At 72.7% G+C, this 56,294-nt stretch carries 53 protein-coding genes (1 of these 53 running past the window's edge); 39 read left to right on the plus strand and 14 right to left on the minus strand.

Annotation, left to right across the window (positions count from 1 at the left end; translation table 11 throughout):
• Positions 1–853: 853 nt before the first annotated feature.
• From ABZY31_RS04895 to ABZY31_RS04905, 3 genes are all read right to left on the minus strand, one after another.
• Positions 854–2,311 carry a catalase gene (locus tag ABZY31_RS04895; protein ID WP_356404882.1) on the minus strand — a complete coding sequence of 486 codons (1,458 nt, stop codon included), beginning with the start codon at positions 2,309–2,311 and terminating at the stop codon, positions 854–856.
• 263 nt (positions 2,312–2,574) lie between these two features.
• Positions 2,575–3,465, minus strand: a complete 891-nt coding sequence (locus ABZY31_RS04900; RefSeq protein WP_356404884.1) for a 2-hydroxy-3-oxopropionate reductase — start codon at positions 3,463–3,465, stop codon at positions 2,575–2,577.
• A gap of 75 nt (positions 3,466–3,540) precedes the next feature.
• Positions 3,541–4,374, minus strand: a complete 834-nt coding sequence (locus ABZY31_RS04905) for a TIM barrel protein (RefSeq protein ID WP_356404886.1) — start codon at positions 4,372–4,374, stop codon at positions 3,541–3,543.
• A 183-nt stretch (positions 4,375–4,557) separates the two neighbouring features.
• Between ABZY31_RS04905 and ABZY31_RS04910 the strand changes: the two genes are divergently transcribed.
• The 7 genes from ABZY31_RS04910 (at position 4,558) to ABZY31_RS04940 (ending at position 10,560) form a co-directional block, all read left to right on the plus strand.
• Entirely contained in the window at positions 4,558–4,809 is a 252-nt protein-coding gene (locus ABZY31_RS04910; RefSeq protein WP_356404888.1) for a hypothetical protein, read from the plus strand.
• Positions 4,806–5,204 (plus strand): helix-turn-helix domain-containing protein, encoded by a 399-nt coding sequence (locus ABZY31_RS04915; protein ID WP_356404890.1) that lies wholly within the window; start codon positions 4,806–4,808, stop codon positions 5,202–5,204. Before ABZY31_RS04910 ends, ABZY31_RS04915 begins: the two co-directional genes overlap by 4 nt.
• 151 nt (positions 5,205–5,355) lie before the next feature.
• Positions 5,356–5,868 carry a 2-oxo-4-hydroxy-4-carboxy-5-ureidoimidazoline decarboxylase gene (uraD, locus tag ABZY31_RS04920; RefSeq protein ID WP_356404892.1) on the plus strand — a complete coding sequence of 171 codons (513 nt, stop codon included), beginning with the start codon at positions 5,356–5,358 and terminating at the stop codon, positions 5,866–5,868.
• Positions 5,865–6,269, plus strand: coding sequence for a hydroxyisourate hydrolase (gene uraH, locus ABZY31_RS04925; protein WP_356404893.1), 405 nt, complete (start codon positions 5,865–5,867; stop codon positions 6,267–6,269). Before uraD ends, uraH begins: the two co-directional genes overlap by 4 nt.
• Positions 6,270–6,271: 2 nt before the next feature.
• Complete coding sequence (gene pucL, locus ABZY31_RS04930; RefSeq protein WP_356404895.1) at positions 6,272–7,195, plus strand: factor-independent urate hydroxylase; 924 nt, start codon at positions 6,272–6,274, stop codon at positions 7,193–7,195.
• 187 nt (positions 7,196–7,382) lie between these two features.
• A complete protein-coding gene (locus ABZY31_RS04935) occupies positions 7,383–8,780 on the plus strand; it encodes an 8-oxoguanine deaminase (RefSeq protein WP_356404897.1) in 1,398 nt (465 codons plus the stop codon).
• Between the two features lie 388 nt (positions 8,781–9,168).
• The gene (locus ABZY31_RS04940; RefSeq protein WP_356404899.1) at positions 9,169–10,560 is read left to right on the plus strand and encodes a nucleobase:cation symporter-2 family protein; all 1,392 of its coding nucleotides are present in this window, start codon (positions 9,169–9,171) and stop codon (positions 10,558–10,560) included.
• Positions 10,561–10,658: 98 nt separating this feature from the next.
• Here ABZY31_RS04940 and ABZY31_RS04945 read toward each other — a convergent pair whose 3' ends face one another.
• From ABZY31_RS04945 to ABZY31_RS04955, 3 genes are all read right to left on the minus strand, one after another.
• Positions 10,659–11,852 (minus strand): hypothetical protein, encoded by a 1,194-nt coding sequence (locus ABZY31_RS04945; RefSeq protein ID WP_356404901.1) that lies wholly within the window; start codon positions 11,850–11,852, stop codon positions 10,659–10,661.
• Positions 11,853–12,180: 328 nt separating this feature from the next.
• Positions 12,181–13,800: a malate synthase A gene (gene aceB / locus ABZY31_RS04950; RefSeq protein WP_356404903.1), complete on the minus strand. Its 1,620-nt coding sequence runs from the start codon at positions 13,798–13,800 to the stop codon at positions 12,181–12,183.
• Between the two features lie 250 nt (positions 13,801–14,050).
• The gene (locus ABZY31_RS04955; RefSeq protein WP_356405281.1) at positions 14,051–14,620 is read right to left on the minus strand and encodes a nucleotidyltransferase family protein; all 570 of its coding nucleotides are present in this window, start codon (positions 14,618–14,620) and stop codon (positions 14,051–14,053) included.
• 393 nt (positions 14,621–15,013) lie between these two features.
• Here ABZY31_RS04955 and ABZY31_RS04960 point away from each other — a divergent pair, with 393 nt between their 5' ends.
• The gene (locus ABZY31_RS04960) at positions 15,014–16,501 is read left to right on the plus strand and encodes a PLP-dependent aminotransferase family protein (RefSeq protein WP_356404905.1); all 1,488 of its coding nucleotides are present in this window, start codon (positions 15,014–15,016) and stop codon (positions 16,499–16,501) included.
• A gap of 12 nt (positions 16,502–16,513) precedes the next feature.
• On the opposite strand, the gene ABZY31_RS04965 is transcribed toward ABZY31_RS04960, so the two are convergent.
• Together ABZY31_RS04965 and ABZY31_RS04970 are read right to left on the minus strand one after the other, a co-directional pair.
• Entirely contained in the window at positions 16,514–17,143 is a 630-nt protein-coding gene (locus ABZY31_RS04965) for a response regulator transcription factor (RefSeq protein ID WP_356404907.1), read from the minus strand.
• Positions 17,140–18,702 (minus strand): sensor histidine kinase, encoded by a 1,563-nt coding sequence (locus ABZY31_RS04970; RefSeq protein WP_356404909.1) that lies wholly within the window; start codon positions 18,700–18,702, stop codon positions 17,140–17,142. Before ABZY31_RS04970 ends, ABZY31_RS04965 begins: the two co-directional genes overlap by 4 nt.
• 146 nt (positions 18,703–18,848) lie before the next feature.
• On the opposite strand from ABZY31_RS04970, the gene ABZY31_RS04975 reads away from it, so the two are divergent.
• Together ABZY31_RS04975 and ABZY31_RS04980 are read left to right on the plus strand one after the other, a co-directional pair.
• The gene (locus ABZY31_RS04975; RefSeq protein ID WP_356404911.1) at positions 18,849–19,961 is read left to right on the plus strand and encodes an ABC transporter permease; all 1,113 of its coding nucleotides are present in this window, start codon (positions 18,849–18,851) and stop codon (positions 19,959–19,961) included.
• Positions 19,958–20,647 carry an ABC transporter ATP-binding protein gene (locus ABZY31_RS04980; RefSeq protein WP_356404913.1) on the plus strand — a complete coding sequence of 230 codons (690 nt, stop codon included), beginning with the start codon at positions 19,958–19,960 and terminating at the stop codon, positions 20,645–20,647. The genes ABZY31_RS04975 and ABZY31_RS04980 overlap by 4 nt, the downstream gene beginning before the upstream one ends.
• Positions 20,648–20,722: 75 nt before the next feature.
• Here the strand turns inward: ABZY31_RS04980 and ABZY31_RS04985 are convergent, their stop codons facing one another.
• Positions 20,723–21,538: an IclR family transcriptional regulator gene (locus tag ABZY31_RS04985; RefSeq protein WP_356404915.1), complete on the minus strand. Its 816-nt coding sequence runs from the start codon at positions 21,536–21,538 to the stop codon at positions 20,723–20,725.
• Positions 21,539–21,865: 327 nt separating this feature from the next.
• Here ABZY31_RS04985 and allB point away from each other — a divergent pair, with 327 nt between their 5' ends.
• Together allB and alc are read left to right on the plus strand one after the other, a co-directional pair.
• The gene (allB, locus tag ABZY31_RS04990) at positions 21,866–23,209 is read left to right on the plus strand and encodes an allantoinase AllB (RefSeq protein WP_356404917.1); all 1,344 of its coding nucleotides are present in this window, start codon (positions 21,866–21,868) and stop codon (positions 23,207–23,209) included.
• 2 nt (positions 23,210–23,211) lie between these two features.
• Positions 23,212–24,342, plus strand: coding sequence for an allantoicase (alc, locus tag ABZY31_RS04995; RefSeq protein WP_356404919.1), 1,131 nt, complete (start codon positions 23,212–23,214; stop codon positions 24,340–24,342).
• Between the two features lie 121 nt (positions 24,343–24,463).
• On the opposite strand, the gene ABZY31_RS05000 is transcribed toward alc, so the two are convergent.
• Positions 24,464–25,234, minus strand: a complete 771-nt coding sequence (locus tag ABZY31_RS05000) for an SDR family oxidoreductase (protein WP_356404921.1) — start codon at positions 25,232–25,234, stop codon at positions 24,464–24,466.
• A 183-nt stretch (positions 25,235–25,417) separates the two neighbouring features.
• On the opposite strand from ABZY31_RS05000, the gene ABZY31_RS05005 reads away from it, so the two are divergent.
• From ABZY31_RS05005 to ABZY31_RS05015, 3 genes are all read left to right on the plus strand, one after another.
• A complete protein-coding gene (locus ABZY31_RS05005) occupies positions 25,418–26,026 on the plus strand; it encodes a dihydrofolate reductase family protein (RefSeq protein WP_356404923.1) in 609 nt (202 codons plus the stop codon).
• 117 nt (positions 26,027–26,143) lie between these two features.
• Positions 26,144–27,073, plus strand: a complete 930-nt coding sequence (locus tag ABZY31_RS05010) for a DMT family transporter (protein ID WP_356404925.1) — start codon at positions 26,144–26,146, stop codon at positions 27,071–27,073.
• Positions 27,074–27,183: 110 nt separating this feature from the next.
• Positions 27,184–28,377 (plus strand): cytochrome P450, encoded by a 1,194-nt coding sequence (locus ABZY31_RS05015; protein ID WP_356404927.1) that lies wholly within the window; start codon positions 27,184–27,186, stop codon positions 28,375–28,377.
• Between the two features lie 35 nt (positions 28,378–28,412).
• On the opposite strand, the gene ABZY31_RS05020 is transcribed toward ABZY31_RS05015, so the two are convergent.
• Complete coding sequence (locus ABZY31_RS05020) at positions 28,413–29,417, minus strand: Gfo/Idh/MocA family oxidoreductase (RefSeq protein WP_356404929.1); 1,005 nt, start codon at positions 29,415–29,417, stop codon at positions 28,413–28,415.
• 209 nt (positions 29,418–29,626) lie between these two features.
• On the opposite strand from ABZY31_RS05020, the gene ABZY31_RS05025 reads away from it, so the two are divergent.
• The 12 genes from ABZY31_RS05025 (at position 29,627) to ABZY31_RS05080 (ending at position 39,703) form a co-directional block, all read left to right on the plus strand.
• Positions 29,627–30,607 (plus strand): sugar ABC transporter substrate-binding protein, encoded by a 981-nt coding sequence (locus ABZY31_RS05025; RefSeq protein ID WP_356404931.1) that lies wholly within the window; start codon positions 29,627–29,629, stop codon positions 30,605–30,607.
• A complete protein-coding gene (locus ABZY31_RS05030) occupies positions 30,604–31,668 on the plus strand; it encodes an ABC transporter permease (RefSeq protein WP_356404933.1) in 1,065 nt (354 codons plus the stop codon). Before ABZY31_RS05025 ends, ABZY31_RS05030 begins: the two co-directional genes overlap by 4 nt.
• Positions 31,665–32,492 carry an ATP-binding cassette domain-containing protein gene (locus tag ABZY31_RS05035; RefSeq protein WP_356404935.1) on the plus strand — a complete coding sequence of 276 codons (828 nt, stop codon included), beginning with the start codon at positions 31,665–31,667 and terminating at the stop codon, positions 32,490–32,492. The genes ABZY31_RS05030 and ABZY31_RS05035 overlap by 4 nt, the downstream gene beginning before the upstream one ends.
• A gap of 15 nt (positions 32,493–32,507) precedes the next feature.
• Complete coding sequence (locus ABZY31_RS05040; protein ID WP_356404937.1) at positions 32,508–33,674, plus strand: ROK family glucokinase; 1,167 nt, start codon at positions 32,508–32,510, stop codon at positions 33,672–33,674.
• Positions 33,671–34,264, plus strand: coding sequence for a hypothetical protein (locus ABZY31_RS05045; RefSeq protein ID WP_356404939.1), 594 nt, complete (start codon positions 33,671–33,673; stop codon positions 34,262–34,264). Before ABZY31_RS05040 ends, ABZY31_RS05045 begins: the two co-directional genes overlap by 4 nt.
• A gap of 65 nt (positions 34,265–34,329) precedes the next feature.
• Positions 34,330–34,962, plus strand: coding sequence for an MBL fold metallo-hydrolase (locus ABZY31_RS05050; protein WP_356404941.1), 633 nt, complete (start codon positions 34,330–34,332; stop codon positions 34,960–34,962).
• Between the two features lie 56 nt (positions 34,963–35,018).
• The gene (locus ABZY31_RS05055; protein ID WP_356404943.1) at positions 35,019–35,798 is read left to right on the plus strand and encodes an exodeoxyribonuclease III; all 780 of its coding nucleotides are present in this window, start codon (positions 35,019–35,021) and stop codon (positions 35,796–35,798) included.
• 106 nt (positions 35,799–35,904) lie between these two features.
• On the plus strand, positions 35,905–36,345 hold the full coding sequence (locus tag ABZY31_RS05060) for a DUF6278 family protein (protein WP_356404945.1): 441 nt from the start codon (positions 35,905–35,907) through the stop codon (positions 36,343–36,345).
• 135 nt (positions 36,346–36,480) lie between these two features.
• Positions 36,481–37,224 (plus strand): amino acid ABC transporter ATP-binding protein, encoded by a 744-nt coding sequence (locus ABZY31_RS05065; RefSeq protein ID WP_356404947.1) that lies wholly within the window; start codon positions 36,481–36,483, stop codon positions 37,222–37,224.
• Positions 37,225–37,236: 12 nt separating this feature from the next.
• Positions 37,237–38,163 (plus strand): glutamate ABC transporter substrate-binding protein, encoded by a 927-nt coding sequence (locus ABZY31_RS05070; RefSeq protein WP_356404949.1) that lies wholly within the window; start codon positions 37,237–37,239, stop codon positions 38,161–38,163.
• A 17-nt stretch (positions 38,164–38,180) separates the two neighbouring features.
• Positions 38,181–38,825, plus strand: coding sequence for an amino acid ABC transporter permease (locus ABZY31_RS05075; RefSeq protein ID WP_356404951.1), 645 nt, complete (start codon positions 38,181–38,183; stop codon positions 38,823–38,825).
• A complete protein-coding gene (locus ABZY31_RS05080) occupies positions 38,822–39,703 on the plus strand; it encodes an amino acid ABC transporter permease (protein WP_356404953.1) in 882 nt (293 codons plus the stop codon). The genes ABZY31_RS05075 and ABZY31_RS05080 overlap by 4 nt, the downstream gene beginning before the upstream one ends.
• A 212-nt stretch (positions 39,704–39,915) precedes the next feature.
• Here the strand turns inward: ABZY31_RS05080 and ABZY31_RS05085 are convergent, their stop codons facing one another.
• Positions 39,916–41,058: an Ig-like domain-containing protein gene (locus ABZY31_RS05085; RefSeq protein WP_356405283.1), complete on the minus strand. Its 1,143-nt coding sequence runs from the start codon at positions 41,056–41,058 to the stop codon at positions 39,916–39,918.
• A 465-nt stretch (positions 41,059–41,523) separates the two neighbouring features.
• Between ABZY31_RS05085 and murJ the strand changes: the two genes are divergently transcribed.
• The 5 genes from murJ (at position 41,524) to ABZY31_RS05110 (ending at position 47,428) form a co-directional block, all read left to right on the plus strand.
• A complete protein-coding gene (gene murJ / locus ABZY31_RS05090; protein ID WP_356404955.1) occupies positions 41,524–43,263 on the plus strand; it encodes a murein biosynthesis integral membrane protein MurJ in 1,740 nt (579 codons plus the stop codon).
• A 73-nt stretch (positions 43,264–43,336) separates the two neighbouring features.
• Positions 43,337–44,017, plus strand: coding sequence for a response regulator transcription factor (locus ABZY31_RS05095; protein ID WP_356404957.1), 681 nt, complete (start codon positions 43,337–43,339; stop codon positions 44,015–44,017).
• 8 nt (positions 44,018–44,025) lie between these two features.
• The gene (locus ABZY31_RS05100) at positions 44,026–45,480 is read left to right on the plus strand and encodes a HAMP domain-containing sensor histidine kinase (protein ID WP_356404959.1); all 1,455 of its coding nucleotides are present in this window, start codon (positions 44,026–44,028) and stop codon (positions 45,478–45,480) included.
• Positions 45,477–45,995 (plus strand): hypothetical protein, encoded by a 519-nt coding sequence (locus ABZY31_RS05105; protein ID WP_356404961.1) that lies wholly within the window; start codon positions 45,477–45,479, stop codon positions 45,993–45,995. The genes ABZY31_RS05100 and ABZY31_RS05105 overlap by 4 nt, the downstream gene beginning before the upstream one ends.
• A 146-nt stretch (positions 45,996–46,141) precedes the next feature.
• Positions 46,142–47,428 (plus strand): cytochrome P450, encoded by a 1,287-nt coding sequence (locus tag ABZY31_RS05110; RefSeq protein WP_356404963.1) that lies wholly within the window; start codon positions 46,142–46,144, stop codon positions 47,426–47,428.
• Here ABZY31_RS05110 and ABZY31_RS05115 read toward each other — a convergent pair.
• On the minus strand, positions 47,388–48,113 hold the full coding sequence (locus tag ABZY31_RS05115) for a hypothetical protein (RefSeq protein WP_356404965.1): 726 nt from the start codon (positions 48,111–48,113) through the stop codon (positions 47,388–47,390). The genes ABZY31_RS05110 and ABZY31_RS05115 overlap by 41 nt on opposite strands.
• Before the next feature lie 128 nt (positions 48,114–48,241).
• On the opposite strand from ABZY31_RS05115, the gene ggt reads away from it, so the two are divergent.
• Complete coding sequence (ggt, locus tag ABZY31_RS05120; protein WP_356404967.1) at positions 48,242–50,044, plus strand: gamma-glutamyltransferase; 1,803 nt, start codon at positions 48,242–48,244, stop codon at positions 50,042–50,044.
• Between the two features lie 113 nt (positions 50,045–50,157).
• On the opposite strand, the gene map is transcribed toward ggt, so the two are convergent.
• Positions 50,158–50,925, minus strand: coding sequence for a type I methionyl aminopeptidase (map, locus tag ABZY31_RS05125; RefSeq protein ID WP_356404969.1), 768 nt, complete (start codon positions 50,923–50,925; stop codon positions 50,158–50,160).
• Positions 50,926–51,017: 92 nt separating this feature from the next.
• Here map and ABZY31_RS05130 point away from each other — a divergent pair, with 92 nt between their 5' ends.
• The 6 genes from ABZY31_RS05130 to hydA form a co-directional block, all read left to right on the plus strand.
• The gene (locus tag ABZY31_RS05130; protein WP_356404971.1) at positions 51,018–51,269 is read left to right on the plus strand and encodes a helix-turn-helix transcriptional regulator; all 252 of its coding nucleotides are present in this window, start codon (positions 51,018–51,020) and stop codon (positions 51,267–51,269) included.
• Between the two features lie 84 nt (positions 51,270–51,353).
• Positions 51,354–51,734 (plus strand): PPOX class F420-dependent oxidoreductase, encoded by a 381-nt coding sequence (locus tag ABZY31_RS05135; protein WP_356404973.1) that lies wholly within the window; start codon positions 51,354–51,356, stop codon positions 51,732–51,734.
• Positions 51,735–51,779: 45 nt separating this feature from the next.
• Positions 51,780–53,828, plus strand: a complete 2,049-nt coding sequence (locus ABZY31_RS05140) for a hypothetical protein (RefSeq protein ID WP_356404975.1) — start codon at positions 51,780–51,782, stop codon at positions 53,826–53,828.
• Between the two features lie 235 nt (positions 53,829–54,063).
• A complete protein-coding gene (locus ABZY31_RS05145) occupies positions 54,064–54,906 on the plus strand; it encodes a nitrilase-related carbon-nitrogen hydrolase (RefSeq protein ID WP_356404977.1) in 843 nt (280 codons plus the stop codon).
• A gap of 38 nt (positions 54,907–54,944) precedes the next feature.
• On the plus strand, positions 54,945–56,198 hold the full coding sequence (locus ABZY31_RS05150) for an aspartate aminotransferase family protein (RefSeq protein WP_356405284.1): 1,254 nt from the start codon (positions 54,945–54,947) through the stop codon (positions 56,196–56,198).
• A 52-nt stretch (positions 56,199–56,250) separates the two neighbouring features.
• Positions 56,251–56,294: the beginning of a dihydropyrimidinase gene (gene hydA / locus ABZY31_RS05155; protein ID WP_356404979.1), read on the plus strand. The gene runs 1,357 nt beyond the window's last position; the window shows 44 of its 1,401 coding nt (coding positions 1–44); the start codon lies at positions 56,251–56,253; its stop codon lies off the right edge, out of view.

Raw genomic sequence — 56,294 nt, forward strand, 5'->3', positions numbered from 1 at the left:
CCGCGACCACCTCGACACCGTCGCTGCCCAACTCAACGGCCGCCCACGCAAAACGCTCGGCTGGGAAACCCCAGCCGAGCGCCTGCATAAACTGCCCGCAGCCTGATCCATACGACCACGTGTTGCGACGACCCCTAGAAACCGCCAAGGAGGGACGGGGGCCTTCCCGCGTCCGGTGTCTGGTACGGGCCCCCGCACGCCCTCCTCGGGCCGCGGCCCCCGGCTCCACGTCCCCCGTACCGGTGCCGGTGCCGGTGCCGGTGGCGGTGGGCAGTGCCGGGGCCCGCTCCACCACCAGGCAACCGCTCAAGGCGCGCCCGGACGCCGTCCCATGGGCTTCGCGGGCAGGAGCGGCGGGAGCCGCAGGAAGGGCGCTGCGGGAGGCCTCGTCCGTACGGCCGGCCCCGGGGCGCCCCGCTCCTGACCGCCCCGCCCCGGGCGTCGTCGACGTACCGGCCGTGGACGCCGGACACGACAAAGCGCCGCGTCACGGGACCGTCCGTGACGCGGCGCTCTGGTGTGTGACCGCCCGACGGGACGAGGCTGGCGCGACAGGACGTTCGCACCCGCCGGGCGGGGTCTTGGGTACAGGGGGGCGCTGTGCGCGGCCCCTGCACGGGTGGGAGGTCGTGCAGGAAGAGGCTGGGACCGCGGTGGTGGCGACAGGACACCTTGGCTTCGTCTCCCTCAGGTCAAGAGACAAGCCGCTGGGCCTTTACCACCGCACTGGCTCGACACCACCGCGGTCCTCGTCCTGCCCTCACCGCGTACCACCCCTCATCCGGGTCCACGGTGCGGGCCGAGCGTCCGGAATCTGACCTCCCGTCACATTCCGGACGCAGCTCGGGGGCTCCTAGCCTTCGCGCAGGGCGCGAACGGCCTCCTCGACGCGCTTGCCGTAGTCGGCGTCGGCGGCGTGGAAGTGAGCCAGGTTCTTCTCGATGACGTGCTCGAGGGTGACCTGCGAGAGGCCGCCGGCGATGTTCGCCACCAGACGCTGCTTGGCGTCCTCGGACATCAGGCGGTACAGCTCACCGGCCTGGAAGAAGTCGTCGTCCTTGGTGTGCGCCGGGGCCTCGTGCGTGCCCGTGTGGCCGCTGACCGCGAGCGGAGCGCCGAGCGCCAGACCGGTCTCGGCCGGACCCTGGTACGAGTTGGGCTCGTAGTTCTTGTCGTGGCGCGAGCCGTTGCGCAGCGCCATCACGCCGTCGCGGCCGTAGTTCTGGGCCTGCGTCGCCTTCGGGGCGTTGACCGGCAGCAGGGTGTGGTTCACACCGAGGCGGTAGCGCTGGGCGTCGGCGTACGCGAAGAGGCGGCCCTGGAGCATCTTGTCCGGCGAGGCGGTGATGCCCGGGACGAAGTTGTTCGGGGAGAACGCCGACTGCTCGACCTCGGCGAAGACGTTGTCCGGGTTGCGGTCGAGGACAAGGCGGCCCACGCGCTGCAGCGGGTAGTCGGCGTGCGGCCACACCTTGGTGAGGTCGAACGGGTTGAAGCGGTAGTCCGCGGCCTCGGCGGCGGGCATGATCTGGACGTAGAGGGTCCAGCTCGGGTGCACGCCGCGCTCGATCGCCTGGAGCAGGTCGGTCTGGTGCGAGTTGGCGTCCTTGCCGACCAGCTCGGCGGCCTGCTCGGCGGAGAGGCAGCGGATGCCCTGGTTCGTCTTGAAGTGGTACTTGACGAAGAAGGCCTCGCCCTGGGCGTTGGTCCACTGGTAGGTGTGGGAGCCGTAGCCGTTCATGTGGCGGTAGGACGCCGGGATGCCGCGGTCACCCATCAGCCAGGTGATCTGGTGCGTCGCCTCGGGGGCGTGCGCCCAGAAGTCCCAGACGTTGTCCGGCTCCTGCTTGCCCGTGAAGGGGTCGCGCTTCTGGGAGTGGATGAAGTCGGGGAACTTGATCGGGTCCTTGATGAAGAACACCGGGGTGTTGTTGCCGACGAGGTCGTAGTTGCCCTCTTCGGTGTAGAACTTCAGCGCGAAACCGCGGGGGTCGCGCACGGCGTCCGCGCCGCCGAGCGAGTCGGCCACGGTGGAGAACCGCAGGAAGGTCTCGGTCTTCTTGCCGACCGTGTTCAGGAACGCCGCGCTGGTGTACGCCGTGACGTCGTCCGTCACCTCGAAGTGGCCGTAGGCGGCGCTGCCGCGGGCGTGCACCACGCGCTCCGGGATGCGCTCGCGGTTGAAGCGGGCGAGCTTCTCCAGGAGCTGCTGGTCCTGGATCAGGAGCGGGCCACCGACGCCGGCGGTGGCGGAGTTCTGGTTGTCGGCGACCGGGGCGCCGGACTCGGTCGTCAGCGTGCGCTTCGACATGGTGACCTTCCGTACGGGAACTGCTGGCGGAAAGGGTCTTCCGTCATGCGGAGGTGAGCCTAGGTTCGGCTCGAACTTACCGTCAACAGTTTGTTGAAGAAAGATGAAGAGAGAGGGTCCGGGGCCGGGCGGCCCGGGGAGTGGTGATCCGGACGGTGCCGACGCCTGGGCGCGACAGGACAGGTGTCAGCGCCGGCACCATCCGGAAACTCGGGGCTCCCGGTGGGGGAGCGGAGCGGCGGCCCGGCGTGCGGGCCGCCGGCTCAGATCTGCGCGCCGGAGAGGCGCTCGACCGCGCGCAGCAGGGCGGAGTGATCCAGGCCGCCGTCACCCTGGGCGCGCAGCGAGGCGACCAGCTGGGCGACGACCGCGCCGACCGGAAGGGCCGCACCGACGTTGCGGGCGGCGTCGGTGACGATGCCCATGTCCTTGTGGTGCAGGTCGATCCGGAAGCCGGGCTTGAAGTCGCGGTTCAGGAAGTTGTCCTTCTTGCGGGTCAGGACCGTGGAGCCGGCCAGACCGCCGTTGAGGACGTCCAGGGCGGCCTGGAGGTTCACGCCGGACTTCTCGAGGAAGACGACCGCCTCGGCGCACGCCTGGATGTTCACCGCGACGATGAGCTGGTTCGCGGCCTTGACCGTCTGGCCGGAGCCGTGCGGGCCGCAGAGCACGATGGTCTTGCCGAGGGCCTCCAGGATCGGGAGCGCCTCGTCGAAGTCGGCCTGCTCGCCGCCGACCATGATCGACAGGACGGCCTCGATGGCACCGGCCTCGCCACCGGAGACGGGCGCGTCGATGACGCGGATGCCCTTCTCGGCGGCGTTCTTCGCCAGGTCGATCGAGGTCTGCGGGGTGATCGACGACATGTCGATGACCAGCGCGCCGGACTTGGCGTTCTCGAGGATGCCGTTCTCGCCGTAGGCGATGGCCTCGACCTGCGGGGAGGCGGGCACCATCGTGATGACGACGTCGGCGTCCTTGACGGCCTCGGCGATCGAGCCGGCCGCATTGCCGCCGGCGGCCGCCAGGCGGTCCAGCTTGTCCTGCTCCAGCGTGAAGCCGGTGACCTTGTAGCCGGCCTTCAGGAGGTTCTCGGCCATGGGGGAGCCCATGATTCCGAGGCCGATCCAGGCGATCTTGGGGAGGGTGCTCATGATGAGGGTCCTTCTCTTAATGCTTCGTACGAAAAGTGTGGGGCGTGCCTGGCCGATCGCCTGGACTTCGTCCGCCTAGCGCGCTGCGCGCGCCTCGGCGGGCAGCCACGCGAAGGACGCGGCGGCGTCGGCGGCCTTGTACTCGAGGCCTACGTAGCCCTCGTATCCGGCCTTCTTCAGCTGGTCCAGCAGCCCCTCCAGGGGCAGCTCGCCGGTGCCGGGGGCGCCGCGCCCGGGCTTGTCGGCGATCTGGACGTGGCCGGTCTTGGCGGCGTACTTTTCGATGACCTCGGAGAGGTCCTCATCGTTCATCGCCAGGTGGTACAGGTCGAGCAGGAACTTGGCGTTGCCGAGGCCGGTGGCCTCGTTCACCTTGTCCACGACCTCGATGCCGGCCGGCGCGCTCACCAGCGGGTAGAGCGGCGACTCGGGCTTGTTCAGGGTCTCGATCAGCAGGATCGCCCCGACCCGGTCGGCGGCGCGGGCCGCCACGACCAGGTTCTTCAGGGCCAGCTCGTCCTGGACGGCCGGGTCCACGCCCTCGACGCGGTTGCCGTAGAGGGCGTTCAGCGCCTTGCAGCCGACCGAGGCGGCGAAGTCCGCCGCCACGTCGATGTTGGCGTTGAAGCGGTCCGACTCCTCTCCGGGCACGGAGACCGCGCCGCGGTCCGGCCCGGGCAGCTGGCCGGCGTAGAAGTTCAGGCCCACCAGCTGCGTGCCGGCGTCCTCGAGGGCCTTCTTGAGGGCGTCCAGCTCGGACTGGGCGGGAGTGGGGGTTTCGATCCAGGGCCACCACAGCTCGACCGCCGTGAAGCCGGCCGCGGCGGCAGCCGCGGGACGCTCCAGGAGCGGGAGTTCCGTGAAGAGGATCGAGAGGTTCACATCGAAGCGCTGGTCCGTGTATCCCATGAGGGGTGTGCGCTCCTTCCGTATTGCGGAAGTTGTTTTCTGCCTGATGGAAGACTGCAAGCAGGGCGGCGTACTTGTCAAGTGCGCACCGCCGGAAAGTCCCGTTCGCCCGCGGCGCCCGCCGTGCGCCCGCGGGACGGAGGCGCTGTCGCGCCGCCCCCGGCTGCCGGGTAGCTTGACCGCGTGCGATTGAGAGTGGAGTTCACGACCGAGCCCTTCGACCTCGAAGAGGCCCCCGACCATGCCGTGGCCGCTCGCGAGGTCATGCGGCGGGCCCGGCTGGACGCGGTGGACGTCGGCCCCTTCGGCAACACCGCCGAGGGCGAATCGGCCGCCGTGCTGGACGCGGTCACCGCGTTGCTGCGCGACGCGCTGGGCGCCGGGGCCACCCGCGTGTCCCTCCAGGTCAATGTGATCGGGGAGGACACCCCGTGACCGAGCCCCGTGATCACCCGTTCGTCGCCGCGGTCAAGCCGCTCGTGGACGCGATGGGCGGCGAGCTGATGGACCCCGCCCTGGCCCAGCCCGACGACGTCGTCCTCTCCTGGGAGGGCAAGGACGTGCTCGCCGTACGGCTGCCGCAGCTGTCCGACTCCCTGGACCACATCCTGGCGGCGCTGGAGCGCCGGCACGGCGTGCCGCTGGCGCAGCTGGACCGAAAGACCAAGCAGGACGTGGTCCGGATACTCGAGGCGCGCGGCGCCTTCTCGGTCCGGCACGGCGTGGAGACGGTCGCGGGGGCCCTCGGGGTCAGCCGCTTCACGGTCTACAACTACTTGAACAGGGAGTCGAACCCTCCCCGGGGGGCCGCCAAGCCGACCCCGGAGTGAACGCCGCCTGACCCACGGTGACGAGCCGCCGCCCTATTCATCCGGGCGGCGGCTTTTGTGTACGGGAAGTTTCAACAAAGTGTTGACGCGGTGTTGTCGAGGGCGTTAGCTATGCCCAGCCCGTTAAGCAACAAGGCCACGGAGGCCTACCGTGACTTCGAGTCCGACCCCGGGTCTCTCCCGGATCAACACCTTGGACGACAGCGCGGCCACGGCTGAGCTGCACGAGGTGTGCGCCAGCTCGGCCTGGGTGGGCAAACTGCTCGCCCAGCGCCCCTTCTCCACCGTCGACTCCCTCTTCTCGGCCAACGAATCCGCCATGGCGGAGCTGACCGCCGAGGACCTGGGCGAGGCCATGGGGGGCCACGCGCCGATCGGCCGGCCGAAGCCCGGTGACCCGACCTCCGCCCGCGAACAGCGGGGGATGGCCGGCGCTTCCGAAGAGCTGAAGGCCGAGCTGCTCGAACTGAACCTGGCCTACCAGGAGAAGTTCGGTCACGTCTTCCTCATCTGCGCCACCGGTGCGACCGGTGAGTTCATGCGGGACGCGGTCAAGACCCGGATCGGCAACTCGCCGGAGCAGGAGCGGGAGATCGCCCGCGGCGAGCTGGTCAAGATCAACCGGATCCGTCTGACCCGCCTCGTGGAGGAAGAGAGCGCATGAGCACCGACACCACCGCTTCCGTGTCCACGCACATCCTGGACACGAGCATCGGCCGCCCCGCCGAAGGCGTGGCCATCGCCCTGTCGGCCCGTACGGGCCTCGACGGCGCGTGGGCCGCCCTGGGCGGCTCCGCCACCGACGCGGACGGCCGCTGCAAGGACCTGCCGGCTCTGCCGGAGGGCACCACCCACGTACGGCTCGATTTCGAGACCGAGACGTACTTCTCGAACAAGCACAGTGCACACAAGCAAGCCGAGGCGCAGCAGGACGCCCCCCGCGTAAGGGACAGCGGTGCGTTCTTCCCCGAGGTGACCATCACGTTCGCGGTCAACCCGGGCGAGCACTACCACGTACCGCTGCTGCTCAACCCGTTCGGCTACTCCGTTTACCGAGGGAGCTAGTCATGGCCACGATTCTGGGCCAGAACCAGTACGGCAAGGCAGAGAACCGCGTCGTCAAGATCACGCGGGACGGCGACACCCACCACATCAAGGACCTGAACGTCTCGGTCGCCCTCTCCGGCGACATGGACGACGTGCACTACTCCGGCTCGAACGCGAACGTCCTTCCGACGGACACCACCAAGAACACGGTGTACGCCTTCGCCAAGGAGTACGGCATCGAGTCCGCCGAGCAGTTCGGCATCCACCTGGCGCGCTGGTTCGTCACCAGCCAGGAGCCGATCCAGAAGGCCCGGATCCGGATCGAGGAGTACTCCTGGTCCCGGATCGCCACCTCGGACGCCAACTCCAAGTTCATCGGCTCCGACGAGGTGAACCACTCCTTCGTCCGCGAGGGCCAGGAGACCCGGGTCACCCAGATCACGTACGACGGCCAGAACTGGGAGGTCATCTCCGGCCTCAAGGACCTGGTCGTCATGAACTCCACGAACTCCGAGTTCTGGGGTTACGTGAAGGACAAGTACACGACCCTCAAGGAAGCCTACGACCGGATCCTGGCCACCCAGGTCTCGGCCCGCTGGCGCTTCAACTGGTCGGACGACGAGCAGCGGATGCCCAACTGGGAGAAGTCCTACGCCGAGACCCGCAAGCACATGCTGCAGGCCTTCGCGGAGACCTACTCCCTGTCGCTGCAGCAGACCCTCTACCAGATGGGTTCGCGCATCATCAACCACCGTTCGGAGATCGACGAGGTCCGCTTCTCGCTCCCGAACAAGCACCACTTCCTCGTCGACCTGGAGCCCTTCGGCCTCAAGAACGACAACGAGGTCTACTTCGCCGCTGACCGCCCGTACGGGCTGATCGAGGCGACGGTCCTGCGGGACGGCGTCGACGCCCGCATCCCCGTGGACATGACCAACCTCTGACGCGGCACGCGCGTCCCGGGGCTCCGCAGTGGCCCCGGGACCGCGACACTCTCCAACTTCCTGAATCGGCACCCGGACGCACCACACGGGGCGGCAGTACTGTCAGCTGTCAAGGCCTCCGGCTCCGGCACTCAAAACCCTGGGCTTTGCCGTGCCCGTACCGCCACTGAAAGCACGAGGAAGTCCCATGGCAGCATCGGCAGCCATTGACGGCGCGGTAGAGCGCATCGTCATCGAGAACTGTGCGATTGCGACCGTCGACGCGAACGACACCGAGTACGCCTCGGGTCACGTCGTCGTCGCCGGCAACAGGATCGAGTCCATCGGCGCGGGCAGGGCCCCCGAGAACCTCCTGAACGTCGTCCGTCGGATCGACGGCACCGGGCACCTCGTGACCCCCGGTCTGGTCAACACGCACCACCACTTCTACCAGTGGATCACGCGCGGTCTGGCCACCGACCACAACCTCTTCAACTGGCTCGTCGCGCTGTACCCGACCTGGGCGCGCATCGACGAGCAGATGACGTACACGGCCGCCCAGGGTTCGCTGGCGATGATGGCCAAGGGTGGTGTGACCACCGCGATGGACCACCACTACGTCTTCCCCAAGGGCTCCGGCGACCTCTCCGGCTCGATCATCCGCGCCGCGTCCGAGATGGGCGTCCGCTTCACCCTCGCCCGCGGCTCGATGGACCGCAGCGAGAAGGACGGCGGTCTGCCGCCGGACCACGCGGTCGAGACCCTCGAAGGCGCGCTCGCCGACACCGAGGCGACCGTCAAGAAGCACCACGACCACTCCTTCGACGCGATGACCCAGGTCGCCGTCGCGCCGTGCTCCCCCTTCTCGGTTTCGACCGAGCTGCTGAAGCAGGGCGCCGAGCTGGCCCGCCGCCTCGGCGTGCGCATGCACACGCACGGCTCGGAGACCGTCGAGGAGGAGCAGTTCTGCAAGGAACTGTTCGGCATGGGCCCGACCGACTACTTCGAGTCGACCGGCTGGCTCGGTGAGGACGTGTGGATGGCGCACAGCGTCCACATGAACGACTCCGACATCGCCGCCTTCGCCCGTACCAAGACCGGTGTGGCGCACTGCCCGTCCTCCAACGCGCGCCTCGCCGCGGGCATCGCCCGCGTCCCCGACATGCTCGCCGCCGGCGTCCCGGTCGGCCTCGGCGTGGACGGCACCGCCTCCAACGAGTCGGGCGAGCTGCACACCGAGCTGCGCAACGCGCTGCTCATCAACCGCCTCAACCCCGTCCACCGCGAGCGCGCCCTCAATGCGCGCCAGGCCCTGCGCCTCGGTACGTACGGCGGCGCCCAGGTGCTCGGCCGCGCCGACAACATCGGTTCGCTGGAGGTCGGCAAGTGCGCCGACCTGGTGATGTGGAACCTGAGCACGCTGGCCCACTCCTCGATCGCCGACCCGGTGACCGCCCTGGTCTTCGGCGCCGCGGCCCCGGTGACCCTGTCGCTGGTCAACGGCAAGCAGATCGTCGAGAACAACCGACTGCTCTTCGCGGACGAGGACGCCATCGCGGTGTCCACCCGGGAAGAGGCGCAGCGCCTCGCGCGACTGCAGTCCTAGCGATCCGGCCGTGCAGGCCTGATCCCACGGAGTCCGGTCGGGGGGGACGGCCCCCGACCGGTCGCCGCGGACCCGAGCGGGGTCCGCGGCAGCCGGTCCCGGGCGGTGCCGCGTTCCTACGGCGCCCCCGGGGACGGTGACTCGTGCCACCGGCTCCACGGCACGTGCCCCCGCGCCACTGCCACGGCACCTCCAGCTCTCGCTGCCCCACGACTTCCCGGAGAACGACTCGGGCGAATCGTTCCTCCACCTCGTCGCCTGCCCCCATGAGCACCCACAGGCACACCCCACAACCGAACACCGTTTCCAAGGCTCGACTCGCACAGCTTTCGCACCACCTCCAAGACACCCACGTCCCTGCCGACGTGTTACCCGACCGGAGGAAGCCGTGGCCGCAACGCCCAGGTTTCGCAAAGACGCAGTCGCAGTACCGCAGGAGAAGCACCCGGTCGACGAGACCCTGCCTCCGCTGAAAATGTTCACCAGCGGTCTCCAGCACGTGGCGGCCATGTACGCCGGCGTGGTCGCACCGCCCATGATCGTCGGGCCGGCCGTCGGACTCTCCCCGACCGAGACCGCGTTCCTGATGGGCGCCTCGCTCTTCACCGCGGGACTCGCCACCCTCCTCCAGACCCTCGGGTTCTGGAAGATCGGCGCCCGGCTCCCCTTCGTCAACGGCGTCTCCTTCGCCGGTGTGACCCCGATGATCGCGATAGGCAAGGGCGAGGGCGCGGACGCCATCCCCGTCATCTTCGGCGCGATCATGGTCGCCGGTCTGGTGGGCTTCTTCGCGGCCCCCTACTTCGGCAAACTGGTCCGCTTCTTCCCGCCGGTCGTCACCGGTACGGTGATCACCCTCATCGGCGTCTCGCTCCTGCCCGTGGCCTTCAACTGGTCCCAGGGCGGCAACCGCACCGCGACCGACTACGGATCGATGAAGAACATCGGGATGGCCGCGGTCACCCTGGTCATCGTCCTGCTGATGCGCAAGTTCCTGCGCGGCTTCCTCCAGCAGATCGCCATCCTGCTCGGCCTGGTCGCCGGCACGCTCCTCGCGATCCCGCTGGGCATGACCGACTTCGGCCCCATCAAGAGCGCGGACGTGGTCGGCTTCCCGTCCCCCTTCCACTTCGGGGCGCCGCAGTTCCAGGTCGCCGCCATCATCTCGATGTGCATCGTCATGCTGGTCTGCATGACCGAGTCCACCGCCGACATCCTGGCGCTGGGCAAGATAGTCGGCCGCCCGGCGGACGCGAGGACCATCGAGGGCGGTCTGCGCGCCGACACCCTCGGCAGCGCCATCAGCCCGCTCTTCAACGGCTTCATGTGCAGCGCCTTCGCCCAGAACATCGGGCTGGTCGCCATGACGAAGGTGCGCAGCCGGTTCGTCGTCGCGGCCGGCGGCGGCATCCTGATCCTGCTCGGCCTGTGCCCGATGGCGGCCTCCGTCATCGCGCTGGTCCCGCTGCCGGTGCTCGGTGGCGCGGGCATCGTCCTCTTCGGATCGGTCGCGGCCAGCGGCATCCAGACCCTGGCGGGCGCCGCCATGGAGAAGGGCGAGAACGCGCTGATCGTCGCCGCTTCCCTCGGGATCGGCCTGATCCCGATCGCCGCGCCGACCTTCTACCACGCCTTCCCGAAGGACCTGCTCGTCGTCCTCGACTCCGGCATCAGCACGGGCTGCGTGGTGGCCATCGTGCTCAATCTGGCCTTCAACCACCTGGGCAGCCGCAAGGGCGTGGCCCCGGCCACCGCCCCGGAAGCGGTCCCGGCGCACTGAACGGCCGTACGGCGGTGCGCACGCCACCCACTGCGGGTGTGGCGTGCGCACCGCCGTATGCGCGTGTGCGCGTACGGCCCACCTGGGCGTGCGAGGGCTTACGGCGCCGGGGTCAGGTACATCCCGCTCTGGTCGCCGCCCGCGGTGTTGCGGCAGCCGAAGGCGGTGGCCGCGGGCTGGGACAGGACCAGGGAAAGGCAGCGGCCGGCGGCGAGTTGGCCGAAGTAGTTCGGGTGCATGTCCTCCTGGATGGGCCCCTGGGTCTGGCTGCTGTCGATCCAGCGCGCCCACTCGCTCGTCTTCGCCGACGCGGGCGACGCCGTGGTCACCAGCTTGCTCGCCCTGGCGCAGACCTCCCGGCCCTGCATCATGTCCCGCAGGTCCAGGAACTGCGTGCCCTTGGCGGCGGCGACGGCCTTCAGACGGTTCGCGATCTGCGGCACGAGCGAGTCCCGCGCCCAGTCCGAGTCCTTGTTCCAGAAGGGGCAGCCGCCGGTGTTCACGCGGCTCCAGTCGCTCTGCGGGTAGCGGTTCTCCGCGCCGCGCGGGATCGGCGAAGGGTAGGACTGCAGCACGATCCGGTACGCGGAGTCGGCGTAACCGGCGCCGCGCATCACGGCGCGGACCTCGTCGACGGACTTGCCGACCTTCGCCATGACCGCGTCCATCTTCTGGTCGACGACCGCCTGCTGATCGTCGTAGCAGTAGGAGCCCCAGAGCACGAAGTCGTACGCGCACTCCTGGATGATGTCGGCGAAGCCGAGGTCGTTGCCGCCCACGGACAGCGCGATGACCTTGACGTCGTTCGCCGCGGCAACCCCGGCGAGCTGATCGGCCTGCGGGGCCTCGCCCTTGAAGGGCACGCCGCCGTTGGAGGCGCGGAACACGTTGTCCGTGACGGCGCCGGAGCAGGCCAGGTTGACCGCCACGTCGGCGACCGCCCCCGCGCTGCGGACCTCGGCCGAGTCCGATCGGTCGCACCCGCCCGCGGTGGCGCCGTACACCTTCGACGGGTCGTAGCTGCTGCCGGTGGTCCAGGCGCGGTCGGTGCCGGTGCGACTGCCGCTGTTGGTCAGGCTGTTGCCCTTCCAGCGGCCGCCCTCACCGGAGATGTAGCTGTCGCCCAGGGAGACCACGGCGGTGGGTCCGTTGCCCGGGCCGGCGGCCGCGGTACCGGCCCCGCCCGCCAGCAGGGCGCTGACGGCGAGCGGAAGGACCAGACCGGCCCCGGCGAGTCGTCGCACACGACTGCGGGTCCGGTTCTTCTTGCTGACGGTGCGGAATCCGATCACTGCGGAACTCCTGCGGTCGGCCACGCCGAAGTCGCGCACGACTCCGGTGCATGGCTGCGTTGGTGGGGGTACCGCCGGCCGGTGGCAACCGGAAAGGTGACACGCGGCACGTTGTTACCGCTAGGTAGCCGCAGATTACGATGACGTAACGCCCGACCGTACGTTCGGTCCCCGCTGGTCGCCGGCGTCCGGAAACGCGAAAGGTCCGGCCCGGTACCTGGGGAGGTACCGGGCCGGACCTTTCGCTGCCTGCGGCGCCTGCGGCGCTTCGGCTGCTGTGCGAGTTCAGCCGAGGGGCGGGGCGGAGCGGGCTGGTGGGGCGGGTGGGTCAGCCGGTGAGCTGGTCGTACGCCGGGAGGGTCAGGAAGTCGGCGTAGTCCGCGTCGAGGGAGACCTGCAGGAGCAGGTCGTGGGCCTGCTGCCACTTGCCGTTCGCGAACGCTTCCTCGCCGACCTCGGCGCGGATCGCGGCGAGTTCGGCGGCGGCGACCTCGCGGGCCAGGTCGGCCGTGGCCAGGGTGCCGTCCTCGAAGACGACGCCCGCGTTGATCCACTGCCAGATCTGCGAGCGCGAGATCTCGGCCGTGGCGGCGTCCTCCATCAGGCCGAAGATGCCGACGGCGCCCAGGCCGCGCAGCCACGCCTCGATGTACCGGATGCCGACCTGGACGGCGTTGCGCAGGCCCTCGTACGTCGGCTTCGCGTCCAGGGAGTCGATCGCGATCAGCTCGCCGGGCGCCACCGAGACGTCCTCGCGCAGCCGGTCCTTCTGGTTCGGCTTCTCGCCGAGCACCGCGTCGAAGGAGGCCATCGCGATCGGGACCAGGTCCGGGTGGGCGACCCAGGAGCCGTCGAAGCCGTCGCCCGCCTCGCGGTCCTTGTCGGCCTTGACCTTCTCGAAGGCGACCTTGTTGATCTCGGCGTCCTTGCGGGACGGGATGAAGGCCGCCATGCCGCCGATGGCGTGCGCGCCGCGCTTGTGGCAGGTGCGCACCAGCAGTTCGGTGTACGCCCGCATGAACGGGGCGGTCATCGTCACCGCGTTGCGGTCCGGCAGCACGAACTTCTCGCCGCCGTCACGGAAGTTCTTCACGATCGAGAAGAGGTAGTCCCAGCGGCCCGCGTTCAGGCCGGCGGCGTGGTCGCGCAGCTCGTAGAGGATCTCCTCCATCTCGTACGCGGCGGTGATCGTCTCGATGAGGACGGTCGCGCGGACGGTCCCCTGCGGGATGCCGACGTAGTCCTGCGCGAAGACGAAGATCTCGTTCCAGAGGCGCGCCTCCAGGTGGGACTCGGTCTTCGGCAGGTAGAAGTACGGGCCCTTGCCGAGGTCGATCAGGCGCTGCGCGTTGTGGAAGAAGTAGAGGCCGAAGTCCACGAGCGCGCCGGGGACCGGGCGGCCGTCGATCTGGAGGTGGCGCTCCTGGAGGTGCCAGCCGCGGGGGCGCATGACCACCGTGGCGAGCTGCTCCGCGGGCTTGAGGGCGTACGCCTTGCCGGTGCGCGCGTCGGTGAAGTCGATCCGGCGCTCGTAGGCGTCGATCAGGTTGAGCTGGCCGGTGACGACGTTCTCCCAGGTGGGAGCCGAGGCGTCCTCGAAGTCCGCGAGCCAGACCTTGGCGCCCGAGTTCAGGGCGTTGATGGTCATCTTCCGGTCGGTGGGACCGGTGATCTCCACGCGGCGGTCGTTGAGCGCGGCCGGGGCCGGCGCGACCTTCCAGTCGCCCTCGCGGACCTGTGCGGTGTCCGGGAGGAAGTCGAGGCTGGAGGTGCGGGCGATCTCGGCGCGCCGGTCGGCGCGGCGGGCGAGCAGTTCGTCGCGGCGGGGGGTGAACCGCCGGTGCAGCTCGGCCACGAAGGCGAGGGCCGCTTCGGTGAGGACCTCGTCCTGCCGGGGCAGGGGCTCGGCGTCGACGATGGCCAGCGGGGACGGCGCTGGTGCGGACATAACTGTCACTCCTTCAGCGGCGGTGCCTGGCGGCCGCGGGGGAATGCTCGCGCATGCGGCACGCAGTGCCGCGGACTGGAGAGAGTTCCGGGAAACGGTCGCGGGCGCCGTCTGTGGTTCAGGGCGCTTCTGACCAGTGGATAGTAATTTCCTCATGGTGGAAGTTCAATGGTTTGTTGATATCGAGATTCTCCGGGTCGACAGATTCCGTCGTTCGGTGGCCCTCGGTGCCAACGCGGTCACACCCCGCTCAACCGAGACGCGCCAGGTCGGGCGGCGTGTCGATGTCGAAGGCCTCCGCAATGTCCCCGCACTCCACCAGGATCAGCTCGTCGGCGTGTCGCGCCAGGTGGACCCGGGCCCCCCGGTCGCCGGCGGCCGTCGCCGCGATGTCCGCCCACCGGTCCGCGCCGAAGAGCACCGGGTGGCCGCGCTCGCCCCCGTACGCCGCCGCGGCCAGGGTCGCGGGGGAGCGGTAGGCCTCCCGGACCCGGGCCACCGCCGCCGCGCCGATGCCCGGCTGGTCCACCAGCGAGACCAGCGCCGCGGCTGCGTCCGTACCCGCCAGCGAGGCCAGCCCGACCCGCAGCGACGAGCCCATGCCCTCGGCCCAGTCCGGGTTGTCGACCACCACGCAGCCGGTCAGGTCCGCCCGCTCGCGCACCTCGCGCGCCGCCGCGCCCAGCACCACGTGCACGGGAGCGCAGCCCGCCTCGCGCAGCACGCGGACCGCGTTCTCGATCAGCGGGCGGCCGAGGTAGGGCAGCAGGGCCTTGGGCCGCCCGCCGAGCCGGCGCCCCCCGCCCGCCGCGAGCAGCAGGCCCGCGACCCCCGCCCCGGGCGTCACCGGGCCAGGAGCGGGGCCTACGGGTGCGGAGTCGACGCGTGCGGGGCCGACCCGAGCGGTGTCGGCTGCGGGGTCGGGCGGGGCCGACGCGGCGGCCGGGGTGTCTGCCATGCCCCCGATTCTCTCCCCGTACCCGGCCGGGCCGACCGCAGGAGGGCCGGTACGGACGCCAGCGCCCGCCGGATCCGGGCCGCGGCGCCACCCACCCGCAGCGGAACCGCGATCCGGTTCTCGGCGGCCCGAGCCAGCGCTCGTTCGTCTCGGTCGGTCAGCATCTTTTCCTCACGTCCTTGCCAATCGGGGTCCAATACGGTCAGTCTGGACCTCGATTGGCCTGGCAGGCAGAGCCAATCAGGGGAGGTTGGCATGGCGAACGAGCGAGTGGTCCACACGGCGGACAGGGCCATAGGCAGCCGCCAGCTCGCCGCCCTGCTGCCCGCGGACGTCCGCGCCCGCCCCGGCTACCGCGGCCTCGCCGAGGCCGTCCGCACCCTGATCCTCGACGGCCGGATCGCCCTGCACGTGCGCCTCCCAGCCGAGCGCGATTTCGCCGAGGCCGTCGGCGCCAGCCGGGCCACCGTCTCCAGCGCCTACGACCTGCTGCGCGAGAGCGGATACGTCCGCAGCCGCCGCGGCTCCGGCACCTGGACCGAACTGCCCGACGGACACGCCCCGGTCGGCGCCCACGCGCTCCTCGGGACCGGCGGCTACAGCGCCGACGGCGAGCCCGGCATCGACCTGGCCATCGCCGCCATGGGCGCGCCCGACGGCAGCCTCGCCGAGGCCCTGGCCTGGGCGGCTCCCCGGCTGCCCGCCCTCGCCCGCACCCCCGGCTACCACCCCTTCGGCCTGCCCGACCTGCGCGCGGCCGTCGCCGACCGCTTCACCCGGCGCGGCCTGCCCACCCGGCCCGAACAGATCCTGGTCACCTCGGGCGCCCAGCAGGCCTTCACGCTGGTCACCAGCCTGCTCTGCCGCCCCGGAGACCGGGTGGTCACCGAGAACCCGACCTACGCCAACGCCCTCGACGCGCTGCGCCGCGCGGGGCTGCGCACCGCCTCCATCGCCGTCTCCGACGCCGGGTGGGACATGGAGATCGCCGAGTCCACGCTGCGCCAGACCGTGCCGCGCCTGGCCTACGTCATACCGGACTTCCAGAACCCGACGGGCGCCCTCATGCCCGAGGAGCAGCGGCTGCGGCTGCTGGCCGCCACCCGCCGCACCGGCACCTGGCTGGTCGTCGACGAGACCATCGCCGACATCGCCCTCGACGTGCCCGCGCCACCGCCCCTGGCCTCGCTCGCGCCGCGCGGCGGCGCCGACCACGTGGTCACCATCGGCTCGCTGAGCAAGACGCACTGGGGAGGGCTCCGGGTCGGCTGGATCCGCGCCACCGGCAAGATGATCGCCGAGCTGACGACCGCACGCGTCTGCGCCGACATGACCGGGTCCGTGCTCGACCAGCTCGTCGCGCTGCCCCTGCTGGCGGGGCTCGACCGGTCGCTGCCCGTGCGGCTCGCGGAGCTGCGGGAGCGCCGGGCCGCGCTGACCGGCTCGCTCCGGCGGCACGCGCCCGAGTGGTCCTGGCAGGTGCCGCCCGGCGGCCTCTCGCTCTGGGTGGACCTCGGCGAACCGGTCAGTTCCGCCCTCGCCGACCGCGCCCGGGCCGGCGGGGTGCACATCGGCCGCGGCGCCCGCTTCGGGGTGGACCCGGGGACCTTCGAACACCGGCTGCGCATCCCGTACACGCTCCCCGCCGAGCTGCTCGACGAGGGCGTGCGCCGCCTCGCCGCGGCCTTCCACGACGGCGTGCCGCTGGCGCCCGCGGTGGAGCGACCGCACTGGGTGGCGTAGGGGCCCTGCCCGTCAGGGGGTGCGGATGAGCCGCCGCGCGCCCGCCGCCGCGACGGCCGAGGTCCGCGAATCGACCCCGAGCTTCGCGTAGACGTGCACCAGATGGGACTTCACGGTGGCCTGGCTGAGGAAGAGCTTCTTGGAGATCTGCTGGTTGGACAGCCCGTCGGCGACCAGCTGGAGCACCTCCAGCTCGCGCTTGGTGAGCGCCTCGGCCGGGGTCCGCATCCGGTCCATCAGGCGCAGCGCCACCGCGGGCGCGAGCGCCGACTGGCCCGCCGCGGCCGTCCGTACCGCCGAGGCGAGCTCCTCCGGAGGCGCGTCCTTGAGCAGGTAGCCGGAGGCCCCCGCCTCGACCGCGGCGAGGATGTCCGCGTCGGTGTCGTACGTCGTCAGGACCAGCACGCGCGGGGAGCCGGGCCGGGCCGTGATCAGGGCCGTGGCCTCGGAGCCGTGCATTCCGGCGCCGAACTGGAGGTCCATCAGCACCACGTCCACCGGCTCCGAGGCGGCCAGTTCGACTGCCCGCTCGGCGGTCGCCGCCTCCGCGACGACGGCGAATCCGGGCTCGGTGTCCAGGACCGCGCGCAGCCCGGCCCGGACCACCGGGTGGTCGTCGGCGAGCAGCAGCCGGATGGTCATCGGGAGGCCTCCACGGGAAGGGGCAGGGTGACGGCCACGGCGGTGCCCTGGCCGGGCGCGGACTCCACGGTGAAGAGGCCGCCGAGGGTCTCGGCGCGCGAGCGCATCGCGGGCAGCCCGAAGCCGCCGCCGTCGCACCCGTCCGTGTCCCCGGAGGCCCCGTCACCGGGCCGGTCGCCGCGCCCGTCCGCGGCCGCCTCCGCACGCCCGGCCGGGCGGACCGCCGCGGGATCGAAGCCCCGGCCGTCGTCCACGACGTCCAGGGTCACGGAGGCGTCCATGAAGGTCAGGGTGATCTCCGCGCGCCCGGCGCCCGCGTGCCGGACCACGTTGGCCAGCGCGGACTGGGCGATCCGCAGCAGTGCCACCTCGTACGGGGTGGGCAGTACGGCCGGGCGCCCGCTGAGTGAGAACCGCGCCCGCACGCCCGGGGCGCCGACGCACAGCCGCTCCAGGGCGGCGGCGAGCGAGCCGTGCTCCAGATCGGGCGGGCTCAATGCCCGTACGAACCGCCGGGCCTCCGCCAGATTCTCCTGCGCGGCCTCCCGGGCCCGGGCGATGTGCGCGAGCGCCGCGGACCTGCCGTCGCCGGCCGGGTGGGGGCCGTCGGCCGCGGCCGCTGCGTCCGCCCCGCCGGTGCCGTCCGTCCCGTTCTGGTCGGGCGCCCCGTCCGCGCCGAGCGGCCGGGAGCCCTCGCCGCGGCTTCCGTCGCCGAGCGCCCGCTCCGCGGCGCGGAGCAGCAGCTGGATGGAGGAGAGGCCCTGGGCGAGGGTGTCGTGGATCTCGCGGGCGAGGCGCTCCCGCTCGGCGAGGATGCCCGCGCCCCGCTCGGCGGCGGCCAGTTCGGCGCGGGTGGTGATCAGCTCCTCGATCAGCCGGCGGCGCCGCTCGCTCTCCCGGTACAGCGCCTGGTAGCCGAGTACGGTCGCCACCGCCACGGCGCCGCCCAGCAGCGGCCCCAGGAACGCCCCGGGGCTCACCGCGCTGCCGTGGGCCAGGAAGCCGCCGATCGCCGCGCAGGCGGTCAGCGCGACCGCCGCGACCCCCCAGCGCAGCCGGAGCAGGTGCAGCTCCAGGAAGTACAGCGGGAAGGCGATCCACAGCCCGTCGGGGGAGACCACCAGCAGCCCGGCCCAGGCGGCGCCGAGCCCGGCCAGCCAGAGCGCCCCGGCCCGCGGTGAGCGGTGCACGACGGGCGCCCGTACGCCCGCGACATACACGGCGGCCAGCACCGCGCACGTGGTGATCACCCACCCGGCGTCGGGCGCGGAGCCGGTCACGGCGCGCGCGGCGGCCAGCGCCAGCAGCCCGAACAGCAGGGCGTGCAGGCACAGCCGCAGCACCCGCGAGACGGGCGTCAGCGCCCGGCCGGGGACGGCGGGCGGACCGGCGGGACCGGGCGGACCGGCGGGACCGGGCGTCCCGGCCGGACCGGGCGTCCCGGCCGGACCGGCCGCACCAGATGAAGGCGCCTGAGTCACCGGAGGGCCGGACAGCGCGCCCGGCGGCGAGGCGGAGGGCGGCGGCCGGAAAGGGCGGGTGGTGCGGGCGGGTTCCATGGCCCGACCAGCGTAGGCCGCCCGCGCGCGGCGCCGGCCGGCCGGCCGGTCAACCAAAAGGTTGATGTCGGCCTCCGCCCTTCGATACGAGGTTCGCTCCCGCCGCGCGATGCCCCGTCTCCCCGGGGAAGACCAAGGTGGGAGCCATGTTCGTCGCATGGAGAGATCTCCGGTTCGCCAAAGGCCGCTTCGCCCTCATGGGCGCGGTCGTGGTGCTGATCACGCTGCTCGTGGGCCTCTTGTCGGGGCTCACCTCCGGACTGGCCCGGGAGAACGTTTCGGCCATCACCGGTCTGCCCGCCACCCGCCTCGCCTTCGCCGTCCCCGCCGGTGACCAGAAGGTGTCCTTCACCGATTCGCGGCTCCCCGAGAGCGCCTGGCGGGCCTGGCGGGGGCGGCCGGGGGTGACGTCCGCGGACCCGCTCGGCATCCGCACCACCAACGCGGCCGTCGGGGAGCGGACGGCCGCCGTCTCCGTCTTCGGCGTCGAGCCCGGCGGCCGGCTGGCCCCCGGGGCGCCCGCCGGCGCCCTCGGCCGGGGCCGGGTGGTCCTGACCGAAAAGGCGGCCGAGGAGCTCGGCGGCCTGACGGCGGGTTCCACGCTCCGGACCGGCGCACTGGAACTGACCGTGGGCGCCGTCTCCGGCACTGCCTCCTACAGTCACACCCCGGTCGTCTGGATGGACCTCGACGACTGGCAGCGCCTCGGCAACCCCGGCACGCCGGGTGCCGCCGGCAGCCCGACCGGCACGTCCGCCACGGTCGTCGCCCTCAGCGGCGGCGGGGCCGTGGACTGGGCGGCGGGCGACCGGGCCTCCGCCAGCAAGAGCCGGACCCTGGACGAGGCACTCGGTGCCATCGGCTCCTACCAGGCGGAGAACGGCTCGCTCCAGCTCATGCGCGGCTTCCTCTTCGCCATCTCCGCCCTCGTCATAGGGGCCTTCTTCACGGTCTGGACGATCCAGCGCAGCGGGGACATCGCCGTACTGAAGGCCCTGGGCGCGTCGACCCCGTACCTGCTGAAGGACGCCCTCGGCCAGGCCGTGGTGATGCTCGCCCTCGGCACGGGCCTCGGCACCGGCCTCGCCGCCGGTATCGGCGCACTGATCAGCGGCGGCGCCGTGCCCTTCGTCCTGGACGCCGCCACCGTCCTCGTGCCCGCCGCCGTCATGATCGTGCTGGGCGCGGTCGGGGCGGCCCTGTCCATCCGGCGGATCACCGCCGTCGACCCGCTGACCGCACTCGGGAGCGCCCGATGACCCTGCTCGTGCACGACGTCACGCTCACCTACCCGGACGGCGACACCCGGCTCACCGCCCTGGACGCCGTCCGCCTGGAGGTCCCCGCGGGCACCCTGACCGCGGTGGTCGGACCGTCCGGTTCCGGCAAGTCCAGCCTGCTCGCGGTCGCGGCCACCCTGGTGCGGCCGGATTCGGGGCGCGTCGTGGTGGCCGGGGAGGACACCGCGGCGCTCGGCGCCGCCGACACGGCGCGGCTGCGCCGCGAGCGGATCGGGATCGTCTTCCAGCAGCCGAACCTGCTCGCCTCGCTGACCGCCGCCGAGCAGCTCCAGGTGATGGCCCACCTCTCGGGGCGGCCCGCCCGGCAGCTGCGCAGCCGGGCGCTGGAGCTGCTCGACGCGGTCGGCCTGTCGGACAAGGCGGACAAGCGCCCGCACCAGCTCTCCGGCGGTCAGCGCCAGCGCGTCAACATCGCCCGCGCCCTGATGAACGAGCCCGCCGTGCTGCTCGTCGACGAGCCGACCAGCGCCCTGGACCACGAGCGCGGTGCGGCGGTGCTCGACCTGCTGGTCACCCTCACCCGCGAGCGCGCGACGGCGACGGTCCTGGTCACGCACGACCACGCGCACCTGGAGCGGATGGACCGCATGGTGACGATGACCGACGGCCGTCTGACGCAGGCGCAGGGCGCCCCGGCGGCCTGAGCCGGCCGGACACGCCGGGACCCCGGTCCCCCTCCAGGAGGCGGACCGGGGTCCCGGCGTGCTCGGCGGTCGTACTCAGCGATCCTGGTGCGCCGGGTTCTGCGTGGAGAGCGCCACGGACAGCTCGGCCGCGATGCCCTGCAGGATCGGCACGATCGAGTCGTTGAGGGCCTCGGTGACCCGGCCCGCCGGACCGGAGATCGAGATGGCGGCGGGGGTCGGCGAGTTCGGCACCGAGACGGCGAGGCAGCGGACCCCTATCTCCTGCTCGTTGTCGTCGACCGCGTACCCGACCTGGCGGACCTGCTCCAGCGCCGCGAGGAAGCCCTCGGGGGTGGTGATGGTCTTCTCGGTCGCGGCGGGCATGCCCGTACGGGCGAGCAGGGCCCGGACCTCGTCGGCGGGGGTGTACGCCAGCAATGCCTTGCCCACGCCCGTGGAGTGCGGCAGCACGCGGCGGCCGACCTCGGTGAACATGCGCATGGAGTGCTTCGAGGGCACCTGCGCGACGTACACGATCTCGTCGCCGTCGAGGAGCGCCATGTTCGCCGTCTCGCCGGTCTCCTCGACCAGGCGGGCGAGGTAGGGGCGGGCCCAGGTGCCGAGGAGGCGTGCCGCGGACTCGCCCAGGCGGATCAGCCGGGGGCCGAGGGAGTACCGTCGGTTCGTCTGCTGGCGGACGTAGCCGCACGCCACGAGGGTGCGCATGAGGCGGTGGATGGTGGGCAGGGGCAGTCCGCTGGTGGCGGACAGCTCGCTGAGACCGACCTCGCCACCGGCATCGGCCATGCGTTCGAGCAGATCAAAGGCGCGCTCAAGGGACTGGACGCCACCGCTGGCGGCGGGGGTCTTGGAGGAAGCGTCGGTGGTGCTGGCGCTGGACGTCGGCACGGCGCGGTCCTTTCGGTGCTGGCAGGCAAGGCAGCAGCCTACCCGGCGGGCAGCAGCGGCCCTAGTGCCGGGGCCAGGCCGTCTCTGCCGGTCAGAGGCGGTTTGTCCAGGTGTCGGGCCGCCCCGGTGGGTCACCCGCCGGAGCTCCGGTGGTGGTAGCTACATTCTGTAGAGTGAAATCTTAATTCCATCCTGTGGAAACCTCCAATCGCGACGCGGGTGGGTCGGCGGTCCGTCCGGGGGCTCTTGACTGGCCCCGCGTCGGCGTGAAGACTCCGTCAACAGAACGTTGAATTTCGCTCTGTGGAAGTAGATGGGGAGGTTCCGGTGTCCGCCGACGTCGTGGAACTGGTACTGCGCTCGACGCGCGTCATCACCCCCGAGGGGACGCGTGCCGCCTCGGTCGCCGTCGCCGCCGGGAAGATCACGGCCGTACTGCCGTACGGGGCCGAGCTCCCGGCCGGGGCCCGGCTGGAGGACTTCGGGGACGACGTGCTGCTCCCCGGCCTCGTCGACACCCACGTCCATGTCAACGACCCCGGCCGCACCGAGTGGGAAGGCTTCTGGACCGCCACCCGCGCCGCCGCGGCCGGCGGCGTCACCACCATCCTGGACATGCCGCTCAACTCCCTCCCGCCGACCACCACGGTCGACCACCTGCGCGTCAAGCAGGAGGTCGCCCGCACGAAGGCGCACGTGGACGTCGGCTTCTGGGGCGGTGCGCTGCCCGACAACGTCAAGGACCTGCGCCCGCTGCACGACGCCGGGGTCTACGGCTTCAAGTGCTTCCTGTCGCCCTCGGGCGTGGACGAGTTCCCCGAACTGGACCAGGAGCAACTGGCCACCTCCCTCGCCGAGATCAGCGGCTTCGGCGGCCTGATGATCGTCCACGCCGAGGACCCGCACCACCTGGAGTCCGCGCCGCAGGTGCCCGGCCCCAAGTACGCCGACTTCCTCGCCTCCCGCCCCCGGGACAGCGAGAACACCGCGATCGAGAACCTGATCGCCCAGGCCAAGCGGCTGGACGCGCGCGTCCACGTACTGCACCTGTCCTCCTCCGACGCGCTGCCGCTGATCGCCGCCGCCAAGGCCGAGGGCGTGCGGATCACCGTCGAGTCCTGCCCGCACTACCTCACCCTCACGGCCGAGGAAGTTCCGGACGGCGCGAGCGAGTTCAAGTGCTGCCCGCCCATCCGCGAGGCGGCGAACCAGGACCTCCTGTGGGAGGCGCTCGCCGACGGCACCATCGACTGCATCGTCTCCGACCACTCGCCCTCCACGGCGGACCTGAAGACGGACGACTTCGCCACCGCCTGGGGCGGCATCTCCTCGCTCCAGCTCGGACTTCCGGCGATCTGGACCGCGGCGCGCGAGCGCGGGCACGGCCTGGAGGACGTCGTCCGCTGGATGTCCGCCGCCCCGGCCGAGCTGGCGGGCCTGTCCCACAAGGGCGCGATCGAGGCCGGCCGCGACGCCGACTTCGCCGTCCTGGCCCCCGAAGAGACCTTCACCGTGGACCCCGCGCACCTGCACCACCGCAACCGGGTCACGGCGTACGCGGGCAAGACCCTGCACGGCGTCGTGAAGTCCACCTGGCTGCGCGGTACGCAGATCGCCGACCACGGCACCCCGAACGAGCCCACCGGCCGACTCCTCGAAAGGCAGAACTGACTGTGACGGCGCAGCGCTCAACTCCTCTGGCCTCCTTCACCGGCAACGCGAACCCCTACGGGGGCGGTGACCCGTACGCGGACTACCGCACCGCGGACTTCCCGTTCACCCAGTACGCGAACCTCGCCGCCCGCACCCTGGGCGCCGGTGTCACCTTCGCCAACGACGAGTTCTTCGCCGAGCGGGAGAACCTGCTCATCGAGGAGGCCGCCCACTTCGACCCCGAGCACTTCGGCCACAAGGGCAAGGTCATGGACGGCTGGGAGACCCGCCGCCGCCGCGGCGTCTGCGCCGAACAGCCCTGGCCGGCCCCCGAGGACCACGACTTCGCGCTGATCCGCCTCGGCGCCCCCGGCGTCATCCGCGGCATCGTCGTCGACACCGCGCACTTCCGCGGCAACATGCCGCAGGCCGTATCCGTCGAGGGCGCCTCGGTGACGGGCGCCCCGACCCCCGAGGAACTCCTCGGCGACGACGTCAAGTGGACGACCCTGGTCCCGCGCACCGCCGTCGGCGGCCACGCGGCCAACGGCTTCGAGGTGGCGGCCGAGCAGCGCTTCACGCACCTGCGCCTCAACCAGCACCCCGACGGCGGCGTCGCCCGCCTGCGCGTCTACGGCGAGGTCGTCCCGGACCCGCAGTGGCTCGCCGCGCTCGGCTCCTTCGACGTGGTCGCGCTGGAGAACGGCGGCTCGGTGCAGGACGCGTCCAACCGCTTCTACTCCCCGCCGACCAACACCATCGCCCCGGGCCGCTCGCGCAAGATGGACGACGGCTGGGAGACCGCCCGTCGCCGGGACAACGGCAACGACTGGATCCGCTACCAGCTCGTCGCCGAGTCCGAGATCCGCGCCGTCGAGATCGACACCGCCTACCTCAAGGGCAACTCGGCGGGCTGGGCCTCCCTCTCGGTCAAGTCCGGCGAGGACGGCGAGTGGCAGGAGTTCCTGCCGCGCACCCGCCTGCAGCCCGACACCAACCACCGGTTCGTGCTGGACGCCCCGGCGGTCGGCAGCCACGTCCGCATCGACATCTTCCCGGACGGCGGCTTCTCCCGCCTGCGCCTCTTCGGCTCCCTGACGGACCGGGGCGCGGCCGCCCTGACCGCCCGGCACCAGGAGCTGGGCGGCTGAGCCCGCGCCGAACGGCCCCGGGGGCGCACCGGTACCCGCGTACCGGTGCGCCCCCGGGCGCGTACGGGCGTACGGCCCCCGAGCGCCTACGGGCCCCCAGGCGCGTACGCCCCCCGCGGCCCTACGCCGCGTGCCCGCCGTCCACCGAGAACTCGGCGCCCGTGACGTAGGCCGCGTCCGGTCCGGCCAGGAACGAGACCATGGCCGCCACCTCCTGCGGGGTGCCGAAGCGCCCGAGGGCCGTCAACGCGCGCTGCCCGTCCGCGTACGGCCCGTCGGCCGGGTTCATGTCGGTGTCCACCGGGCCCGGGTGGACCAGGTTCGCCGTGATGCCGCGCTCGCCCAGCTCCCGGGCCAGGGCCCTGGTGAGCCCGGTCAGCGCCGCCTTGCTCGTCGTGTACAGCGTGCCGCCCGGCCCCGGCACCCGCTGCGTCATGCAGCTGCCGATGGTGATGATCCGGCCGCCCCGGCCGAGCCGGGCCGCGGCCGCCTGCGCCGAGAGGAAGACGGCGCGCACGTTGACCGCGAGCACCCGGTCCACGTCGGCGAGGCTCAGCGTCTCCAGTGGGCCGAGCACGCCGATGCCCGCGTTGTTGACCAGGACGTCCAGGCGCCCCAGCTCCGCCACCGCGAGCTCCACCGCCGCGGCGGCGGCCGAGGGGTCCGCCGCGTCCGACCGCACGGCCAGGCCGCGGCGTCCATGCGCCTCGATCCCGCGCACGACCTCCTTGGCCCCGTCCGCGTCGCTCACGTAGGTGAGCGCCACGTCCGCCCCGTCGGCGGCCAGCCGCAGCGCGGTCGCCGCGCCGATGCCCCGGCTGCCGCCCGTCACCAGGGCGACCCGCCCGCTCGTGCCGCTCCCGCTGCCGTTCCCGTTCTCGTTCCCGTTCATGGTGTGTCTCCCGCGTCCGTCCGTAAGTGGTTGCGAGTTCAATGAAAGCGGCGGGGCTCCGCGCGCGCTGGCGGGAATCGGACGTCGCGTTCAGACGCGCCGCACCGATGAGTTCCGCGGCGGCCGGGAGTCTTCATGCGTGTACGGGCCCGCGACGGGCCCCTGCCAAGGAGACGAACGGCCATGGGCAAGCTCAGCCTCATCACCTTCCTCACCCTCGACGGCGTCATGCAGTCCCCGGGCGCTCCGGACGAGGACCCCAGCGACGGCTTCGCGTACGGCGGCTGGCAGGTGCCCTTCGAGGACGAGGGCGTCGGCGCGTTCGTCACCGAGGCCTTCGGGCGGGCCGGAGCCTTCCTGCTCGGGCGCCGGACGTACGAGATCTTCGCGGGCTACTGGCCCAAGCAGACCGACCCCGACAACACCATCGCGGGCACGCTGAACACCCTGCCCAAGTACGTCGTGTCCACCACCCTGGCGGACCCCGCCTGGCAGGGCGCCACCGTCCTCGGCCCGGACCTGGAGGCGGAGGTTGCCCGGATCAAGGCGGCCACCGACGGCGAGATCCACATCTGGGGCAGCGCGCAGCTCGTCGGGGCGCTGTTGGAGCGCGGTCTCGTGGACGAGCTCCACCTGCTGGTCTACCCCCTCTTCCTGGGCGCCGGGCGGCGCCTCTTCCCGGCCGGGGCGCAGCCCACCACCTGCGAACTCACCGCCTCCAGGGTGACCGACGGCGGGGTCGTCATCCAGACCTACCGGCCCGTGGGCCGGCCCACCTTCGGCGCCTACTGACGGCGGTGCCGGTCGCCGGCCGAAACCCGGTGTACCCGCCACCCAGTGCTCCGGTACGGTGACCGCACCCGTGCGAGCCGCCGAAGTCTCCACCCCCCCGCCAGTCGTTGGAGACCCGTGTCCACGCTCGCCGCCGTACCGGCGCCCGGCCTCGCACCCCGTCGTGCCTGGCTCACCGACCTGCCCGTCCTGCTCGTCGCCCTCGTCTGGGGCGCCAGCTACCTCGTCGCCAAGGGCGTCACCACCCCGCACACCGTGATCGCCGTCCTGGTGCTGCGCTTCGCGCTGATCCTGCCGGTCCTCGTGGTGGCGGGGGCGCGGCGGCTGCGCGCGCTGCGGCCCGACCAGCTGCGCGGCGGCGCCCTGCTGGGGCTGGTCCTCGGCGTGATCTTCCTGCTGGAGACCTACGGGGTCGTCCACACCTCCGCCACCAACGCCGGGCTGATCATCAGCCTGGCCATGATCTTCACCCCGCTCGCCGAGGCCGTCCTGCGCCGGGTCCGGCCCCCGGCGGCCTTCCTGGCCGCCGCGGGGGTCTCCGTCACCGGGGTCGTGCTGCTCACCCAGGGCGCGGGTTTCACCACGCCGTCCGCCGGTGACCTGCTCATCCTCGGAGCCGCCGTCGCCCGCACCCTGAACGTGCTGCTCACCGCCCGGATGAGGTCCGTCCAGGACGCCGACCCGCTCGCCCTGACCGCCGTCCAGCTCGGTGGCGCGGTCCTGGTCTTCGCCCTCCTCGCGACCCTGCCCGCCGCGGGCGCCACCCCGTGGGCCGCGGCCGCCGGCTTCGGGGCGCGGGAGTGGGCCGCCCTCGCCTTCCTCACCGTCTTCTGCACCCTGTTCGCCTTCTTCGTGCAGATGTGGGCCCTGCGCCGCGCCTCGCCCTCCCGGGTCAGCCTGCTGCTCGGCACCGAACCGCTGTGGGCCGCGGCGGCGGGCATCGCCATCGGCGGCGAACACCTCGGCGCCGCGGGCCTGGCGGGCGCCGCCCTCGTGCTGGCCGGCACCGCCTGGGGCTGCCGCGCCGCCGCCCCGGCCACCGCCTGACCGACCACCCCGGCGGACGCGCGCGACGCGGCCGCGCGGCCGGCGGGGCGCCGCGACGACTGGCCGAAAACCCCGCATCCCCGCGTGGACGCCCGCCGTACGGTGGACCGATGCCCGTAGTCGACATCAGTGGGAACGCCGAGGACTTCACCGCCGACCCCTACCCGTTCTACGCCCGGCTGCGGCAGGCGGGACCGGTCCACCGGGTCACGGCCACCGCCGGCGGCTTCGACCCCACCTGGCTGGTCGTCGGCCACGACGAGGCCCGTCAGGCCCTGCACCACGCGGGCCTGTCGAAGGACTGGCGCCGGTCCGGGCGGTTCCCGGACGCCCTCGTCACCGCGGCCAACGCCAACATGCTGGAATCCGACCCGCCGCACCACACCCGGCTGCGCCGCCTGGTCGCCCGCGCCTTCACCGGCCGCCGCGTCGAGGCCCTGCGCCCCCGCGTCCAGCAGATCACCGACGGCCTCCTGGACGAGCTGGCCGCCCGGCCGGAGCGCACCGCCGACCTCGTCGCGGCCTTCGCCTTCCCGCTGCCCATGACCGTGATCTGCGAGCTGCTCGGCGTCCCCGGCCTGGACCGGGACCGGTTCCGCCACTGGTCGAACGAGGTCGTCGCGCCCACGGGGGGCGTCACGGACGGCAGTGCCCACCGCGCGCTGAGCGACTACCTCGCCGAACTGGTCGCGGCCAAGGCCGAGGCCCCGGGCGAGGACCTGCTGAGCGAGCTGATCCGCACCCGCGACGACGACGGCGACTCCCTCGGCCGGGACGAGCTGATCGGCATGGCCTTCCTGCTGCTGGTGGCCGGTCACGAGACCACCGTCAACCTCATCTCCAACGGCGTACGGGCCCTGCTCGCCCACCCCGGCCAGCTGGCCGCCCTGCGCGCCGACTACGACGGCCTCATCGACGGCGCGGTGGAGGAGATGCTCCGCTACGACGGCCCGGTGCAGAGCGCCACCTACCGCTACGCCCGCGAGGACGTGGAGATCGGCGGCTCGGTCATTCCCGCCGGGGCGACGGTGGTGGTCTCGCTGGCCGCCGCCGACCGCGACCCGGACCGGTTCGCCGACGCCGACACCTTCGACATCCGCCGCGCCCCCCAGGGCCACCTCGCCTTCGGACACGGCCTGCACTTCTGCATCGGCGCGCCGCTGGCCAGGATGGAGGCCCGGATCGCGGTCCGCTCCCTCTTCGCGCGCTTCCCCGGCCTGGCCGAGGACCCCGCCGCCGGTCCGCCGGCCTGGCTCGCCGGCAGCTTCATGCGGGGCGCCGCGCGGCTCCCGGTGCGCTGGTGACCGTAGCCGGGCGACCGCGGTGCGCGCCCGCGCGCTCAGAGGTCCGGCGGCTCGGCGAGGGTCACCCGGCGCCGCTCGCGCCGCGACAGCTCGCAGGCCTCGGCGACGCGCAGCGCGGCCAGCGCCTCCCGGCCGTCGCAGGGGTTGGGACCCTCCCCGCGCACCAGGCGCACGAAGGCGGCCAGCTCCGCCTCGTAGGCGGGCCCGAACCGCTCCAGGAAGCCGGTCCACGGTTTGCCCGCCGGGGGCGGACCCTGCGGTTCGGTCGAGGCGATCGGCGTACGGTCGTCCAGCCCGGCCGCCACCTGGTCCAGCTCACCGGCCAGCTCCATCCGGACGTCGTACCCCGCGCCGTTGCAGCGGCTGCCGGTGCAGGTCGCCAGGGCCCCGCCGGTCAGGGTCAGCAGCGCCGCCGCGGTGTCCACGTCACCCGTCTCGCGGAACCGGGCGGGCCCCGCGTCGGAGCCGGTCGCGTACACCTCGCGCACCTCGCGCCCGGTCACCCAGCGCACCATGTCGAAGTCGTGCACGAGGCAGTCCCGGTACAGGCCCCCGGACGTGGCCAGATAGGCGGCGGTGGGCGGCTCCGGGTCCGCGGTCATGGTCCGTACGGTGTGCAGCCGGCCGAGGGAACCGGAACGCACCAGCTCCCGCGCCGTCACGTACCCCGCGTCGAAGCGCCGCATGAAGCCGACCTGGAGCGTCCCGCCCACGGCCTCCACCTCGCGCAGCACCGCGAGGCTGCGGCCCAGGTCGGCCGCCACGGGCTTCTCGCAGAAGACCGGCAGCCCGGACCGCACCGCCCGGACCACCAGCTCCGCGTGGCCGGAAGTGGCGCACGCCACGACCACCGCGTCCACGCCCCAGGAGAAGATCTGGTCCACACCGGGCGCGGCCGTCGCCCCCAGCCGGGCGGCCAGCAGCGCGGCCCGCGCGGGGTCGGCGTCGGCGAGCACCAGCGATCCCGCGTGCGGCTGGCGGGCCAGAGCCGCGGCGTGGAAGGAACCGATCCGGCCCGTACCGATGAGCCCGATGCGCATGCACTCAACGTGACCCCGTCCGGGTCGGCTGTCAATCCGCCGGGCCCGCCCCGATGACCACCTCATGGTCCACTGTGGCGGATACTGGGCGGCTGGAACCGGAATGACCATATTGACGACCGCCCCGACGACCGGCGCGGCGGCGCACGTTTTCAGGACGAGGGAAGGGCGCGACAGACGTGGCTAGGGTTCGGACAGGGGTACGCGTCGTGGGCGTCGTGCTCGCGGCGGTACTGGGGGCCTCCCTCGCGGGGTGCAGCAGTACGGGCGGCAAGCGCGCCGAGGAGCGGGCGAAGGCCGCCGAGCAGGGCCGCCCGGCCGTCTCCACCCCCCGCTGGACCTTCGCGATGGTCACCCACGCGGGCGATGGCGACACCTTCTGGGACATCGTCCAGAAGGGCGCGAAGGAAGCCGCGGCGAAGGACAACATCAACTTCGTCTACGCGCACGACGACCAGGCGCAGCAGCAGGCCCAGTTCGTGCAGAACGCCATCGACCAGAAGGTCCAGGGCATCATCGTCAGCCTGGCCAAGCCCGAAGCCCTCAAGGACGTCCTCGGCAAGGCGGCCAAGGCGGGCATTCCGGTGATCACCGTGAACTCGGGCTCCGCCCAGTCCAAGGAGTACGGCGCCCTCACCCACATCGGCCAGGACGAGGAGATCGCGGGCGAGGCCGTCGGCGCCGAGCTGACCAAGCGCGGCAGGAAGAAGGCCGTCTGCGTCCTGCACGAGCAGGGCAACGTCGGGCACGAGCAGCGCTGCGCCGGGGCGAAGAAGACCTTCGGCGGCGAGCTGGAGAACCTGTACGTCGAGGGCACCAACATGCCCTCCGTGCAGGCGGCCGTGCAGGCCAAGCTCCAGGCCGACCCGTCCGTCGACGCGGTGCTGACGCTGGGCGCGCCCTTCGCCCCCACCGCCGTCAAGGCCAAGGACGCGGCGGGCAGCAAGGCGGAGATCGACACCTTCGACCTCAACGAGGCCGTCGCCCGGGACCTGAAGTCGGGCACCCTCGGCTTCGCCGTCGACCAGCAGCCATACCTCCAGGGCTACGAGGCCGTCGACCTGCTCTGGCTCTACCGCTACAACGCCAACACGCTCGGCGGCGGCCGTCCGGTGCTCACCGGCCCGCAGATCGTGACCGGCGCCGAAGCGGCGAAACTGGAGGAGTTCATCAAGCGGGTGACCCGATGAGCGCGCTCGCCCCCACCGCCCCGCCCGCCCCGCCGGCCAAGGACCGCGACGAGCGCCTCGCGCCCGCCTCGCTGGTGCGCCGCCTCCTCGGCCGCCCGGAGCTGGGCGCCGTCGTCGGCGCGGCCGCCGTCTTCGTCTTCTTCTCCTTCGCCGCCGACAGCTTCCTGCGGGCCTCCAGCCTCAGCACGATCCTGTACTCGGCCTCCACCATCGGGATCATGGCCGTCCCGGTCGCGCTCCTGATGATCGGCGGCGAGTTCGACCTGTCGGCCGGTGTGATGGTCACCAGCTCGGCGCTGGTCAGCTCGATGTTCTCCTACCAGATGACCGCGAACGCCTGGGTCGGCGTCGCCGTCTCCCTGCTGGTCACCCTGGCCATCGGGTTCTTCAACGGGTTCATGCTCACCCGTACGAAACTGCCCAGCTTCATCATCACGCTGGGCACCTTCCTGATGCTGACCGGCCTGAACCTCGGCCTCACCAAGCTGATCAGCGGCTCGGTCTCCACCAAGACCATCGCCGACATGGAGGGCTTCTCCTCGGCCCGCTCCCTGTTCGCCTCGCAGTTCACCATGGGCCCGGTCACCCTGCGGGTCACCATCCTGTGGTGGCTGGTCCTGGTCGCGGTGGCGACCTGGATCCTGCTGCGCACCCGGGCCGGGAACTGGATCTTCGCGGTGGGCGGCGGCGCCGACGCGGCCCGCGCGGTCGGCGTCCCCGTGGTCAAGACCCGGATCGGGCTCTACATGGGCGTCGCCCTGTGCGCCTGGATCTCCGGCCAGCACATCCTGTTCTCGTTCGACGTGGTCCAGTCCGGCGAGGGCGTCGGCAACGAGTTCCTGTACATCATCGCGGCCGTCATCGGCGGCTGCCTGATGACCGGCGGCTACGGCTCCGCCATCGGCTCGGCGGTCGGGGCCTTCATCTTCGGCATGACCAGCAACGGCATCGTGTACGCCCAGTGGAACCCGGACTGGTTCAAGTTCTTCCTGGGCGCGATGCTCCTGCTGGCCACCCTGCTCAACGCATGGGTGCGCAAGCGGGCGGAGGCCAGCAAATGACCGCACTGGTGGAGCTGACCGGCGTCAGCAAGTACTACGGCAACATCCGCGCCCTCGAAGGGGTCTCCCTGGAGGTCTCGGCGGGCGAGATCACCTGTGTCCTCGGGGACAACGGCGCGGGCAAGTCCACCCTCATCAAGATCATCTCGGGGCTGCACCGGCACGACGCGGGCAGCTTCGCGATCGAGGGCGAGGAGACGGTCCTGGCCAATCCCCGCGCCGCCCTCGACCGCGGCATCGCCACCGTCTACCAGGATCTCGCGGTGGTCCCGCTGATGCCCGTCTGGCGCAACTTCTTCCTCGGCTCGGAGCCGACCCGCGGCCGCGGCCCCTTCCGCCGCCTCGACGTGCCCCTGATGCGCGAGACCACCCGCGCCGAGCTGCTGCGCATGGGCATCGACCTGCGCGACGTCGACCAGCCGATCGGCACCCTGTCCGGCGGCGAGCGCCAGTGCGTGGCGATCGCCCGGGCGGTCCACTTCGGCGCGAAGGTGCTCGTCCTGGACGAGCCCACCGCGGCCCTCGGCGTCAAGCAGTCCGGCGTCGTGCTCAAGTACGTGGCCGCCGCCCGGGACGCGGGTCTCGGCGTCGTCCTCATCACGCACAACCCGCACCACGCGTACCTGGTCGGAGACCGTTTCGTGCTCCTCAAGCGGGGCGCGATGGCGGGCAGCCACACCCGGGACTCGATCACCCTGGACGAGCTGACCCGGCAGATGGCGGGCGGCTCGGAACTGGACGAGCTGAGCCACGAGCTGGAGCGGGTGGCAGAATCGGGGACGGCACCGACCCACCCTGACCCTTCCGGAACCACCGCACCATAGGGACGGCACGACGCGATGAGCACGTACCGGGACTTCACGCTCGCCCACCGGGGCGCGGCGCGCGGCACCGTCCTGCGGACCGTCGGAACCCGCGAGCGCCGGTCGCACCTGACCGCTCCGCGGGTCCCCACCGTCGGCATCGACATCGGCGGCACCAAGGTGATGGCCGGCGTCGTCGACGCCGACGGCGTCATCCTGGAGAAGATCCGCACCGAGACCCCCGACAAGTCCAAGAGCCCCAAGGTCGTCGAGGACACCATCGTCGAGCTGGTCCTGGACCTCTCCGACCGGCACGACGTGCACGCCGTGGGCATCGGAGCGGCCGGCTGGGTCGACGCGGACCGCTCGCGGGTGCTCTTCGCCCCGCACTTGGCCTGGCGCGACGAGCCGCTGCGCGACGCGCTCCAGTCGCGGCTCGCGGTGCCGGTCATGGTGGACAACGATGCCAACACCGCCGCCTGGGCGGAGTGGCGCTTCGGCGCCGGGCGCGGCGAGGACCACCTCGTCATGATCACGCTCGGGACCGGCATCGGCGGGGCGATCCTGGAGGACGGCCGGGTCAAGCGCGGCAAGTTCGGCGTGGCCGGTGAGTTCGGCCACATGCAGGTGGTCCCCGGCGGGCACCGCTGCCCCTGCGGCAACCGCGGCTGCTGGGAGCAGTACAGCTCGGGCAACGCCCTGGTGCGCGAGGCCCGCGAGCTGGCCGCCGCCGACTCCCCGGTGGCCCACGGCCTGATCGCCCGGGTCGGCGGAAACGTCTCGGAGATCACCGGGCCGCTCATCACCGAACTGGCCCGCGAGGGCGACGCGATGTGCGTCGAGCTGCTCCAGGACATCGGCCAGTGGCTCGGCGTCGGCATCGCCAACCTGGCGGCCGCCCTCGACCCCTCCTGCTTCGTCATCGGGGGCGGCGTCAGCGCCGCCGACGACCTGCTGATCGGCCCGGCCCGGGAGGCCTTCCGGCGCCACCTGACGGGCCGCGGCTACCGGCCCGAGGCCCGGATCGCGAAGGCCCAGCTCGGCCCCGAGGCCGGTATGGTCGGTGCGGCCGACCTCTCCCGGCTCGTCGCCCGGCGCTTCCGCCGCGCCAACCGCCGCCGGGTCGAACGCTACGAACGCTATGCCCAGGCGGGCCGACGGGCCGCCGCCGGGTCCGAGGAACAAGGACCAGACCAGCCGTGACGCCCCCGCCCCCCACCCTGCCGCGCCAGGCCCAGGCCCCCGACGAAGGCGGCGCCCCGTCGCCCGCCGAGGCCCGCCGCCACGTCGTACGGCGCCGCTGGATCACCGCGATCATCATCGTGCTGCTGATCGGCGTACCCGCCGGTTACCTCTCGATCGCCGCCCAGCAGAGCCGCCAGAGCGGCAAGGAGAAGGCGGCGAAGGTCGGCGCCACCAAGGTGCGCGCGGGCTGGCCCTCCACGGTGCAGCGCAGCATCTACGAGGTGCCGATCCCGGACAAGGCCTGGCGGGTCGGCTTCCTGGAGACCAACAACTGGCGCACGAGTCGGCTGTACGTCCAGTTCGCGATCACCCCGGACGAACTCGACGGCTTCCTGACCTCGATCGGCGTCAGCCGCGAGCAGCTGACCCGAGGCGTCTCGATCAGCGAGCGCGACACCGAGGCGGCGGGCTGGAACTGGAACCCGAAGAACGCCTGGTACGGCGCCACGCACGAGCAGGACGACCCGCGCCCCACCCAGGACGTCACCGTCGACCTGACCGTCCCGGCCAAGCCCAAGGTCTACGTCGTCTCCACCGCCGCCCCGTAGCACCGGCAGCCCGGGTCGCCGCCACCCCGTAGCCGCCCCCCCGGCCCCGCGGCTAGCCTTGGATCATGAAGCTCACCAAGCGGCTGCACTCCTGCGTCCAGGTCGAGAAGGACGGGCGCACGCTCGTCATCGATCCGGGTGCCTTCAGCGAACGCGACGCGGGGCTCGGGGCGGACGCCCTGCTGGTCACCCACGAGCACCCCGACCACTTCGACGAGGGACGCCTGCGGGCCGCCCTCGACGCGAACCCCGGCGCCGGGCTGTGGACCCTCGCCAGTGTCGCCGGACGGCTCGCGCCCGCCTACCCCGGCCGCGTGCACACCGTCGGCCACGGCGACGCCTTCACGGCCGCCGGCTTCGAGGTGCAGGTGCACGGCGAGCTGCACGCCGAGATCCACCCGGACATGCCGCGGGTCACCAACGTCGGCTACCTCGTCGAGGGATCGCTCTTCCACCCGGGGGACGCGCTGACCGTGCCCGGCGTCCCCGTCGACACCCTGCTCCTGCCGGTGCACGCGCCCTGGAACAAGATCGCCGAGGTGATCGACTACGTCCGCGAGGTCAAGCCGCGCAACGCCATCGACATCCACGACGCCTATCTCGCCGACCTGGCCCGGCCGGTCTACGACACCGTCCTCGGTTCCCTCGGCGGCGCCCCGCACAGCCGCCTCACCGCCGGGGACAGCGCCGACCTCTGACCCGGGCCGCATGCGCCCGGCCCGTGGCTGTCGGTGCCGGGCGGTAGGTTACGGACATGCGTATCGCCACCTTCAACGTCAACTCGATCACCGCCCGGCTGCCCCGGCTGCTGGCCTGGCTGGAGTCCAGCGGCACCGACGTGCTCTGCGTGCAGGAGACCAAGTGCTCCGCCGAGCAGTTCCCGCACGCCGAGCTGCGCGAGCTGGGCTACGAGTCGGCCGTGCACGCCACCGGCCGGTGGAACGGCGTGGCCCTGATCTCCCGGGTCGGTCTGGAGGACGTGGTCACCGGCCTGCCCGGCGGCCCGGACTACGAGGGCGTGGCGGAGCCGCGCGCGGTCTCCGCGACCTGCGGCGGCGTGCGCCTCTGGTCCGTCTACGTGCCCAACGGCCGCGAGGTGGCGCACGACCACTACGGCTACAAGCTGGAGTGGCTCGGCGCCCTCACCGCGGCCGTCGCCGAGGACGCGGCGGGCCCCCGCCCCTTCGCGGTGCTCGGCGACTTCAACGTGGCCCCGACCGACGAGGACGTCTGGGACCCGGCCGTCTTCGAGGGCATGACCCACGTCACCCCCGAGGAACGGGGCGCCCTGGAGTCCCTGCGCGCCGCCGGGCTCACCGACGTGGTGCCCCGCCCGCTCAAGTACGACCACCCCTACACGTACTGGGACTACCGGATGCTCGCGTTCCCCAAGAACAAGGGCATGCGCATCGACCTCGTGTACGGGAACGCCCCCTTCGCCGCGGCCGTCAAGGACGCCTACGTCGACCGCGAGGAGCGCAAGGGCAAGGGCGCCTCGGACCACGCGCCGGTCGTGGTGGACCTGGACGTCTAGCGGGTCCGGCCGTAGCCGGTCCGGCCTTTAGCCCACCGGGCCCGGATCGCGGCCGTCCAGGCGCGCCCTATGGCCCCCGGCGGATACGGGTGCCAGGCTGGTCGGTATGAACATCCCCTTCCTGGGCCAGTGGCTGAACCGGCACGAGACCGAGCACGGCGAGGCGTTGGCCGCCGCCCTCTCGGACGATCCCGAGGGCGTGGGCGAGATGTTCGCGGAGTGCGAGCTGCTGCGCGCCCAGGCGCGCGCGGCCGGTCTCGAACTCGACGGCACCCCCGCCTCGTTGGAGGCGCTCGACCAGCTGATGCCGCGCTGGCGGCGGGACCCCGAGAGCGTGCCGTGGCTCGGCAACGACGCGGGCTTCTACCTGGGCACGGTGATCATCAAGACCCTGTCCGGCTGCGGCTGGCAGGTGTGGCCGAACGGCCAGCCGGTGATCCGGCTGGCCTCGGGCCGCGAGCTGAACGTGGTCGAGTGCGGGGTGTCCTGGGCGGTGACCGGCTCGCCGGAGCTGTCCCAGACCTACGCGGAGGCCTCCGAGGGCTGATCCGGGAGCGCCCCGTGCACGTGCCGGTGACGTTTATGCCGCTTTTAGGCATGTCGTGCGTGTCGCGGTGAAGTCGCGTTCCCCGCTGGATAGTTTGCGCTGACTCGACACACCGACAAGTGGGCAGGGCAGCGTATGGCCGTCGATCCGTTGATCGAGCTGCGGGACGTCAACAAGCACTTCGGACAACTGCATGTCCTCCAGGACATCAACCTCACCGTCGGCCGCGGGGAGGTGGTGGTGGTCATCGGCCCCTCCGGCTCCGGCAAATCCACCCTGTGCCGGGCGATCAACCGGCTGGAGACCATCGAGTCGGGCACGATCACCCTCGACGGCAAGCCGCTGCCCGCGGAGGGCAAGGACCTGGCCGCCCTGCGGGCCGACGTGGGCATGGTCTTCCAGTCCTTCAACCTCTTCGCGCACAAGACCGTGCTCGCCAACGTGTCCCTCGCGCAGATGAAGGTCAGGAAGCGCGGCCGCGACGAGGCCGACAAGCGGTCCCGGGAACTCCTGGACCGGGTCGGCCTGGCCGACCAGGCCGACAAGTACCCCGCGCAGCTCTCCGGCGGCCAGCAGCAGCGCGTGGCCATCGCCCGCGCGCTGGCCATGAACCCCAAGGCGCTGCTCTTCGACGAGCCCACCTCCGCCCTCGACCCGGAGATGATCAACGAGGTGCTGGAGGTCATGCAGCAGCTCGCCGGCGAGGGCATGACCATGGTCGTGGTCACCCACGAGATGGGCTTCGCCCGCTCCGCCGCCAACCGCGTCGTCTTCATGGCCGACGGGAAGATCATCGAGGACCGCACGCCGGAGGAGTTCTTCACCGCCCCCGAGAGCGAGCGGGCCAAGGACTTCCTCTCCAAGATCCTCAAGCACTGAGGGGCGGCCCCGATGCACGCGACACGCGCCGTCCGGCTGCCCGCCTGCGCCCTCGCGCTGACCCTCGCCCTGCTCGGCGCGGTGAGCGGCTGCGGCAAGTCCGGCAGCCCGCCGGTCAAGGGCCCGCAGCCCGAGGACCTGCCGGTCTACCACGTGGACACCGGCTTCCGGGTGCCCGGTTCAGCGACCTGGGAGAAGGCGAAGCGGCGCGGCCGCCTCGTGGTGGGCGCCAAGGAGGACCAGCCGTACATGGGGGAGAAGGACCCCGCGAGCGGCCGCTACTCCGGCTTCGACATCGAGATCGCGAAGATGATGTCCGCCTCCCTCGGCTTCGCCCCGAAGACGATCGAGTTCAGGACGATCGCCTCCGCCAACCGCGAGACGGCCCTGCAGAACGGCCAGATCGACTACTACGTCGGCACCTACACGATCAACGACAACCGCAAGAAGCAGGTCGGCTTCGCCGGGCCGTACTACATGGCGGGCCAGTCCCTGCTGGTCCGCCGGAACGAGAAGGACATCAAGGGCCCGGCGGACCTCGCGGGCAAGAAGGTCTGCTCGGCGGCCGGCTCCACCCCCTTCCAGCGCCTCCAGAAAGACTTCCCGAAGGCGGTCCTCGTCGCCTACGACACCTACTCCGTGTGCGTGGACAACCTGCTGACCTACCAGGTGGACGCCGTCTCCACCGACGACTCGATCCTGCTCGGCTACGCGGCCAAGGTTCCCGAGGAGCTGAAGGTCGTCGGCAGGCCCTTCTCGCGGGAGCCCTACGGCATCGGCGTACCGCGCTCCGACAACGCCCTGCGCTTCGCCCTCGACGACGCCCTCGCGGCGCACGAGAAGAACGGCGACTGGACCAAGGCCTACGCGGCCACCCTCGGCCTGTCCGGAGTGCCCGCCCCGAAGCCGCCCGCCATCGACCGCTATCCCGCGAGCTGAGAGGAGCCCGTACCGGCATGGACGTACTGACCAGCAACTTCTCGCTCTACGGCAAGGGTTTCCTCGGCACGGTCGAACTGACCGTCTACGCCTCCCTGCTCGCCCTGGTGCTCGGCTTCGTCATGGCCTCCTTCCGGGTCGCGCCGATCGGCTCCTTCCGGGTGCTCGGCACGGTGTGGGTGGCCGTCCTGCGCAACACCCCGCTCACCCTGCTCTTCTTCGCCGTCCTGCTCGGCCTGCCCCGCTTCGGGCTGGTCCTGCCCTTCCAGCTCTTCGCGGTCCTGGCGCTCGGCTGCTACACCTCCGCATTCATCTGCGAGGTCCTGCGCTCCGGCATCAACACCGTGCCCAAGGGCCAGGGCGAGGCCGCCCGGAGCCTCGGCATGTCCTTCGGGCAGACGCTGGGCACGGTGGTGCTGCCCCAGGCCTTCCGGTCGGTCATCCCGCCCATCGGATCCACCCTGATCGCCCTCGCCAAGAATTCGGCGATCGCCGGCGCCTTCAGCGTCACCGAGCTGCTGGGCACGTACAAGACGCTCAACGAACTGGGTTACAGCATCATCTGGACCTTCGTCTGGATCGCCGTCGGCTACCTGATCATCACCCTGTCCATCAGCGCGCTCTTCAACGTGCTGGAGAAGCGCTGGGGAGTCGCCCGATGACCGCACACGCGCTGCACGGAGACCCGGGGTCCACGGCGCTCTACGACATCCCCGGCCCGCGCGCCCGGCGGCGCCACTTCCTGTACGGAACGGTGTCGACCGCGGTGATCCTGGCCCTGCTGGGCTGGATCGGGTACCTGCTCTTCGACACCGACCAGTTCACCGCCGGCAAGTGGAGCCCCTTCGCGTACACGGGCATCCAGCGGCTGCTGCTGACGGGGCTGGGCAACACGCTCAAGGCCTTCGCCTACGCGTCGGTGCTCTCTCTGGCCCTCGGCGCCGTCCTGGCCACCGGACGGCTGTCCGCGCACCGGCCGGTGCGCTGGGCCGCCACGCTGTGCGTGGAGTTCTTCCGGGCCATGCCGGTGCTGGTGATGATCTTCTTCATCTTCGTCGCGCTGAAGGTCCAGCCGCTGCCCGCGCTGGTGGCGGGGCTGACCCTCTACAACGGCTCGGTGCTGGCCGAGGTCTTCCGCACGGGCATCAACGCGGTGGAGCGCGGGCAGCGGGAGGCGGCGTACGCGCTGGGCATGCGCAAGACACAGGTGATGACCTTCGTCCTGGCGCCGCAGGCGGTCCGGGCGATGCTGCCGACCATCATCAGCCAGCTCGTGGTGGCCCTCAAGGACACCTCGCTCGGCTTCCTGATCACCTACGAGGAGTTCCTGCACGCCGGCAAGCTCATCGCGTCCAACCTCGACTACGACCTGCCCTTCATCCCGGTCGTGATGATCATCTCGCCGGTCTACATCGGCATGTGCATGCTGCTGTCCTGGTTCGCCACCCGGATGGCCCGGCGCCAGCGGCGCAACCCGAAGACCGAGGCCGCCCACGTGGGTCCGGCCGAGGCGGGGAGCCTGCTGCCGGGCGGTCCGTAACGCCCCGAGGAGCCCCGAGAGCGCCACCCCGCCCGGCGGCAGCCGTGGATCACTGCTCGCGCAGCGGTACCGAGACGCAGGACGGATCGGTGCGCGGCGAGGAGAAGGTCAGCTGCGCGCCGGTGGGGTTGTGCGCGATGTGGAGCGGGTCGACGGTGTCCACGGTCGCCGCTACGGGACTTCCAGCCGGGGGGGCCAGGCCCAGGGCGAAGTCAGTTCTGTACGGCGCTCTTCTTCTGCCAGTCCGCCCAGCTGAGGTTCCACTCGCCGTAGCCGTTGCCGATGTCCGCATTGCCCTTGGAGCCCTCGCCGACCACCTCGATGAGGTCGCCGACCTGGGACTCCTCGTAGAAGGCCGCGGCGTCCGCGGTGCTCATCCCCACGCAGCCGGAACTGGTGTTCGCGTTACCGAAGTTGGCGCTGTTCCAGGGCGCGGCGTGCACGTACATGCCCGACCAGGTCAACCGCATCGAGCTGTCGACCATCTTGTCGTAGGAGTCGCCGAGGCCGACCGTCTGGGAGTCCATCCGGATGGTGCCCTCCTTGGCCATCAGCACCATCTTCCCGGACCAGGAGGCCTTCTGGCCGCCCGGCGTACCGGCCGAGATCCGGATCGACTTGACCACCCGGCCGTCCTCGGAGACCGACATCTTCCTGGTGTCGAGGTCGACCGTCATCCGGCGGTCCTTGCCTATCTTGAACGCGGTGTCGTAGTCCTTGACGAAGTAACCGCCGCCCGAGTCGATGCCGTTCAGCTTCATCTCGACCTTCACGTCCGTACCGGACTTCCAGTACTCCTTGGGGCGCCAGTCCACGCGGTCGTTGCCCGAGTAGTCCTTGAACCAGCCCCACGCGCCCTCGGTGTTGTTCGAGGTGGTGACCTTCAGGTGCTTCTCGACCTCGGCCTTGTTCTTGACCGGGTTGTCGAAGACGATCGACACCGGCTGGGCTATGCCCACGACCGGGGTGGCGCGGCCCGGGTTGATCGTGACCTTGTTCACCTTGTCCGCGGCGGTCGTCTGGAACTTCGTGCTCGCGCTCTGGCTCTCGGTGTTCTGCGCGTCGACCTTGTAGTCCTGACCTGGCGAGGCGTTGCGCTCGGAGGTCCAGCTCCGCCCGTCCTCGGCTATCCGGCCCGCCAGCTCCCCGCCCTTGCCGTCGACCACCTTGACCTGGGCGAGCTTGCCCTCTGCGAGGGTCACCCTGACCGGCTCGCCCGCCTTCACCCGGTCGCCCGCCAGATTCACGGAGATCGCCATCGGCGCCTTGTTCTTCATCTCGGCCTTGCCGTCGCCGCCCGGACCGCCCGAGCAGGCGGTGAGGGCCGCGGCGGCCAGCAGCGCGGTGGCGGCCAGGGCGGCGCGGTGGCCGCGTCCCGCCGGGGCCGGGCGGCGGGGCGGTGCGGTACGGCGTGTGCGGCTCAACGAAAACCCTCCGATGTGATGACCATTCGCAAACAAAGAGCGAAAGGCGCAGTGTTCGGTTGCGGGGTGCGGGAAAAAGATCCGCGTTGACGCTGTGATCTTCACTGCGACCGACCGTCGTCCCGCGGTGTCCCGCGTGCACCGTCCCTCGACAACCCGTCGCACCGGCGCGGCGGGAGGCGTTGCGACGGCGAATCAGGTGCCGCGGCCGACGGCGGCAGTCGGGGGCCCGGAAGGCGGCCCGGGCGACGTCCCGACAACGCCCCCGACGACGGTTCGGACGGCGGCGGGGTACCCTCCACCCTCACCCCGACGCACCTTCCTCCGGGCTGCCGCGCCGCGGGACCGCGCGCCGGCGGACAGGTCGTCGCCCCCGCCCGGCGAGTGGAGATCCCGATGGACGGCCGTACCGACACCGCGCCCCGCGCGGGGGCACCCGGCGTGCCCGGCCCGCCGCTGCTGGGCCGACCGCGCGTCGGCGCCCCGTCCGCTGGCGCCCCGCCCGCCGGCGCGCGGGCGCGCACGCCCTCCGTGCTGCGCAGCGGCGCCCTCATGGCCGCGGGCTCGGTCGTCTCGCGCGCCACCGGCTTCGTCCGCTCCGCCGTCGTCGTCGCGGCCCTCGGCACCGGACTGCTCGGCGACGGCTACGCGGTCGCCAACACCGTGCCCAACATCCTCTACATGCTGCTCATCGGCGGCGCGCTGAACGCGGTCTTCGTGCCCGAACTGGTCCGCGCGGCCAAGGAACACGCCGACGGCGGCGCCGCCTACACGGACCGGCTGCTGACCGCGTGCACCGCGGCGCTCGTACTCCTGACCGCCGCCGCCGTGTTCGGCGCCCCGCTGATCGTCGCGGCGTACACCGGTTACGACGGGGCCCAGGCGAGCACGACCGTCGCCCTGGCCCGCTACTGCCTCCCGCAGATCCTCTTCTACGGCCTGTTCACCCTGCTCGGGCAAGTGCTCAACGCCCGGGGCCGGTTCGGCGCGATGATGTGGACCCCGGTCCTCAACAACCTCGTGGTCATCGGTGTCTTCGGGCTCTTCCTCCACCTCTCCCGGGGCGGTCACGCAGGTGCGGAGGGCCTGACGGCCGCCGACGCCCGGCTCCTGGGCTGGGGCACCACCGCCGGGATCGTCGTCCAGGCCCTCGCCCTGCTTCCCTCGCTCCGCGCGGCCGGCATGCGCTGGCGCCCCCGCTTCGACTGGCGCGGCAGCGGCCTCGCCCGCCCGCTGCGCAACGCGGGCTGGCTGGTGATGCTCGTCCTCACCAACCAGATCGCCTACTGGGTCGTCACCCGGCTCTCCACCTCCACGGGACAGCGGGCCGCCCTGGACGGCCTGGCGGGCGGCGCGGGCTACACCGCCTACGGCAACGCCTTCCAGCTGTGGATCGTCCCCCAGGGCATCATCACCGTCTCCCTCGTCACCGCCCTGATGCCCCGGATGAGCGCGGCCGCGGCCGACGCGGACCTCGGCCGGCTGCGCCGCGACGTCTCGTACGCCCTGCGCACCAGCGCGGCCCTGGTCGTCCCGGCCGCCGCGCTCTTCGCCGCCCTCGCGCCCTGGGTGATGGGCGCCGTCTTCGAGCACGGGCGCACCGGCCCCGCCGACATCGCGGTCATGGCGGGCATCCTCACGGCCTTCGCCCCCGGCCTGATCGCCTTCTCGGGGCAGTACGTCCTCTCGCGCGGCTTCTACGCCCTGTCCGACACCCGCACCCCGTTCTTCCTGAACCTGGTGATCGCGGTGCTCAACGGCGGCCTCTCCGCCGCCGCCTACCTCCTGCTGCCCCCGCGCTGGGCCGTCACCGGCATGGCCGCCGCCTACACCGTCGCCCTCTGCGCGGGCACGGCCGTGACGGCGTACGCCCTCGCCCGGCGCCTGGGCCCGCGGACGGGCACCGCGCCGCAGGCCACCGCGCTCGGCACCCACCTGCGGCTGCTGCTCGCCTGCCTGCCCGCGGGGGCCGCCGGCCACGCCGCGGCCCGGGCCGCCGAGGGCTTCGGCACCCTCGCCGCGCTCGGCGCGGGAACCGCGGCCCTGGCCCTGACCGTCGTACTCCTCGCCCGGCCGCTGCGGCTCACCGGGATCACCGACCTGCCGGGCTCCCTGCGGCGCGCGCTGGGACGTTAGCCGCGGTGGGCCGAAGGCACGTGGGGGCCGTTAGGGTGAGGAAACCACTCAAAACACCTGGGACACTGACCGGATGCCACGCGTACTGCTCATAGAGGACGACCCCTCGATCAGGGAAGGGGTGGCGCTCGGCCTGCGCCGGCGCGGGCACGAGGTGCATGCCGCCGAGACGGGCGAGGCCGGCCTAGCCCAACTCGCCGTGTTCCGGCCCGAGCTGGTCCTCCTCGACCTGATGCTGCCCGGCATCAACGGGGTCCAGGTCTGCACGCGGATCCGGGAGACCAGCCAGATCCCGGTCATCATGCTGACCGCGCGGGGCGACGACTTCGACATCGTCGTCGGACTGGAGGCGGGAGCCGACGACTACATCGTCAAACCCGCGCGCACCGAGGTCATCGAGGCCCGGGTCAAGGCGGTACTGCGGCGCCTGTCCGCGCCCGCGGGCCGCCAGGGCGTCGAGCGCCACGGCGAACTGGCCGTCGACCGGGCGGGACTTGCCGTCGAGAAGAACGGCGTGCCCGTCGCCCTCGCCCCCAGCGAGCTCAAACTGCTGCTGCACCTGTCCGCCTCGCCCGAGCAGGTCTTCAGCCGCCAGCAGCTGCTCGCCTACGTCTGGGACCACAGCTACCACGCCGACGCCCGGCTCGTGGACGCCTGCGTCCGCCGCCTGCGCAACAAGATCGAGGACGTACCCGGCAGCCCCCGCTACATCCGGACCGTGCGCGGCTTCGGCTACCGCTTCGGCCCCCTGTAGGGCCCGCCGTGCGACGGATCGCCCCCCTCGGCCTGCGCACCCGGCTCATCGCCGCCTTCCTCCTCGTCGCCGCGATCAGCGCCGTGTCCACCGCGGCCCTCACCTACCGGCAGGCGCGCACCGCAGTCCTCACGCAGAGCCAGGACACCGCCGTGGCCACCCTCCGCGACCAGGTGGAGGGCCTCGGGATCACCCTGCCGGTCGACCGGCAGACCCTCCAGTACCAGGTCAACGAGCTGGGCAAGCGCGGCAAGCCGCACACCTGGGCGGTCTACGGCGAATACGGCGCCCTGCGCGTCAGCTCCACGTCCGGGGGCGCTGCCCGCTCACCCCTCCTCAGCGAGAAGCTGCGCCACCAGATCACGGTCAACCCGCACGCCGCCTTCCAGCGGGTCCAGTCCGCCACCGGCCGCCCCTACCTGGTCGTCGGCGTGCCCGCCGTCTTCGCCCGGCAGGGCTTCGTCCAGCCCACCGGCGCCGTCTTCTACGCCGTGATGCCGCTCACGACCGAGGAGCAGACCGTCGCCCTCATGGTCGACGCCGCCCGCACCGGCGCGCTCCCCGGCCTCGCCATCGCCCTGGTCCCGGCGCTGCTCGCCGCCCGCAGCGTGCTCCGGCCCGTCCGCAACCTGCGCACCGCCGCCCAGCGCATGGGGCGAGGCCGGCTCGACACCCGGATCGAGGTCCGGGGGGCCGATGAACTGGCCGGGCTCGCCGAGACCTTCAACGAGACCGCCCGCGCGCTGGAGCGCTCCGTCGAAGACCTCCGGCAGGCCGAGACCCGGGCCCGCCGCTTCGCCGCCGACGTCTCGCACGAACTGCGCACCCCGCTCGCCGGGATGCTCGCCGTCACCGAGGTGCTCGACGAGGACGCCGAGCACCTCGACCTCGCCCCGGACACCGCCAAGGCGCTCCGGCTGATCAGCGCCGAGACCGGCAAGCTCGCCGTCCTGGTCGAGGACCTGATGGAGATCTCCCGCTTCGACGCCCGCGCCGCCGGGCTCAACCTCGACGACGTCGACCTCACCGAAGCCGTCGGCAAGACCCTCGAACTGCGCCACTGGGGCGAGGACGAGGTGGTCGCCGACCTCCCCGCGGGCATCAGGGCCCGGCTCGACCCGCGCCGCTTCGACGTGGTCCTCGCCAATCTGGTCGGCAACGCCCTGCGGCACGGCGGCGCGCCGGTACGGATCACCGCCCGCACCCGCCCCCACCCCGAAGGGGAACGGCTGACCGTGGAGATCGCCGACAGCGGCCCGGGGATCGCCCCCGAGGCGCTGCCCCACATCTTCGACCGCTTCTACAAGGCGGACGCGGCCCGTACCCGGTCGGCGGGCAGCGGACTGGGCCTGGCCATCACCCTGGAGAACGTCCGGCTGCACGGCGGGACCGTCCGCGCCGCCAACGGCGCCGAGGGCGGCGCCGTGTTCACCGTCGAGATGCCGCTGGAGGCCCGCGCATGACCCGCCGCACCGGCGTTCGGGCCGCGGCGGCCGCCGCCCTGCTGCTCCCGCTGCTGGCGGCCGGGTGCGGGATCAAGGAGACCGGGGTGGTGGAGAGCGGCCGTCCCGCGAGCGTCACGGTGGCCGGACCGCCCGATGTCGACGTCGTGTACTTCGTCGCCCCCGACGGGCGGCTCGCGCCGACCGTGCCCGTCGCGGGTCCGCACGTCGCCACCGGCGTCCTGCTCTCCCGGCTCCTCGCGGGCCCCGACGCCGAGGCGAGGGCCGCCGGGCTGACCACCGCGCTGCACGCCCCGGGCGGCAAGGCAGCCGTCCCGCCGCGCGTCGAGCGCGACGAGCAGGACCGGCTGCTGGTGCGGCTGCCGTCCTTCCGGAACGCGGAGCTGTCCGGCACCGCGAAGAACCAGCTGGTCTGCACCGCGGCCCTCTCGGCGGACCACACGGGCACGACCGAGGTGGTGCTGCTGGCAGCCGACGGGGCCACGGCCCCGCTCCGGTGCCCGCTGGCGCGCTGACGGGTCGGTGCCGGCTCCGGTGCCCCCGGCGCGGTCACCACCGGCCGGGGCGTCGGCCGGTCACATCCGGCCTCCGGCCAGGGTGGGCCGCCCCGCGCGGTCCCGTCCCCTTGCGGTGCGCGGCGCCCGGCCGTCACCGTGGCCCCATGGACCACGCGCCCGCCGTCCCGGCCGTCCCCGATGCCCCTGCCGTCCCCGACGTCTTCGACCCCCGGACGTACGCCGCGGGCGTGCCCCACGCGCGCTACCGGATCCTGCGCGACCACCACCCCGTCGCCTGGCAGGCCGAGCCGGAGGTCCTCGGCTGGCCCGCCGGACCCGGCTTCTGGGCCGTCACCCGGCACGCCGACGTGGTGCGGGTGCTCCGCGACCACGCCGTGTACTCCTCCTGCCTCGGTGCCACCCAGATCCGCGACCCCGACCCCGCCGACCTGCCGTTCATCCGGCGCACCATGCTCAACCAGGACCCCCCGGAACACGGCCGGCTGCGCCGGCTGGCGGCCCGCGCCTTCACCCCCGCCCGGGTCGACGCCTTCGCCGGGCGGGTCCGCGAGCGCGCCCGGAACCTGCTGGCCGCCGCCCGGGACGGCGCCGTGGACGGTGCGGCCGACGTGGTGCGCACGGTCACCGACGAGTACGCGCTGCTGAACCTCGCCGACCTGATGGGCATCCCGGCCGCCGACCGGGCCCTGCTGCTGGACTGGACCGTACGGATCATCGGCTACCAGGATCCGCAGGACGCGCCCGCGCCGCGGCTCGGCCCGGACGGGGTCCCCCTCAACCCGCGCTCGCCCGCACTGCTCGGCGAGATGTTCGGCTACGCGCGCGAACTGGCCGCGGCCAAGCGCGCCCGGCCCGCGGAGGACCTGATGAGCGTGCTCGCCCACGCCGAACTGGCCGAAGGGGAGCTGGAGATGTTCTTCTTCCTGCTCACCGTCGCGGGCAACGACACCGTACGGTCCGCCGCGCCCGGCGGCCTGCTCGCCCTGGCCCGCGACCCCGCCGCGCGCCGGGACCTCGCCGCGGGCCGGGTCCCGGTGGACCGGGCCGTCGAGGAACTCCTGCGCGTCCACCCGCCGGTCCTGAGCTTCCGGCGCACCGCCGCCCGGGACACGGAGCTGGCCGGGCGGCGGATCCGGGCCGGGGACAAGGTGGTCGTCTTCCACGCCGCCGCCAACCACGACGAGCGGGTCTTCGCCGACCCCCACCGGATCGACCTCGCCCGGACGCCCAACCCGCACGTCTCCTTCGGCGACGGACCGCACGTATGCCTCGGCGCGCACTTCGCCCGGCTTCAGCTCCGGGTGCTCCACGAGGAATGGCGCGCGGCCATGCCGCCGCCCGAAATCGTCGGCGAGCCAAGGCGGTTGGTGTCCAACTTCATCAACGGGATCACACGGCTGCCGCTTCGGGTGTCCGGGCGCTCCGGGTGACGTCCGCCAGCAGTTCGGCCACGTCCGGCCCGTAGGCATCGGAGTTGATCACCTTCACCACGAGGCAGAAGGAGGCCGAGCCGTACGTGCGCGCCAGCCGCTGGTGGTTGCGGGCCAGGTAGCGGGCTCCGGCCTGGTTGCTGACGGCGGTCTGCCCGGAGATCAGGAACACCGGGCGCGCGCCCGGCCCGTTCGTCAGGCGGGCCAGCAGGACGTGCTCCACGGCGCCCTTCTGCCAGCGGTAGACCTCGCCGCCGACGTGGATGGCGCCCCGGTCCGGACCGGGCTCGGAGCTGAGGTCCACCCGGACGCCGGGCAGCATCGAGGCGAGGTGGGCCGTGGTCCGCGCGTTGGAGACCGGCCCCCCGACACAGAACTCGGCCCGCTCGCCGAAGCCTTGGCGCACCCCGTCGTGCGTGACGATCTGGACGTTCGCCCCGCAGTCCTTGATCAGCGCCGATATCTCCAGCAGCGCGAAGGCGTCGTTGCGGTGCACCGAGCCCTCGGTGCCGCCCATCTGTCGGTTCACCACGAACAGGCAGTCCGAGCCGTTCGGCAGCCCGAAGAAGGCCTGCTTGCGGCGCAGCGCGCGGCGCCAGAGGTACGTACGGGAGAACCAGCCGAAACCACCGCTGACGGCGGTCGCCACCACCCCGAGCACGATGTTGCGTACGTCGTCGTTCATGCGGCGGATCGTAGGGGGTGCACTCGCCGCGTGCCAGGCGCGGGTGACGGGCCCCGTGCCCCGGCCTTCCTGACGCGGCGCCGGACGGCGGTTAGGCTCGCGGGCACACTGCCCTACGTGGAGGTTCGATGCGCCGTCCCACCGCCCGCGCGTTACCGCTGTTCGCCCTCACCGCGGCCCTCGCGGCGACCGCCGCCGCCCCGCCCGCGGCCGCCGACACCGCCGCCCCGCCCAAGACCCCGGTCGCCGTCGGCTACGGCGGGGCCGTGGCCAGCGTGGACGCCGACGCCTCGGCGGCGGGGATCGCCGTCCTGCGCGCCGGTGGTAACGCGGTGGACGCAGCCGTCGCCACCGCCGCCGCCCTCGGCGTCACCGAGCCGTACTCCGCGGGCGTCGGCGGCGGAGGCTACTTCGTCTACTACGACGCGAAGTCCCGCCGGGTGCACACGATCGACGGCCGTGAGACCGCCCCGGCCTCGGCCACCGCCACCCTCTTCCAGGAGAACGGCGTACCGATCCCCTTCGACCAGGGCCAGACCAGCGGCCGCAGCGTCGGCGTCCCCGGGACGCCCGACACCTGGGACACCGCTCTGAAGTCCTGGGGCAGCCGCCCGCTCGACGCACTGCTGCGCCCCGCCGAGAAGCTGGCCCGCGACGGCTTCACCGTGGACGCCACCTTCCGCGCCCAGACCCAGCTGAACCAGGACCGGTTCAAGGACTTCCCGGCGACCCGCAAGCTCTTCCTGCCCGGGGGCGCCCTGCCCGTGGTCGGCTCCACCTTCAAGAACCCCGACCTGGCCGCCACCTACGCCGAGCTCGGGCGCAAGGGCACCGGCGCCCTCTACCGGGGCCCGATCGCCGACGACATCGTCGCCGCCGTCCGCAAGCCCCCGGTCGACCCGGCCGCCACCCGCACCGTCCGCCCCGGCGACCTGACCGCCCGCGACCTGCGCGCGTACGACACCAAGCGGCAGGCGCCGACCCGGGTGAACTACCGGGGCCTGGACGTCTACAGCATGGCGCCCTCCTCCTCGGGCGGGACCACCGTCGGCGAGGCCCTGAACATCCTGGAGCGCAGCGACCTCGGGAAGCTCTCCGAGACGCAGTACCTGCACCGGTTCATCGAGGCCTCGCGGATCTCCTTCGCCGACCGGGGGCGCTGGGTGGGCGACCCGGCCGCCGTGGACGTCCCGACGCGCGAGCTGCTCTCGCAGGCGTTCGCCGACTCGCGGGCCTGCCTGATCTCGCCCGACCGGGCGCTGACCAGCCCGCTGGCCCCCGGCGACCCGCGCCACCCCGCCCCCTGCGCCACCACCGGGCGGAGCGCCCCGACGACCTACGAGGGGGAGAACACCACCCACCTGACGGTCGCCGACCGCTGGGGCAACGTCGTCTCCTACACGCTCACCATCGAATCCACCGGCGGCAGCGGCATCGCCGTCCCCGGCCGCGGCTTCCTGCTCAACAACGAGCTGACCGACTTCTCCTTCGCTCCGGCCGCCCCCGGCGTCCCGGACCCGAACCTGCCCGGCCCCGGCAAGCGGCCGCGCTCCTCGATGTCCCCGACCATCGTCCTCAAGGACGGGCGGCCGGTCCTGGCCGTCGGCTCTCCGGGCGGCGCCACCATCATCACCACCGTGCTCCAAACCCTGGTCGGCACCCTGGACCGGGGCCTGCCGCTGGTCGACGCGATCGCCGCGCCGCGGGCCAGCCAGCGCAACCAGACCACCACCGAACTGGAGCCGGGCCTGTGGGACAGCCCGGTCCGCGCTCAACTGGAGGCCCTGGGGCAGGGCTTCCGGCCCAACCCGGAGATCGGCGCGGCCACCGGCGTCCAGCGGCTCCCGGACGGCCGCTGGCTCGCGGCCGCCGAGACCACCCGGCGCGGCGGCGGCTCCGCGATGGTGGTCAGCCCGCACGGGCGTCCGTGAGCGGGAGCCGTGCCGGACGACGCTGAGTGAGAGGCGTGCCGGACGACGGCCGGTGGGAGCCGCGCCGGCCCGATGGTCGGCGCGAGGCGTGCCCGTGAGCGGTGTGCGCCGGCTCAGAGGGCGGTGAGGACCCGCGGACCGGCTGAGGTGATGGCGACGGTGTGCTCGGCGTGCGCCGCGCGACTGCCGTCCACGGTCCGCAGGGTCCAGCCGTCGTCGTCGGTCAGGTAGTCGTCCGTACCGCCCGCGACCAGCATCGGCTCGATCGCGAGGACCATGCCGGGGCGCAGCTTCATGCCGCGCCCCGGCGGGCCCTCGTTGGGCACGCCCGGGTCCTCGTGCATGGCGCGGCCGATGCCGTGGCCGCCGAAGCCGTCGGGTATGCCGTATCCGGCGGCGCGGCCGACCGTACCGATCGCGTGGGCGATGTCGCCGATGCGGTTCCCCGGCCTGGCCGCGGCGATGCCCGCGGCCAGGGCCCGCTCGGCCGCCCCGATCAGCGCCAGGTCGGCGGGGCGGGCCCGGCCGACCGTGAAGCTGACCGCCGCGTCCCCGGCCCAGCCGCCCAGGGTGGCCCCGCAGTCGATGCTGACGAGGTCGCCGTCGCGCAGCCGGTAGCCGTCCGGGATGCCGTGCACGATCGCGTCGTTGACGGAGGCGCACACGACCGCCGGGAAGGGCGTGGGCGCGAACCGCGGCCGGTATCCGAGGAAGGGCGAGCCCGCGCCCGCCCCGTGCAGCACCTCCCGGGCCACCGCGTCCAGTTCCCGCAGGGACACGCCGACGCCCGCCGCCTTCCGCACCGCGTCCAGGGCGCGGGCGACCACGCGGCCGGCCTCGCGCATCGCGCCGATCGACTGTTCTGTCTTGAGTTCCACCATGCCCATTACTATACCGGTATTTCTTTACCGGGATACTCGTACCGGGATAGTCATACCGGTATAGGAATCGGGTGGCGGGGTACGATGGGGGCATGGTCCGCACCCCCCTCACCCCGGAAGAGCGCGAGCGCGGCGAGCGCCTGGGCGCGCTGCTGCGCGCCTCGCGCGGCAGCCGCAGCATGGTCGAGATCGCCGCCGCCGCCGGACTCTCCGCCGAGACGCTGCGCAAGATCGAAACCGGCCGCGCCCCCACGCCCGCCTTCTTCACCGTCGCCGCCCTGGCCACCACCCTCGGCCTCTCGATGGACGACCTGCTGCGGCAGTGCGCGTTCGTACCCGCCTGACGGGACGTCCACGTCCGCCGGACGGCGCGGCGGTGGACGGCCCGGCGAGCGGGGCTCCAGGGTCCGGGGCCTAGTCTTCGGGCCATGACTCTTGAGGAGCTGGGCCGGTCCCGGTACGTCAGTCTCACCACCTACCGCAAGGACGGGACGCCGGTGGCGACGCCGGTGTGGGCCGTGGCCGACGGCGGCGAGCTGTACATCTGGACGAAGAGCGACACCTGGAAGGTCAAGCGGATCCGCAACGACGCGCGGGTCTCCGTCGTGGCCTGCGACGTGCGCGGCCAGGTCGTGGAGGGCGCGACGCCCCGCGAGGGGGAGGCCCGGCTGCTGGACGATGCGGGCCTGGACCGGGTGCGGAAACTGATGGCGCGGAAGTACACGTGGCAGTACTGGATGGTGGACGTGCCCGCGATGCTGGCCCGGCGGGGGAAGCGTCCGCACACCGCGATCGCCGTGAAGCTTTGAGATTGCCGTAGCCCGCCTGTAACACGGGTGGGGTCCAATGCCGTCATGGAGACGGTGAGTTCGACGGCGATCGCTCAACTGGCCGAACATCTGCGGGCGTTGACCGAAACCCTGGACCCGGGTGCGGGCTGGTACGGAGAGTTCCTGCGCCGGGACCCGGAGGGCGTGCGGGCCTGCCTGGACGGAACCGCGCTGGCGCCGTGGGACGTGATGGAGTCGCTGCTCCAGGACGTGGCGGCGCTGCGGGGCCCCCGGGAGGCGGCCGAGCGGTCCCGGCACGCGGCCCGGCTGCGGCGGGCCGCCGCCCTCGCCCACGACCGGATGCCGGGAGGCGAGGAGGAACTGCACGCGCTGCTCGCGGCCGCCGACGCGCAGCGGGGGGCGGCGGAGGCCGCCGTCCGCGTCCTGACCGCGCGGCTGTCCGCCGCGCCCGATCCGGCCGCCGCCGCGCCCCTGGCCCGGGAACTGGCCTGGACCCGCGACGACCTCGCCCGCGCCGCCTCCCGCTGCGCGGACCTGACCGCCCGCCTCTCCGCCCTGACCCCGCTGCCCGACTCCGTCCCCCCTCCCCGCTGGGCGCACGCGGAGCCACGGCCGCACACGACGGCCCTGACCGCCCCCGACGCCGTACGGGGGGCGGCGGCCGGGGCCGGAGCCGGAGCGCCGGATCCGGCGCCGCTGGGGGTGGCGGGTGCGGACGGGCCCCGGGGCGGCTGGCCAGGCCCGGATGTGCCCGGGGCGGTACGGGTGCCGGGGGAGGGGTGGCCGGTCGGGGTGCCGCTGGAGGTGGCGGGTGGGGACGCGCCCCGGGGCGGCTGGCCAGGCCCGGATGTGCCCGGGGCGGTACGGGTGCCGGGGGAGGGGTGGCCGGTCGGGGTGCCGCTGGGGGTGGAGGGCGCGGATGCGCCCGAGGCCGTACGGGTCGCGGGGGCGGGAACGTCGGACGGAGTGCCGCCGGACGCGGCGGGCCCGGCGCGGCCCCGCGGCCGGGGGCCTCGCAGGAGCGGCGGGGCGAGGTTCGCCGGGGCGGCGCCGGAGAGCCATGACACGGGGGCCGTCGCGGCACCACCGGGGCTGGGGCTTACGGAGGCCCCGGCCCCCGTGGCCCTGCGCGGAGCCCGCTTCGGCCGCCCGGCTCCGGCGCGGCGGCACGCGGCGGGCTCGCCGCCCGAGGATCTCGCAGCGGCTACGGGAGCCGGCACCGGCCGACCGGGCCCCGCCGGTACGGACTCCACCGCCGCCGCGGCCCCACGGCCGGCGACCCCGCAGCACGGCGCCCGGGGCACGGGGGTCCCCGGGCCCGACCCCGCAGAAGCGGCCCGCCTCCCCTGGCCCAACCCCGCCGTCGCCGTGGCGTACGGCTCCGCCGGACCCACCCACCGACCCGGCAGCGCGGGGGTCCCGCACCCGGCCCCCGTCGAGCCCGGCTTCGCCGCCCCGCACGGGTGGCCCGGCCCCGACCACCGGCCCGCCCCCGGCGGTCCCGCCCCCGCCCCCGGCGCCCAGCCACCGCACCCGCACCCCGCCGCGTACGGGAACCTCCCCGGCAGCGTCTCGTCTCGCGTCGGCGGCTCCGGGGCAGCGGCGGTCGTGGGGGAGTTGATCGGGTTGCGGGGGCAGGGGCGGAGCGGGGAGGCGCACGCGTTGCTCGGTGAGGCCGCCGGGTGGGACGCGGCGCTGCTCCCCGGGCTGGGCCGGGAGCTGGAGCGGGCCGGGCTCGCGGCCGACTGGGCCGCGCTGCTCTGGGAGGCGGCCTCGCTGCCCCCCGACCGGTTGGCCGCGGTCGCCGCCGCGCTCGGGGACGCCGGGCGCCACGCCGACGGCGACCGGCTGCTGCGCCAGGGCGCCGCCCGCCCCGCCCCGGAGATCGCGGACACGGCCCTCGCGCTCGGCGCGGCCGGCCGGGCCCGCGAGGCCGACGCCCTGCTGGAGGCCTTCGTACGGGTGCGCACCGCGGAGGAGGCGGCCCGGCTCGCGCGCCGGGACCCGGGGTGGTTCGGTCCGCGGCTGCTGGCGGCTGCCCGCGGGCTGCCCGGATCCGCCCACCGGGACCTCGCCCACGCCTTCCGGGTGGCCGGAATCGCCACCTCCTGAGCCGCCCCGGCTCCTCCGAGCGGCCCTCCCCGAGCCCCCACAGGCGGCCGCCCCCAGCCCCTGTCCGACCCGCGCCCCACCCTGACCGCAATCGACCATGACGCGACCTATGTTGATCGTCTCGGCCATCCGTGCGCGGTGGTCTTGCCCCGGAGTGTGACGAGGCCTACTTTCGACTCCCTACGCACACCGTCTACGTGCGTAGAGGCCGGCGTCCCGTCGCAAGGAGCAGCTCATGGCCCACCTCGTCCGCGCCGCGTTGGTCCAGGCCACCTGGACCGGCGACACCGAGTCGATGATCGCAAAACACGAGGAGCACGCCCGCCGGGCCGCCGCCCAGGGGGCGCGGATCATCGGGTTCCAGGAGGTGTTCAACGCCCCCTACTTCTGCCAGGTCCAGGAGCCCGAGCACTACCGCTGGGCCGAGGCCGTCCCCGACGGCCCGACCGTCCGCCGGATGCAGGAGCTCGCCCGCGAGACCGGCATGGTCATCGTCGTCCCGGTCTTCGAGCTGGAGGACGAGGGCTTCTACTACAACACCGCGGCCGTCATCGATGCCGACGGCAGTTACCTCGGCAAGTACCGCAAGCACCACATCCCCCAGGTCAGGGGCTTCTGGGAGAAGTACTACTTCCGCCCGGGCAACCTCGGCTGGCCCGTCTTCGACACGGCCGTCGGCAAGGTCGGCGTCTACATCTGCTACGACCGCCACTTCCCCGAAGGCTGGCGCGCCCTCGGACTGGCCGGAGCCCAGCTCGTCTACAACCCCTCCGCCACCTCGCGCGGCCTCTCCGGCTACCTGTGGCAGCTGGAGCAGCCCGCCTCCGCCGTGGCCAACGAGTACTTCGTCGCGGCCATCAACCGGGTCGGCCAGGAGGAGTACGGCGACAACGACTTCTACGGCACCAGCTACTTCGTCGACCCGCGCGGTCAGTTCGTCGGCGACGTCGCCAGCGACAAGGAGGAGGAACTCCTCGTCCGGGACCTGGACTTCGACCTCATCAAGGAAGTCCGCGACCAGTGGGCCTTCTACCGCGACCGCCGTCCCGACGCCTACGGAGGACTCGTACAGCCGTGACCAACCCGATCCCGCTCCACAGCCGCCACCAGGCCGTCATGCCCGAATGGCTGGCCCTGTACTACGACCGCCCCATCGAGCTGACGCACGGCGAGGGCCGCCACGTCTGGGACGCCGACGGCAACCGCTACCTGGACTTCTTCGGCGGCATCCTCACCACCATGACCGCCCACGCCCTCCCCGAGGTCACCAAGGCCGTCGCCGAACAGGCCGGGCGGATCATCCACTCCTCCACCCTGTACCTCAACCGGCCGATGGTCGAACTCGCCGAGCGGATCGCGGCCCTCTCCGGCATCCCTGACGCCAGGGTCTTCTTCACCACCTCCGGCACCGAGGCCAACGACACCGCCCTGCTGCTCGCGACGACGTACCGCCGCTCCAACCAGATCCTGGCGATGCGCAACAGCTACCACGGCCGGTCCTTCGCCACGGTGTCCCTCACCGGCAACCGCGGCTGGTCCCCGACCAGCCTCTCGCCGCTCCAGACGTACTACGTCCACGGCGCGGTGCGCGGCCGCGGCCCCTTCGCCCCCCTGCCCGATGCCGAGTTCACGGCCGCGGCGGTCGCGGACCTGGAGGACGTACTCGGCCAGGCGCGCGGCGGCGTGGCCGCCCTGATCGCCGAACCGGTGCAGGGCGTCGGCGGGTTCACCTCCCCGCCCGACGGTCTCTACGGCGCCTTCCGCGAGGTCCTCGACCGGCACGGCATCCTCTGGATCAGCGACGAGGTCCAGACCGGCTGGGGCCGTACCGGCGACCACTTCTGGGGCTGGCAGGCGCACGCCCAGAACGGCCCGCCGGACATCCTCACCTTCGCCAAGGGCATCGGCAACGGCATGTCCATCGGCGGCGTCGTGGCCCGCGGCGAGATCATGAACTGCCTGGACGCCAACTCCATCTCCACCTTCGGCGGTTCGCCCGTGACGATGGCGGCCGGCGTGGCCAATCTCGGCTACCTCCTGGAACACGACCTCCAGGGCAACGCCCGGCGCGTGGGCGGTCTGCTGCTGGAGCGGCTGCGCGCCGTCACCGCCGGCGTGCCCGCCGTACGGGAGGTGCGCGGCCGGGGCCTGATGGCGGGCATCGAACTGACCCGGCCCGGCACCGACCAAGCGGACCCGGAGGCGGCGGCCGCCGTACTGGAGGCCGCCCGCGCCGGCGGACTGCTGCTGGGCAAGGGCGGCGGCTACAACACCAGCGTGCTGCGCATCGCGCCGCCGCTGTCGCTCACCGTCTCCGAAGCGGAGGAGGGCGCCGAGATCCTGGCCGGGGCCCTGCGCACGCTGACCTAACCCCGCTCGCCCGCACGCCCGCCGTCCTCAACCACCCACCGGGGAGGGGCACATGCCCAACCGCACCCTGATCACCGGCGGCCTGGTCGTCACCGC

The organism is Streptomyces sp. NPDC006529 (assembly GCF_040611795.1).
GTDB lineage: Bacteria > Actinomycetota > Actinomycetes > Streptomycetales > Streptomycetaceae > Streptomyces.

Coding starts and splice junctions, on each gene's coding strand:
- ABZY31_RS04895 (WP_356404882.1), bottom strand. CDS start 2,311: ATGTCGAAGCGCACGCTGACGACCGAGTCCGGCGCCCCGGTCGCCGAC.
- ABZY31_RS04900 (WP_356404884.1), bottom strand. CDS start 3,465: ATGAGCACCCTCCCCAAGATCGCCTGGATCGGCCTCGGAATCATGGGC.
- ABZY31_RS04905 (WP_356404886.1), bottom strand. CDS start 4,374: ATGGGATACACGGACCAGCGCTTCGATGTGAACCTCTCGATCCTCTTC.
- uraH (WP_356404893.1), top strand. CDS start 5,865: ATGAGCACCGACACCACCGCTTCCGTGTCCACGCACATCCTGGACACG.
- pucL (WP_356404895.1), top strand. CDS start 6,272: ATGGCCACGATTCTGGGCCAGAACCAGTACGGCAAGGCAGAGAACCGC.
- ABZY31_RS04935 (WP_356404897.1), top strand. CDS start 7,383: ATGGCAGCATCGGCAGCCATTGACGGCGCGGTAGAGCGCATCGTCATC.
- aceB (WP_356404903.1), bottom strand. CDS start 13,800: ATGTCCGCACCAGCGCCGTCCCCGCTGGCCATCGTCGACGCCGAGCCC.
- ABZY31_RS04960 (WP_356404905.1), top strand. CDS start 15,014: ATGGCGAACGAGCGAGTGGTCCACACGGCGGACAGGGCCATAGGCAGC.
- ABZY31_RS04965 (WP_356404907.1), bottom strand. CDS start 17,143: ATGACCATCCGGCTGCTGCTCGCCGACGACCACCCGGTGGTCCGGGCC.
- ABZY31_RS04970 (WP_356404909.1), bottom strand. CDS start 18,702: ATGGAACCCGCCCGCACCACCCGCCCTTTCCGGCCGCCGCCCTCCGCC.
- ABZY31_RS04975 (WP_356404911.1), top strand. CDS start 18,849: ATGTTCGTCGCATGGAGAGATCTCCGGTTCGCCAAAGGCCGCTTCGCC.
- ABZY31_RS04980 (WP_356404913.1), top strand. CDS start 19,958: ATGACCCTGCTCGTGCACGACGTCACGCTCACCTACCCGGACGGCGAC.
- ABZY31_RS05000 (WP_356404921.1), bottom strand. CDS start 25,234: ATGAACGGGAACGAGAACGGGAACGGCAGCGGGAGCGGCACGAGCGGG.
- ABZY31_RS05005 (WP_356404923.1), top strand. CDS start 25,418: ATGGGCAAGCTCAGCCTCATCACCTTCCTCACCCTCGACGGCGTCATG.
- ABZY31_RS05015 (WP_356404927.1), top strand. CDS start 27,184: ATGCCCGTAGTCGACATCAGTGGGAACGCCGAGGACTTCACCGCCGAC.
- ABZY31_RS05020 (WP_356404929.1), bottom strand. CDS start 29,417: ATGCGCATCGGGCTCATCGGTACGGGCCGGATCGGTTCCTTCCACGCC.
- ABZY31_RS05030 (WP_356404933.1), top strand. CDS start 30,604: ATGAGCGCGCTCGCCCCCACCGCCCCGCCCGCCCCGCCGGCCAAGGAC.
- ABZY31_RS05035 (WP_356404935.1), top strand. CDS start 31,665: ATGACCGCACTGGTGGAGCTGACCGGCGTCAGCAAGTACTACGGCAAC.
- ABZY31_RS05040 (WP_356404937.1), top strand. CDS start 32,508: ATGAGCACGTACCGGGACTTCACGCTCGCCCACCGGGGCGCGGCGCGC.
- ABZY31_RS05050 (WP_356404941.1), top strand. CDS start 34,330: ATGAAGCTCACCAAGCGGCTGCACTCCTGCGTCCAGGTCGAGAAGGAC.
- ABZY31_RS05055 (WP_356404943.1), top strand. CDS start 35,019: ATGCGTATCGCCACCTTCAACGTCAACTCGATCACCGCCCGGCTGCCC.
- ABZY31_RS05060 (WP_356404945.1), top strand. CDS start 35,905: ATGAACATCCCCTTCCTGGGCCAGTGGCTGAACCGGCACGAGACCGAG.
- ABZY31_RS05065 (WP_356404947.1), top strand. CDS start 36,481: ATGGCCGTCGATCCGTTGATCGAGCTGCGGGACGTCAACAAGCACTTC.
- ABZY31_RS05070 (WP_356404949.1), top strand. CDS start 37,237: ATGCACGCGACACGCGCCGTCCGGCTGCCCGCCTGCGCCCTCGCGCTG.
- ABZY31_RS05075 (WP_356404951.1), top strand. CDS start 38,181: ATGGACGTACTGACCAGCAACTTCTCGCTCTACGGCAAGGGTTTCCTC.
- ABZY31_RS05080 (WP_356404953.1), top strand. CDS start 38,822: ATGACCGCACACGCGCTGCACGGAGACCCGGGGTCCACGGCGCTCTAC.
- murJ (WP_356404955.1), top strand. CDS start 41,524: ATGGACGGCCGTACCGACACCGCGCCCCGCGCGGGGGCACCCGGCGTG.
- ABZY31_RS05095 (WP_356404957.1), top strand. CDS start 43,337: ATGCCACGCGTACTGCTCATAGAGGACGACCCCTCGATCAGGGAAGGG.
- ABZY31_RS05105 (WP_356404961.1), top strand. CDS start 45,477: ATGACCCGCCGCACCGGCGTTCGGGCCGCGGCGGCCGCCGCCCTGCTG.
- ABZY31_RS05110 (WP_356404963.1), top strand. CDS start 46,142: ATGGACCACGCGCCCGCCGTCCCGGCCGTCCCCGATGCCCCTGCCGTC.
- ABZY31_RS05115 (WP_356404965.1), bottom strand. CDS start 48,113: ATGAACGACGACGTACGCAACATCGTGCTCGGGGTGGTGGCGACCGCC.
- ggt (WP_356404967.1), top strand. CDS start 48,242: ATGCGCCGTCCCACCGCCCGCGCGTTACCGCTGTTCGCCCTCACCGCG.
- map (WP_356404969.1), bottom strand. CDS start 50,925: ATGGTGGAACTCAAGACAGAACAGTCGATCGGCGCGATGCGCGAGGCC.
- ABZY31_RS05130 (WP_356404971.1), top strand. CDS start 51,018: ATGGTCCGCACCCCCCTCACCCCGGAAGAGCGCGAGCGCGGCGAGCGC.
- ABZY31_RS05135 (WP_356404973.1), top strand. CDS start 51,354: ATGACTCTTGAGGAGCTGGGCCGGTCCCGGTACGTCAGTCTCACCACC.
- ABZY31_RS05140 (WP_356404975.1), top strand. CDS start 51,780: ATGGAGACGGTGAGTTCGACGGCGATCGCTCAACTGGCCGAACATCTG.
- ABZY31_RS05145 (WP_356404977.1), top strand. CDS start 54,064: ATGGCCCACCTCGTCCGCGCCGCGTTGGTCCAGGCCACCTGGACCGGC.
- ABZY31_RS05150 (WP_356405284.1), top strand. CDS start 54,945: ATGCCCGAATGGCTGGCCCTGTACTACGACCGCCCCATCGAGCTGACG.